This window comes from Streptomyces neyagawaensis (genome assembly GCF_023516595.1).
Lineage (GTDB): Bacteria > Actinomycetota > Actinomycetes > Streptomycetales > Streptomycetaceae > Streptomyces > Streptomyces neyagawaensis.
Window position 1 is genome coordinate 1 of record NZ_JAMGBG010000139.1, and the last position, 57492, is coordinate 57492.

Consider the following 57492-nt stretch of genomic DNA (forward strand, 5'->3'; position numbering starts at 1 on the left):
CACGACCCGGGGGCCGGGACGGGCGCCGTTGACGAGGATCAGGGGCACCTCGACCGTGGTGGTGCCGAGGTCGGCGGGCAGAACCCCGCGGGTCTTCCGGCCGGGCTCCGCCCGCAGTGTGCCGATGGTCAGAGTCATGGCTGTCCTCGTTGGAGCTCAGGCCGCGGCGCGGCCGATGGTGGATATGAAGTCGATCGGCTGGGCGGTGCCGCCTTGAAGGGCGAGGTCCGCGGCGATGTCGCCCATGGCGGGTGAGACCTTGAAGCCCTGGCCGGAGAAGCCGGCCAGCAGGATGATGTCGTCGCCGCCCGGCAGCGGGCCGACCAGCGGGCGGGTGCTGTCGGTGTAGCCCTCCATGAAGACGGACAGGCGGACCGGGTCGAGGTTCAGGCCGGGCAGGTGGCGGCGCACCGCCGTGGTGAAGCTCTCCAGTTCTTCCGGTGCGACGGTCCGGTTCAACCGGTTGGGGTCGTCCACGGACTGGTGGTGCGGCTGGGGCAGGCCCAGCTTGACGGCCAGGCCGTCCGGGGAGGGGATGCCGTAGAAGGGGGTGTCGCCGCAGCGGATGAAGGCGGGGCGCTCGGCGCCTGCCGGGTGGTCGTCGTGGGGCAGGAACCAGGCGCTGATGGCACGGTGGACGTTCACTTCCCACGGCAGGTCGGGCAGCAGGTCGCCCACCCAGGGGCCCGGCGTGACGACGGCGGCGTCGAAGCGCTCGGTGTCGGTGTCGGTGCGGATCCGCACGCCTCCCCCGGCGACGGGAGTGACTTCCCGCACCGGTGTGTAGCGGCGGATCCGGGCCCCCAGTTCCTCGGCGCGCCGGGCCGCGGTCTGGACCGTCAGCTCGGGGCGGATGAACCCCGCGTGGGAGTCGAGGACCACCAGGTCACCGTCATCGACGCGGAACTGCGGGAAACGCTTCGTCATCGCCTCGGGGTCGATCACCTCGTGGTCGAGGCCGTGCTCGGCGATGCCGTCCATGACGGTACGTATCTCGGGGTCGTCGGCCGGCCCCATGACCAGGGCTCCGATCAGCCGGCGCAGTTCCCGCCCGGTCTCCGCCTGCAACTGCTTCCAGAGGGCGTCGGCGTGCCGGACGAGCGGCACATAGCGGCCGTCGTGGGTCTGCACGCTGCGGAAGACCCGGGTCTCACCGCCTGCGGCACTGCGGTCGTGGCCGGGCGCGAACCGGTCGTAGCCGACGACCTCGGCGCCGCGGGCGGCCAGCCGCCAGGCGGCCTGGCTGCCCATCGTGCCCACACCGACCACCGCGACGCGCTTCCTCGCAGCTGACACAGGACTTTCCTTCCGTAGGGCCCAAGGCTCGTAGTCGTCCGGATTCGGGGACCACCCCACATGCGCACTACATCGTGCCACTATGTGGCATAGTATGCCATTATCTGGCACAGATAATGGCCATAACTCGGAGGGGAGTCAAGAGGTCACGCGGATGGCCGCGCGACTCGGCCTCACCTGGCCCGCGATCTCGCCGACCACCGGGGCCAGTTGGGATCGGAGGGTGCCGGCGTGGGGCTGCAGGGAGCCGTCGAAGGCGGCGGAGCCGATGGTGAAGGCGTCGACTCCGGCTGAGGCGAGCGCCCGTATCTGGTGGGTGCTGGTGATGGAGCCGGCGACGACCAGACGGCCGGTGGTGGCGGCGCGGGCGGCGCGAACCAGGTCGAGGGGGTCGGCATCGATGGCGCGGTACGCGAGGAGGTCGACGCCGGCGCACCCCGCGGCTTCCGCTCGCCGGCAGTCGTCGGCGATGCGGTCCGGGTCGCCGGCGAGGCGGGTGGGGTGCCCCAGGGGTTCTCCGGCGAAGGGCAGATAGCCGATGGACGTGCCGTGCAGGACATGGAGGGTCTCCTCGATCCAGGTACCGCCCATCAGCCAGTCGACGCCGAGTTCGACGGCCGTCCGTACTGAGGCAAGAGCCTGGTCCCGGTGGGTGCTGACGACTTCGAGGTAGGTGGTGGCGCCCATGTCCCTGAGGCGGGTGTGGAGCTGGGCGAGGGTGTCGGAGTCGACGCCGATGTCCTTGAATCCGATGTGGGTGATGCCGAGGTCCGCGATGGTGTCGACGACCTCGAGGCAGTCGGTGACGGTGCGGTCGTCGCGGGTGAGCATGAAGATGAAGTCCATGGTGTCCTTCGCTTCTCTTGGGTCAGGGCTGAGGTGAGTCCGTGGGTCAGGAGCGGTCCGGTGCCCCGGAGGACAGGCGGTCGGCGTGGGTCAGGGCCGCGAGCAGGCTGGTGTGGTCGGCCGTGCCGAGACCGGCGATGTCGAAGGCGGTGCCGTGGTCCACGCTGGTGCGGACGAAGGGCAGGCCGATGGTGATGTTGACGCCGTGCTCGATGCCGAGGTACTTGACCGGGATGAGGCCCTGGTCGTGGTACTGGGCGACCACGGCGTCGAAGGCTCCGGCGCGGGCGCGCATGAAGACGGTGTCGGCGGGCCAGGGTCCACTGGCCCCGATGCCTTCGCTCTGCGCCGCTTCGACGGCGGGGGCGATGACGTCCAGGTCCTCGCGGCCGAAAAGGCCGTTCTCCCCCGCGTGAGGGTTGAGGCCGGCGACGGCGATACGGGGGGCGGACAGGCCACTGCGCCGTAGCGTGCGGTGGGTGAGGCGAATGATGTCGAGTACGCGGACTGTGGTGATCGCGTCGATCGCGGTGCGCAGCGACTCGTGCACGGTGACCAGGACGATCCGCAGTTCGTCGGTGGCCATCATCATCGCGTAGTCCGTGGTGCCGGACAGGTCGGCGAGGATCTCGGTGTGCCCCGGGTAGGGGACGCCGGACAGGCGCAGCGCTTCCTTGTTGATCGGCGCGGTCACCAGAGCCCGTATCTCGTGGGCCATCGCGAGCTGGATACCGCGGCGGACGTAACGGAAGGAGGCCGCTCCGGCGCGGGCGTCGAGGGTGCCCCAGGGCAGGTCGGACGGAAGGCCGTCCTCGGCGAGGACGTCCAGCGTGCCGGGCGCGAACTCCGCCTGGTCGACCGATGAGATGGGGCGGAGGGCGAGGCGCGTCCCGGCGACCTTGTCGGCGCGCGCGAGGACGTCCATGTCGCCGATGGCGACGACGGGCACGGTACGCCGAGGGTCGGCGCACGCCCTGAGGGTGATCTCGGGGCCGATTCCGCAGGGGTCGCCCATGGTGATGGCGATCGGGTTCATGCGTGCTCTCCTGGGGCGGGACGATGTCGGATGAGGTGGCACAGGCGCAGGAGCATGGCGTCGTCACCGAAGCCGCCCGCCTTGATCAGCACGGGAAGAGGGAGACGGCCGGTCAGGGATCCGCGGACGACGCCGGGTTCGGGTTCGTCGATCAGGTCGATGCCGGTGGCGCCGAGGGGGCGGAGGACGGTGGTGGCCGTTTCTCCCCCGGTGATGACGAGTGCGTCGACCGTGTGGTCCTCGGCCAGCGCCTCGACGACGGCGGCCTGGGAGCGGGCGAGTGCCTGGGCGGTCTGTGGTGTGTGGCGTTCACCAGGTGTCCGCAAGGTGAGAACGGGGGCCGTCAGACCGCGCAACGTCTCCACGGCGGGGGCCGGATCGACGCCGACGGTGACGCCTTGGACGTCCACGCTGCCGTGCAGCCTGCCCAACTGCCGTCGGGTCGCGGGGTTGGTGCTGCCGACCACGACCAGTGGACGTGCGGCCGGGACGGGCGGTGACGCAGCGGTGCCCGTGGCGCGTGCGCACCTTCGGGCCAGGGCGGCCGCCAGACCCGGGGAGCCGACCCACAGCACTTCGTCGAGCCGCGGCACCGCTGCCACCAGACGGTCGAGGTCGCCGTCCTCGGTGGCGGAGCAGACGATCAGATCGCCGTTCCCGATCAGTTCGGGCAACTCGGCTGCCCGGTCCGGCCGTCCGAGCACGGCCTCCGGGAACAGCGTGGCCAGGTCCGAGCACCGCACGGGGTGCGCCGGGTCGCGGGCGTAGTCGCTCTCGTGGACCGGTACGCCCCGTACGTACTGGACGCCCTCCACCGTCACCCTGCCCTCCGCGGGGAAGGCCGGAGCCATGACGACGGCCCGCCGCCCCGACCCCGCCCATGCCGCCCTGACCTCTGCCGCGACATGACCGCGCAGGGTGGAATCCACCGTCTTGAACAGCAACCCGGAGCCGGCGAACAGGCCGGCCGCCTGCCGGGTACGGGAAGCGGCGGCCTCCTCGTCCAGCATCCGGCTCCCGAGGTCGACCGCGGTCACACCCACGGCGTGCCCCGGCAGTCTCGCCGGGGTGCTGAGCAGGATCCGGGCGCCGTGACCAGCCCGGCGGAACGGCGCGGCACCGTCCCCCGCACTGGTGAGGTCGTCCGCCAGGATGGCGATCCCCCGCCGCACGTCATCGCGGAACGTCATGCCCCACCTCTCGGAAATCCGGCCTTCTCTGTGAACGGATCAATGGTCACGCAGCCGAATGACCAGGACAAACCATTCCTTCTCACATGACCTGTGAGTAAAATTCACTCATGCGATGGTCGGCCCTTCCCCCTCTGAACACGCTGCTGCCGTTCGAGGCCACCGTCCGGCACGCGAGCATGACCGCGGCCGCGCGGGAACTCCATGTCACGCACGGCGCGGTGAGCCGACAGATCCAGAACCTGGAGCGGTCCCTCGGCACGTCACTGTTCGAGCGCCGCACCCGCGCCCTGCACCCGACCCCTCAGGCCCGTCAGCTGGCGGCCGTCGTCCGGGACGCGCTCGATCAGATCGACGCGGCAGCCCGGCAGATCGCACCCCACGCACCGGCAGGACCACTCACCCTGTCGTGCGAGCCCACGCTCCTGATGCGATGGCTCATTCCCCGGCTCCCCGATCTGGCGGCGAAGGTGCCGGACGTCGCCGTCCATCTGTCCGCGGGCGGCGGCCCTGTCTTCTTCGAGCGGGACGACATCGACCTCGCGATCCGCCGGGACGACTTCCCGTTCCCCGAAGAGGCAAGCCGGACCCGCCTGTTCGCCGAGCGCATCGGCCCCGTCTGCCGACCCGATCTGGCGGCTGGCCTGACCGACGCCGCCGGAGTGTCGCAGGTGACTCTTCTGCACACCGGCACACGACCGCAGGCGTGGGACGACTGGCGGCGTATCACCGGCTTGCAAGCGGAGTCCGCCTCCCAGCAGACCCTGGAGCACTTCTACCTGACCCTCCAGGCCGCCGCGGCCGGAGTCGGGGTCGCCATCGCCCCGTATGCCGTCGCCCGCGACGACCTGGAGCGAGGTCAACTCGTCGCACCCTTCGGTTTCGTCCCCGACGGCACCAGCTACCACCTCCTCGGCCGTCCGTCACTCGAACAGGACGAACGCGTCCGCCGACTGACGGCATGGCTGCGGACCAGGACGAGCCGGCTCGACGACGACTCCGAACGGGCGTGACCGCTGGGCTTCCGCACGTCGTCCATGACGACCAGCACATGCTTGATTGACTCAAGTAAGCCTTTATGCTTGCCTGACTCAAGCAAGGCGGTAGCCGTCGGTACCGGGAGCACCGCACAGCCCTCCCCCGGCCGGCCGTTCCACCCGACGAAAGAGGACACAGTCGATGAGCTCGATGAACAGTCCCGGTCTGGACGGCCGAGGTGTCGTCGTCACGGGTGCCGGTTCCGGCATCGGGCGCGCCGCCGCCCTGAAGTTCGCCGCGGCCGGCGCGAAGGTCCTGGTCGCGGACCTCGCCGAGGAGGCCGCCATGGAGACGGTCGACACGATCGGGAGGGCCGGCGGCACTGCGCTCGCGGTCGTGGGCGACCTCAGTGAGCAGGCGGTCGTGGACCGGGTCGTCGCCACGGCCGTCGACTCCTTCGGCGGGCTGGACGTGCTCGTGAACAACGCCGGGATCATGGACCGGATGTCCGCCCTCGGCGATGTCGACGACGCCGAGTGGGAGCGGGTCATCAGGGTCAACCTGACCGCCCCGTTCCTGCTGACCCGGGCCGCGCTGCCGCACATGTTGAAGGCGGAGAAGGGCGCGATCGTGTTCACCGCCTCCGAGGCGGGCCTGCGGGGCAGCGCGGCGGGCGCCGCCTACACCGCGTCCAAGCACGGTGTGGTCGGCCTGGTGAAGAGCCTGTCGGTCATGTACCGCAAGCAGGGCATCCGGGCCAACGCCATAGCCCCCGGCCCGACCATGACCAACATCAAGGTCGACGCCGACCAGCAGGCGCACGGCCCAGCGATCGTCGGCGGCCTGATCGGCGCCACCATCGGCCGCCTCGGCACCGCCGAGGAGCAGGCGGACACGATCCTCTTCCTCGCCTCCGACGCCGCCGCCTTCGTCAACGGTGTGGTCCTGCCCGTGGACGACGCATGGTCCGCCGTTTGACGACCCTCGGCAAGAAGGGGGCAAGGGACATGACGTCAATCTCCAGAGCAACATCAACAAGGCCCGGGAGGCCGACTCCAGAGACGCGAGCGCGATCCCCGCGTTCTGAAGCCGGCCGCCCTGAGCGGACCCGAGCCGGCCAGAGCCGCCCCCGGCGGGACATCCCCCCTGTCCCGCCGGGGGCTTTCGCGTACTCGAAAGCCCCGGACGCGCGCCGTGTCGACGTCTCGCGCCCCAGACCGGTCACTTGTAGATCTTGCCGGGCTCGACCTTGGCCGGGGCGAGCAGTTGGGGGACGGTCACGAAGGTGTAGCCCCGGTCGCCGAGCGCCTTCAGGATGGCGGGCATGGCCGGCACCGTACCCTTGTGCAGGGGGTGGAGCAGGATGATCCCGTCGCGGTCGGCGCCGTCGAGCACGCGCTCGGTGATCAGCGCGGGGTCGTCCGTCTCGTAGTCCTTCGCGGTCACCGTCCACAGCACCTGCGCCATCCTCAGTTCCGCCGAGATCCTGGAGACGCGGTCGTCGGTGCGACCCTGGGGCGGGCGCATCAGTGTCGGCTCGCGACCGGTGAGCTCTGCGACGGCCCGAGTGGTGCGGCGCAGTTCGTCGCGGATCTGCCCATCGGAGACGTCGGTCAGCACCGCGTGGGTCCAGGTGTGGTTCCCGATCTCGTGGCCCTCCTCGGCGATCCGCCGCACCACGTCCGGGCACGTGTGGATGCGCCGGCCTTCGAGGAAGAACGTCGACGGCGCCTTGTACTGCTTCAGGAGGTCCAGCAGTCGGGCGGTGGGTTCGCCCGGGTTGCCGTCGAAGGTGAGCGCGACGCACTTCGCCTTCCGGCAGTCCACCTGCCCCGACGGTGCGCCCGCCGCGGACGCGGCCCGCGACCGTTCCTCGCGCGGGGAGAGCGTGTCCATCCTGTTCGCCCGGACGACCAGGACGACGGTCACTGTCACGACAGCGACCACGGCCAAGGTCAGGAATATGAGTAATCGAGGACGCCTTCTCAAGATCTTCACATCAGAGAGAAGGGGTCAGCACGCGACGGGTTGCCCGGCGGTGTCGACAGTGAGGCAGGACACGTTCCGCGGGGCGCGTATCACGCGGGGTGCGGCTCCACCGGACCGTTCCGCCTCCGCGGTCTACTCCGTGGCGCCGTTCAGAGGCAGGCGTACCGTGAACGTCGTCGTGCCCGGTGCGCTGGTCAGGGTGAGGGTGCCGCCGTGGGCCCGGAGCAGGGAGTGGGCCACGGCGAGGCCGAGGCCGCTGCCGCCCCGGTCGCGGCTGCGGGCCTTGTCGACGCGGTAGAAGCGGTCGAAGACCCGCTCCTGGTCGTCGACCGGGATGCCGGGCCCGGAGTCGGTGACCCGCACCTCGGCCATGCCGGAGACGACGCACACCTCCAGCTGGACCTTGGTGCCTGTCGGCGTGTGCACGGCGGCGTTCGTCAGGAGGTTGTCGAGGACCTGGCGCACCCGCAGCGGGTCCAGGCGCAGCCGTACCCGGGCGGGACCCGTCGTCAGGGTCAGCGGATGGTCGGGGTGCCCCGCGCGGAAGGCGTCCCCGGCCTGCTGTGCCAGTTCCACCAGATCGGTCTCCTCCCACCTCAGCGGCGCCTCCACGTCGGCCGCGTCGAGGCGGGCCAGGGTGAGCAGGTCGTCCAGCAGCACCCCCATACGGGCGGCCTCGGCCCGCAGTCGCGCCAGGTGCTTGTCGCGTTCCTCGGGGCTGTGCGCGGCGGCGTACTGGAACAGGTCGGCGTAGCCGCGTACGGACATCAGCGGGGTGCGCAGCTCGTGCGAGGCGTCGGCGACGAACTGGCGCAGGCGCTGCTCGGCCTCGGTGCGGACGGCGAACGCGTCGTCGATGTGCTCCAGCATCCTGTTGAACGCGGTCCGCAGCTCCTCAACTTCGGGGCCGCCGTCGCGGCGGTCGTGGCGCACCGGCAGCCGTGCCGAGTCCGTCAGGTCGTGGGAGGTGATGCCGCGGGCGGTGTGCGCCATGTCGCTGAGGGGCTTGAGTCCGCGCCTCAGCATGCCCCGGCCGAACACGACGAGGGCGGCGAGGGCGAGGGCGAACGCGATCACCTGGATCGTGACCAGCTGCTCGACGGTGTCCTCGATCTCCTCCATGGGGGCGGCGCCCACCAGAATCACCCCCGGTTCCGCCTCGCAGGCCCGCAGCCGGTACACACCGGCTCCCTCGAGGTGTTCGGTGCGGGTGACCTCGGTGTCCGAGTCGACCTGGTCCCTGGCGAGGAGCGTGAAGGCCTCGATGTCCTGGGGCAGGTCGACCGAGTCCTCGGGGGTGCGCAGGACGGGGGTGCCGTCCTTGATGTCGTACACGGCGTAGTACCAGCCCCAGTACTTCTTGCCCTCCAGCGTGCCGTCGGCGGCGATGCTCTTGGACTGGGCGACCTGCGCGACATGGAGCTGTTCGTCGAGCTGCCGTGACAGGTAGTCGCGCATGTACATGGTCAGGGCGCCGCCGACGACGGCGAACACCACGAGCGCGAGGGCGCCGAGGCCGAGGGCGAGCCTCGTGCCCAGGCGCATGCCGCGGTAGGTCTCCTTCAGTCGGGCGATCACTCGGCGGCCTGCCGGAGCACGTAGCCGAAGCCGCGCACGGTGTGGATGAGGGGTTCGCCGCTGTCGTCGAGCTTGCGGCGCAGTCGGCTGACGACGAGCTCGACGACGTTGGAGCGGCCGCCGAAGCCGTACTCCCAGACGTGGTCGAGGATCTGCGCCTTGGTGAGGACGGTCGGCGACTTGCGCATGAGGTAGCGCAGCACCTCGTACTCGGTGGGGGTGAGGGTGAGGAGCTTCTCGCCGCGGCGGACCTCGCGGGTGTCCTCGTCCATCGTCAGGTCGGCGACCTGGAGCACGGAACGCTGGAAACCGGGGCCGGAGCTGCGCCGCAGGACGGTGCGCAGCCGGGCCATCAGCTCCTCCACGGCGAAGGGCTTGACCAGGTAGTCGTCGCCGCCGCGGGTCAGTCCGGCGACCCGGTCGGCGACGCCGTCGCGGGCCGTCAGGAACACCACGGGCACCATCGTGCCGGACTGGCGCAGCCGGTCGAGCACTCCGAAGCCGTCGAGGCCGGGCAGCATCAGGTCGAGGACCACGATGTCCGGATGGAACTCGGCGGCCTGGCGCAGCGCCTCCTCGCCGGAGTTCGCCGTGACCGCGTCCCAGCCCTCGTAGCGGGCGACGGTCGCCACCAGATCCGCGATGGGCGGATCGTCGTCCACCACGAGAAGTCGCACTTTTTCCACGTGCTCATACTGCGGCACCGATCGCCTTCCGCCATAGCCGTTCACAGCTCGCCAGAAGATCGATAAAAACTTGAAAGTTGACCGACAGCAAAACGACAGCGCCGTCCGGCCAAGCTCGTATCCCGGACCCGATCAAGGAGCTGTCAGCGTGACCACTCTCCAACAACCCCCCGCGGCCGCGAGCCGCTCGGGAGCGCGCCCCAAAGTGGTCGCCCGCACCGGTCTGTACGCGGTGCTGGCGGCGAACGTGGTCGCGGTGGCCGTCTTCTTCGTCCAGGCCGGCTTCGCCTCGAACGCCCTGATCGTGCTGGGCCGCCTCACCGGCCTGTACGGGGCGCTGCTGATGGCGTTCCAACTGCTGCTGGTGGCGCGGCTGCCCTGGTTCGACCGACGCATCGGCATGGACCGGCTGACCTCCTGGCACCGCTGGACCGGCTTCTCCGTGCTGTGGCTGCTGGTGGCGCACGGGGTGTTCATCGCCTTCGGGTACGCCCAGTCCTCGGACATGGACCCGGTGAACCAGGTGATCGACCTCGCCGAGACCACCGAGGGCGTGCTCCGCGCGATCGTCGCGCTCGGCATCATCGTCGTGATCGGCGTGGTCTCGGCCCGCTACGCGCGGCGCCGACTCGCCTACGAGACCTGGCACTTCATCCATCTGTACACGTATGTGGCGGTGGTGCTGGCCTTCACGCACCAGGTCGCGGCGGGCACGACGTTCGCCTCGTCCGAGGTGGCGACGGCGTACTGGTACGCGCTGTGGGGCAGCGTACTGACCGCGGTGTTCCTGGGCCGGCTGGTCCTGCCGCTGTGGCGGAACTGGCGGCACCAGCTGCGTGTCACCGCCGTCGTCCACGAGTCCGACCACGTCGTCTCCATCTACATGAGCGGCCGTGACCTGGACCGGATGCCCGCGCGGGCCGGCCAGTTCTTCCTGTGGCGGTTCCTGACCCGGGACCGCTGGTGGCAGGCCAACCCGTTCTCGCTGTCGGCGGCGCCCGACGGCAAGCAGCTGCGGCTGACGGCCAAGGCGGCCGGTGCGGGTTCCGCCGCGCTGCGCCATGTGAAGGTCGGCACACGGGTGTTCGCGGAGGGCCCGTACGGCGCGTTCACCGCGATGCACCGCACCCGGCCGGAGTCGGTCCTCATCGCGGGCGGCGTCGGCGTCACCCCGATCCGGGCGCTGCTGGAGGAGATCCAGGGGCACGCCGTGGTGATCTACCGGGTGGGCACGAGGCAGGACGCCGTCCTCTACGAGGAGCTCCAGCGGCTCGCCTTCGACAAGGGCGCCGAACTGCACCTGGTCTCGGGGCCGGTCGTGCCCGACCTCCTCGCGCCGCGCGAGTTGGCCCGGATGGTGCCCGACATCACCGAGCGCGACGTGTTCCTGTGCGGGCCCCCGCCGATGATGAACGCCGTCCTCGGCAGTCTGCGCGAGCTGGACGTGCCCAGGACGCAGATCCACTTCGAACGCTTCAGCCTGGCGGGATGAGGAAGACACCGTGAACCGAGCGATACCCGCCCTGATCCTGAGCGCCGCCGCGCTGGTCCCCGTGTGGCGCTACACGCCCTCGACGGCGACGACCACCACGGCGACAGCCGAGCCGGCCCCGTCGGCCTCCACATCCACCTCCGGTGACTCCACCGTGGTCTCGGGCCCCACCATCGACACGGAGAAGGGCCCCGTCCAGGTCCAGGCGACCTTCAAGGGCGACAAGATCACCGCGGTCAAGATGCTCCAGCAGCCGAACCATCCGCAGACCGAGGCGGCGGTGCCGAAGCTGATCGAGGAGACGCTGGAGGCGCAGAGCGCCGACATCGACACCGTCTCGGGCGCCACCATCACCAGCGACGCCTACCGGAAGTCCCTCCAGGCGACCATCGACAAGAACGACGCCTCGGCGTCCTCCGCGGACTCCGCAGCCGACTCGTCCTCCGGCTCCTCCTCGTCCGGTGCGGCGGACACGGAAAGCGCGGCACGGACGGTCGCCGGGTCGACGGTCAACACCTCCAAGGGTGACGTCCAGGTCCAGGTGACCTTCGACGGCGACGAGATCAGCGCCGTGCGCATGCTGAAGCAGCCGGACCATCCGCAGACCGAGGCGGCCGTGCCGGTCCTCATCAAGGCGACGCTCGAAGCGCAGAGCGCGGACGTCGAGACCGTCTCCGGGGCCACCATCACCAGCGACGGCTACCGGAAGTCGCTCCAGGCCGCCCTCGACGCGAAGGGCTGATCATGCGCCGCGTCGAACACATCATGGGTTTCCCGATCTCCCTGCTCATCGAGGACGAGGGCACGACCGCCGAGGCCGCTGAGCCGGCGTTCGACTGGCTGCGCCAGGTCGACGCACGGTTCAGTCCGTTCCGGGCCGACAGCGAGGTGTCCCGGCTGGACCGGGGTGAGCTCGCCCCACACGAGCTCAGCCCGGACCTGGCCGAGGTCCTCGACCTGTGCGAGGAGTACCGCGTGGCGACCGGTGGCGCGTTCGACGTACGGCTGCCGGGGCGCGGGCTCGACCCCTGCGCGATGGTGAAGGGGTGGGCCGTGCAGCGGGCCGCTGACCTGCTGACGGAGCGGGGGGCGAGGCGGCTCTGCCTCAACGCGGGCGGCGACGTGGCGGTGACCGGCGGCCCGTGGCGGGTCGGCGTGCGCCATCCCGAGCGGGCCGACCGGCTCTGTACGGTCCTGGAGGTCGGCGACGGGGCGGTGGCCACGTCCGCGCGCTACGAACGGGGCGACCACATCCTCGACGGCCGCACGGGGCGCCCGGCGACGGGGCTGCTGAGCCTGACCGTCGTCGCGGCGTCCCTCACGGAGGCCGACGCCACCGCGACGGCGGCGTTCGCGATGGGGGTGGAGGGGATCGAGTGGGCCGCGTCGAGGGAGGGGTGCGAGGTGTTCGCGGTCGATGCGGATCGGAAGGTGTACCGGAGTCCGGGGTTGCCGGTGGCGCCGAGCTGAGGGGCGGTTGTCGGCGCGCCTTGGAGCTCGGGGCCACGTGTTGTACGGCGACTGCGGGTGGTTCGTGGTTGTTCGCGCAGTTCCCCGCGCCCCTTCAGGCGTCCCTGCGTCACAAGTACTGGGCGGCTGCCGGCGCCTTCCAGCCCGGGGGCTAGTGCGGTACGGCGACTGCGGGTGGTTCGTGGTTGTTCGCGCCGTTCCCCGCGCCCCTTCAGGGAGTGCCCGGTGGTGGAAATTGCGTTGCGGGGGTGTGCGGTGGCGTCGACAGTGGCTCCATGACTAGGACGCACTTCGCCGCGCTGCCGGCCGGTATGACCGTACGGTCGGCGCGTGTTGAGGACGCCGTGGCGGTGTGTGCTCTGTTGAACGAGGTGGACCGGCTGGAGATCGGCCGGGCCGAGACCGAGCTCGCCGAGGTCCAGGCGGATCTGAAGCACCCCGAGGTGGAGCTGGAGCGGGACTCCTGGCTGCTGTTCGACGGGGACCGCCTCGTCGGGTACGGCCTGATGTGGGACGAGTCGGGCGGTGAGCGCATCGACATGGACCACTACGCGCTGCCGGACCGGCCGCTCGGCGCCCTGTACCTGTTCGAGCTGATGGAGGCCCGTGCCGCCGAGCGCGCCGCGGCCAACGGGGCGGACCGCGCGGTGGTCCACCTGCACCTCAACACCGCGCCCACCACGGACCTGGACGCCCTGCGCGACCGGGGCTGGCGCGCGGTCCGCCGCTACCACGTGCTGGACCGGCCCCTCTCCCCCGCCGACGAGATGCCCTCCCCGCCGCCCGGCGTGACGCTGCGGCCGTGCGCGGACGAGGCGGACCGCCGGCAGGCCCACGCCCTGCTCCAGACATCCTTCGCCGACCACTTCGACTTCCAGCCGCGCACCTACGAGCAGTGGCTGGACGACATCGACGCCGCGAACGCCGACTGGTCGCTGATCTGGATCGCGCACGTCGACGGACTCGGCGACGCGGCGGTCCTGCGCACCCGCGACGACCGGACGACCATGGCGTGGATCTCCTCCCTCGGCGTTCTCGCCGAGGCCCGCGGCCGGGGTCTCGGCAGCCATCTGCTGCGCCACGCCTTCGGCCACTACGCGGCGCGGGGCCGCGACCGCATCGGCCTCGGTGTCGACACCGACAACAGCTCCGGCGCCCTCGCGCTGTACGAGCGGCACGGCATGAAGCTGGACTTCGCCGTCGACACCTGGGAGCTCGTGCGCCCCGTGGTGTGACCGGGGGTAGCACTGTCGACAAAGCGTTGTATCGGTAGCACGGCATCACCTCAACGCGGCTGCTCATGGCGGTTCTTGGCGAGCGACCGTCCGACTTGTTCGACAGGTCGGACATGGTTCGAAACCTCTTGACGCCCCGCCACGCCTCGTTTGACACTCTCGCAACACGACGTCACACAGCCGAAACGGCGGAGCACCCAGGGACGGGGTCCTTCGCCCTCGGCCGTCCCCTTTTCCTGGTTCCGCCCCCTCATCAGCCGTGCTCTCAGCAGGGAAAATCCATATGACGTACACCGCAGGTCCACGCGGCCGCGCGAGAGGCCGAGCAGGCCGACTCGCCGGGCTGACCGCCGCGTCACTGCTCCTGGGCCTCGCCGGACCGGTCGCCCCCGCCGTCGCGGACGGCGCGGACCTCACCGACGGCCTGGCCCTCTGGTACAAGCTGGACGCCACTTCCGGCACCACGGTCACCGACGCCTCCGGCAACGGCCGGGACGGCACGGTGAACGGCACCGCCGGCTGGACGGGCGACGGCCAGGGCCTGACGTTCAACGGTTCGGACACCTATGTGAAGGTGCCGAACGACGTCATGAAGGGCATGAACTCCATCAGCGTCTCCATGGACGTGCTGATGGACGAGTCGCAGGCCGGCCCGTACTTCATCTACGGCTTCGGCAACACCAGCGGCGGCACGGGCAACGGCTACCTCTTCGCCACCGGCAACTCGCTGCGCACCGCCATCGCGTCCGGCAACTGGTCGACCGAGCAGAACACCCGGCCCGGCGACTCGCACAACCTGACCCGCTCGGTGTGGAAGCAGCTCACGTATACCCAGACCGGCACCACCGGTGTGCTGTACGAGGACGGCGTCGAGGTCGGCCGCAACACCTCGGTCACCACCACACCGGGCTCGATCGGCTCGGGCACCACGACCGCCAACTACATAGGCAAGTCGGTCTACACCGGGGACAAGCTCTTCAAGGGCAAGATCCGTGACTTCCGGGTGTACGACCGCGCCCTCGCCGCCACCGAGGTCGAGCAGCTCTCGCTCCCCGTGGCCGTCCAGGGCGTCGCCGCCGACAAGGCCGCTCTCACGCTTGGTGACACGAGTGCGGTGACCGCCGACCTGGACCTGCCGAAGACCGGTACGGCCGGGGGCTCCTCCATCAGCTGGAAGAGCGACAACACCTCCGTGGTCGCGGACTCCGGCGCGGTGACCCGCCCCGCCGCCGGTGAGCCGAACGGCCACGCCACCCTCACGGCGACCCTGAAGCGGGGCCCCGTGACGGACACCAAGACCTTCGAGGTCACGGTCCTGCCCTCCTTCGACGACACCACGGCCGTGAAGCAGGCCGCCGAGGCACTGACCGTCCACAACGCCGACGACGCCCGCGGCAACCTCACGCTCCCGACGTCCGGCGGCTTCGGCACCAAGGTCTCCTGGTCCTCCGCGGACCCGGACGTCGTGACCGACGACGGTGTGGTGCACCGCCCGGCGCACGGCGACGGCGGCACGACCGCCGAACTGACCGCGACCGTCACCAAGAACGACGCGAAGACCACCCGCGCCTTCACCGTGAAGGTGCCGGAGCTGCCGAAGAAGGAAGCCCGCAAGGGCTACATGTTCAGCTACTTCACCGGCGAGGGCACCTCGGACGGCGAGCAGCTCTACTTCGCGCTCAGCAAGGGCAACGACCCCCTGAAGTGGCGTGAGCTGAACGACGGCAAGCCCGTCCTCACCTCCTCGCTCGGCGAGAAGGGCCTGCGCGACCCGTTCATCATCCGCTCCCCCGAGGGCGACAAGTTCTACCAGATCGCCACCGACCTGAAGATCTACGGCAACGGCGACTGGGACCGCTCGCAGCGCTCCGGCAGCAAGTCCATCATGGTGTGGGAGTCCACCGACCTGGTGAACTGGACCAACCAGCGCCTGGTCAAGGTCTCCCCCGACGCGGCCGGCAACACCTGGGCCCCCGAGGCGTACTACGACGAGAAGCTCGGCGAGTACGTCGTCTTCTGGGCGTCGAAGCTGTACGACAACGAGGCTCACACCGGCGACACGTACAACCGCATGATGTACGCGACCACCCGCGACTTCTACACGTTCAGCGAGCCCAAGGTCTGGATCGACCGCGGCTACTCGGTCATCGACTCCACGGTCATCCAGCACGACGGCACGTACTTCCGTCTCTCCAAGGACGAGCGGAACAACAGCTCCTCCACCCCCAACAGCAAGTTCATCTTCGAGGAGAAGAGCGACTCGCTGCTCGACCTGTCCTGGGACCCGGTCGCCGAGGGCATCGGCAAGGGCGCGATGAGTGCGGCCGAGGGCCCGCTGGTGTTCAAGTCGAACACCGAGGACAAGTGGTACGCGTTCCTCGACGAGTTCGGCGGACGCGGCTACATCCCCTTCGAGACCACCGACCTCGCCTCCGGCGTGTGGACGCCGTCCGCCTCGTACGACCTGCCGGCCAAGCCCCGGCACGGCACGGTGCTGCCGGTGACGCAGGCCGAGTACGACCGGCTGCTGAGCACCTACCAGCCGGACCAGATCGTCAAGAGCGTCGAGGACATCAAGGTCGACACACGCATCGGTGAGGCCCCGGTGCTGCCCGCCACCGTCATCGCCGAGTACGCGGACGGCACCAAGAAGCCCATCGCGGTGAACTGGGCGGACGTGGACGCCTCGAAGTACGCGCAGGCCGGCACGTTCACGGTCGAAGGCACCCTGCCGGGCGACGCGACGATCGGGGTCCGCGCCGAGGTCACCGTCTCCGAGAAGGGCCCCGACGTCCCGACGGACCTGGTCCTGCACTACGGCTTCGACGAGACCGGCGGCAGCATCGTCCGCGACTCCAGCGGCCACGGCTACCACGGCACCTATGTCCGTACGCCCGACTTCGGGACCGGCGTCGACGGCGGCTCGTTCAAGATGTCCGGCGGCAACAGCGGCTCCGACTCGCCGTACGTGAAGATCCCGAACGGGGTCCTCAAGGGCGCGAACGGCGTCACCGTCTCGACGTACGTCAAGTGGAAGGGCGGCGACAACTTCCAGTGGCTGTTCGGCCTCGGCCCCGACAACAACAAGTACCTCTTCGCCACCCCGTCCAACGGCGCCGGGAAGCTGTTCTCCGCGATCACCAAGGCCACCTGGTCCGGTGAGAAGCAGATGATCGGCGGCTCCCCGCTCACCCAGGGCGAGTGGCAGCACCTCACCGTCACCCTGGACGGCGCGACCGAGACGGCGATCCTCTACGTGGACGGCGCCGAGGTGGCCCGCGTCAACGGTGTCACCGTCAAGCCGTCCGACCTGTACGACTCCGCCAAGGACTACTCCGGCTACATCGGCAGGTCCCTGTACTCCCCGGACCCGTACTTCGGCGGCGAGGTCGACGACTTCCGCATCTACAACCGGGCCCTGTCGCCCGCCGAGGTCCTGGAGCTCGGCGGCAACACCACCGGGATCGCCGCGGCGACCCACCCGGCGCTCAAGGTCGACGCGATCATCGACGACAAGGACAGCAAGGTCGTCCTGCCGCTGACCGAGGGCAGCGACATCACCGCCCTGGCACCGGAGTTCACCCTGGCCCACGGCGCGACCATCAGCCCGGCCTCCGGCACCCTGCGCGACTTCAGCGAGCCGAAGACGTACGAGGTCACCGGCTCGGACGGCAAGAAGCGCACCTGGACGGTCTCGGCACTGATCATGAAGAGCCCGGTCCTGCCGGGCCTCAACGCCGACCCGAACATCGTCCGCTTCGGCGACACCTTCTACATCTACCCGACCACCGACGGCTTCGAGGGCTGGAGCGGCACGCAGTTCAAGGCGTACTCGTCCAAGGACCTGGTCCACTGGAAGGACCACGGCGTCATCCTCGACCTCGGTCCTGACGTCTCCTGGGCCGACAGCCGGGCCTGGGCGCCGACCATGGAGGAGAAGAACGGGAAGTACTACTTCTACTTCTGCGCCGACGCCAACATCGGTGTCGCGGTCTCCGACTCGCCGACCGGCCCGTTCAAGGACGCGCTGGGCAAACCGCTGCTGAAGGCGGGCGACCGCCCCGGCCAGATGATCGACCCGGCGGTCTTCACCGACGACGACGGCCAGTCGTACCTGTACTGGGGCAACGGCCGCGCCTACGTGGTCCCGCTCAACGACGACATGGTCTCCTTCGACGCGTCGAAGGTCACCGACATCACCCCGAGCGGCTACAACGAGGGCACCTTCGTCATCAAGCGCAAGGGCACCTACTACTTCATGTGGTCGGAGAACGACACACGTGACGAGAACTACCGGGTCGCCTACGCCACCGGCTCCTCGCCCACCGGTCCCTGGACCAAGCGCGGCGTGATCCTGGAGAAGGACCTCTCGCTCGGCATCAAGGGCCCCGGCCACCACTCCGTGGTCCACGTCCCGAACACCGACGACTGGTACATCGCCTACCACCGCTTCGCCATCCCCGGCGGAGACGGCACCCACCGCGAAACCACCATCGACAAGCTGGAGTTCGACGACGACGGCCTGATCAAGAAGGTCGTCCCGACCCTCGGCGGCATCGACCCGGTCACCATCGCCCGGGCCGGCCAGGACGCCAAGGGCAAGGAGGGCGAGCCCATCCAGCTCGACGGCACCGTCTCCGGGGCGGGCAGCCCCCGGTGGAAGGTCGAGGTGGGCGCGCCCTGTGTCTTCGCCGACGCCTCCGCCGCGAGGACGACGATCACCTGCGCCGACAACGGCATCTACACGGTGACCCTGACCGGCGGCCGCAGCAGCGACAAGGCCCTCGTGACCGTCACCAACGCGGCCCCGGTGATCACCTCCGCGACCGGCCCGAAGTCGCCGGTGGCGGCGGGCAAGGGCACCTCGGTCACGGTGAAGTTCACCGACCCGGGCACCGCCGACAAGCACACCTGCAAGGTCGACTGGAAGGACGGCACCCGGCCGACGGCCGGCAAGGTCGGCGCCCGTGTCTGCAAGGCCGAGCACGTCTACCGCAAGGCCGGTATCCACCGCCCGGTGGTCACGGTCACCGACGACGACGGCACCTCGGACACCGCCAAGCTCCCCGAGCTGATCGTCTACGACCGCGCCGCGGGCTCCGCGACCGGTGCCGGGACCTTCGCCTCACCGGCGGGCGCCTACCCGGCCAAGGCCGGTCTGACCGGCAAGGCGGCCTTCTCCTTCCTCGCCAAGTACACGAAGAACGCCACCATCCCCACGGGCAGGGCCTCCTTCGACTTCGGCGCGGCGAGGCTGAAGTTCCGCTCCACGGGCTCCGACTGGCTCGTGGTGACCGGTGACAAGGCCGTCTACCAGGGCTCCGGCAAGGTCGGCGGCGCGAGCGGCTACGCCTTCCGGATCACCGCGACCGACGGCCCGGACACCTTCAAGATCAAGATCTGGAAGAAGTCCACCGGCAAGGTCGTCTACGAGAACACCAAGGCCGCGAGGACGAGGGGAATCAGCGTCGGCCGCTAGTCGATGAACCGCTCCACCGAGGGGCGCCCGGACATGTTCCGGGCGCCCCTCGGCACGTCGGCGGCCGGAACGTGAGAGGGCCTGCCCCGCGTGCGTCGGGAATCCCGGCGCCCCCAGAGCGTTGAACCTCCTGTGACCTCCGTGCTCTCCTCGACCCGTTTCTCCGTCCTCGACCGCTCCCGCGTCCGGGAGGGCCATGACGCGCCCGAGGCCCTGCGGGACACCGTGCGGCTGGCGCGGGACGTGGAGGAGCTGGGCTTCCACCGGTTCTGGGTCGCGGAACACCACGGGGTGCCCGGAGTGGCCGGTTCCGCGCCGACGGTCCTCGCGGCGGCGGTCGCGGCGGCCACCCGCACGATCCGGGTGGGTACCGGCGGCGTGATGCTGCCCAACCACCGCCCCCTGGTCGTGGCCGAACAGTTCGGTGTGCTGGAGTCCCTGTTCCCGGGGCGCGTCGACATGGGCATCGGCCGCTCCGTGGGCTTCACGGACGGCGTCCGCAGGGCGCTGGGCCGGGACAAGGACGCCGCCGACACGGCCGACTTCGCGGGACAACTCGACGAGCTGCTCGGCTGGTTCCTCGGGACCTCCCCGACCGGCGTGCACGCGCGTCCCCCGGAGGGCCTGTCCGTTCCACCGTTCGTCCTGGCGATGGGCGAGGGCGCGCAGGTCGCCGCGCGGGCGGGCCTGCCGATGGTCATCGGCGACCTCCGCGCCCGGGACCGGATGCTGCGGGGCATCGAGCGGTACCGCGCCGAGTTCCGGCCGTCCGTCTGGGCGGCGGAGCCGTACGTCGTCGTCTCCGGCACAGTCGCCGTCGCCGCGACCCCCGACGAGGCCCACCGCATCCTCCTGCCCGAGGCCGGGGCGATGGCGTACTCCCGCGCCCACGGCACGTTCCCGCCGCTCGCCCCCGCGGAGGAGATCGAGCGGCGGACCATGACGGCCAAGGAGCGCGGCTTCTACGAGTCCGGGCTCACCGGCCATGTCGTCGGCACCGAGGAGCAGGTCGCGTACGAACTGGAGTCGGTGATCAAGGAGACGGGCGCCCAGGAGGTGCTGGTCACGACCAGTACGTACGACCGTGCGGCGCTGCTGGACTCCTACCGGAGGCTCGCCCGGATCGCGGGCCTCGGCAGCACTTCCTGAGCGCCCCCGCGTCCCTCCGTGACGTGCGCGGTCATGGCCTCCACATCGGTGACCGCCGTCTGCGCGGCCGCCGCCAGGGCGCGCCGGTCGGGATGGGTGCCCGGGTCGATCAGGGGAAGTACGTCCAGTTCGGCGACGACTCCGCGTGCGGTGACCACGCGCCACACGGACGTGAGGAGCGGGTCGTCCCCGACGTAGGCGGGCGCGGTGCTGGCCCCTCCCCCGGCGCACCGGTAGCGCACGCACACCGGTTGTACGGGGACGCCCGCGTCGAGCGCGGCCTGGAACACCGCCCGGTGGAAGCGCCCCTGGGCCCGGCCGCACCAGGTGCTGCCCTCGGGGAAGACGGCGACCGCCGTGCCGGCGCGCAGCACGTCGGCGATGCGGGCGACCGTCCCGGGCAGGGCGCGGATGCGCTCCCGTTCGATGAAGAGGGAGCCGCCCCGCTCGGCGAGGGTGCCGGCGACGGGCCAGTGCCGGATGTCGGACTTGGCGAGCATCCGCGCGGGGCGGACCGCCACGAGGAGCGGTATGTCCAGCCAGGAGATGTGGTTGGCGACGACGAGGAGGCCCCCGGCGGGCGGGGCGGTGCCGGTGATCCGTACGCGGACCCCCGCGGCCCGGACGATCCACCGGCACCAGTGCCGTACCGCGCCCGCCGGGATCCGGGAGCCGAGGCCGCTCAGGAGGATCCCGGCGAGGATCAGCGCCAGGACCGCGGTGAGCCGCAGCACGGCCCGTGGCGCGGCGGCGGTCGGCCGCGCGGTGTCCACGCACGCCCGCGGGGTGCAGGGCGCGCCGGGCAGCCACACGCTCATCGCGTCAGGCCGCCGGGACGAGGGAGAGGAAGTGCCGCAGGTAGCGCGCGTTGACGCGGCGCATCGGCAGCAGCACGTACAGGTCGGCGACGCCGAAGTCGGGGTCGTGCGCGGGCTCGCCGCACACCCAGGCGCCGAGCCGCAGATAGCCGCGCAGCAGCGGGGGCAGGTCGACGCGCTCGGCGGGGGCCTCGGCCGTGGGGGTCCACGGCAGCAGGGGGCGGACGCGGTACTCCTCCGGGGCCAGGTACGTGTCCTTCACCCGGTCCCAGGTGGCGGTGGCGAGGGCGCCACCGTCGGCGAGGGGGACGGAACAGCAGCCGGCGAGCCACTCGTGGCCGTGGTCGAGCATGTAGCGGGCGATGCCGGCCCAGATGAGGCCGATGACGGCGCCGTCGCGGTGGTCGGGGTGCACGCAGGAGCGGCCGACCTCGACGAGGTTCGGGCGGATCGCGTCGATGCGGCCGAGGTCGAACTCGCCCTCCGAGTACAGCCGTCCGGCGACGGCGGCGCGCTCGGGCGGCAGCAGCCGGTAGGTGCCGACGACCTGCCCGGTCAGGGTCTCCCGGACGAGCAGGTGGTCGCAGTACGCGTCGAAGGCGTCGATGTCGAGGCCCGGCTGCGGGCCGGTCAGCAGGGCGCCCATCTCGCCGGAGAACACGTCGTGCCGCAGGCGCTGTGCGGCGCGTACGTCGGCCTCGTCGCGGGCGAGACCGACGGTGTAGCGGGTGGGGACCGGTGACGGGGACGGCAGGGGCGGGGTGTCCAGAGCGGGTACGGCGGTCATGGCTCACTCCAGGTCACGGGCCGGTTCGGCCTGGGCGGAAGAGCGGGCCGGTCGGGTGCGGCGCGCTCGTACCTGTTCTCCCGACGTCGTCTGGCCGACGCGTGACCGAGGGCGGGAGCGCGGATGTGCGCTCGCTGAACGAACCGGGACGACGGATCGGCACGGCGGACCGGGACGACGCACCGGCACGGCGGACCGGCGCCGGGGGCCTCCCGTCCGGGCCGGACGGCCTCGGGGAAACCAGACGGGGCCGGGGATGAGCACCACTCCCGGCCCCGCCCGTCCGCACTGCTCGGCGAACGTTTCTGTGCCCCGCTACCGCTTCCCGGCCTTCCGGGTGGCGCGCAGCCACTCCTTGTTCATGTGCGTGATGGACACCAGGGGGATGCCCTTGGGGCAGGCCGTGGCGCACTCGCCGGCGAGGGTGCAGCCGCCGAAGCCCTCCTCGTCCATCCGGGCCACCATGTCGAGGACGCGGGTCTCGCGCTCGGGCGCCCCCTGCGGGAGCACGTTCAGATGGTTGACCTTGGCGGAGGTGAACAGCATCGCAGCGCCGTTGGGGCAGGCGGCCACGCACGCCCCGCAGCCGATGCACTCGGCGTGTTCGAAGGCGAGGTCCGCGTCCGGCTTGGGCACGGCCGTGGCGTGGGCCTCCGGCGCGGATCCGGTGGGGGCGGTGATGTAGCCGCCGGCCTGGATGATCCGGTCGAACGCGGACCGGTCCACGACGAGGTCCTTGATCACCGGGAACGCCGAGGCCCGCCACGGCTCCACGTCGATGGTGTCGCCGTCCGCGAAGGACCGCATGTGCAGCTGGCAGGTGGTCGTCCGCTCGGGCCCGTGCGCGTCCCCGTTGATGACCAGCGAGCACGCGCCGCAGATGCCCTCCCGGCAGTCGTGGTCGAACGCCACCGGGTCCTCACCACGCAGGATGAGGTCCTCGTTGAGGGTGTCGAGCATCTCCAGGAAGGACATGTCGGGCGAGATGTCGTCCACCTCGTACGTGGACATGGCGCCTTCGGTGTCGGCGGCGCGCTGTCGCCAGACGCGCAGGGTGAGCTTCATGCGTAGCTCCGCTGGGTGGGGTGGACGTACTCGAAGACGAGGTCTTCCTTGTGCAGGACGGGGGCGGTGCCGGTGCCCGTGAACTCCCAGGCGGCCGCGTACGAGAAGGTGTCGTCCTCGCGTTCCGCCTCGCCGTCCGGGGTCTGGGACTCCTCGCGGAAGTGCCCGCCGCACGACTCGGCGCGGTGCAGCGCGTCGAGGCACATCAGCTCGGCGAGTTCCAGGTAGTCGACGATCCGGTTGGCCTTCTCCAGGGACTGGTTGAACTCCTCGCCCGTCCCCGGGACCTTGATCCGCCGCCAGAACTCCTCACGGATCTGCGGGATCCGCTCCAGGGCCTTGCGCAGGCCGCCCTCGGTGCGGGCCATGCCGCAGAACTCCCACATCAGCTCGCCGAGTTCGCGGTGGAAGGAGTCGGGCGTGCGGTCGCCGTCGACGGCGAGCAGCAGGTGCAGCCGGTCCTCGGTCTCGGCGAGGACCTCCTGCACGAGGGGGTGTTCGGGGCCGACCTCGTCCTGTCGGGGGTGACGGGCGAGGTAGTCGTTGATCGTCGCCGGGAGGACGAAGTACCCGTCGGCGAGGCCCTGCATCAGCGCGGAGGCGCCGAGCCGGTTGGCCCCGTGGTCGGAGAAGTTGGCCTCGCCGATCGCGAACAGACCGGGGACGGTGGTCTGGAGGTCGTAGTCGACCCACAGTCCGCCCATCGTGTAGTGCACGGCCGGGTAGATCCGCATGGGAATCCGGTACGGATCCTCGTCGGTGATCCGCTGGTACATGTCGAAGAGGTTGCCGTACTTGGCCTCGACGGCGGCCCGGCCCATCCGTTCGATGGCGTCGGCGAAGTCGAGGTAGACGCCCTGCCCGCCGGGTCCGACGCCCCGGCCCTCGTCGCAGACGTTCTTCGCGGCACGGGAGGCGATGTCGCGGGGCACCAGATTGCCGAAGGAGGGGTAGATCCGCTCCAGGTAGTAGTCGCGCTCGTCCTCGGGGATCTCGTGCGGGGGCCGCTGGTCGCCCTTCGCCTTCGGCACCCAGATCCGGCCGTCGTTGCGCAGCGACTCGCTCATCAGCGTCAGCTTGGACTGGTGGTCGCCGGTGCGCGGGATGCACGTCGGATGGATCTGGGTGAAGCACGGGTTGGCGAACAGCGCGCCCCGCCGGTGCGCCCGCCAGACGGCGGTCGCGTTGGAGTTCATGGCGTTGGTCGACAGGTAGAAGACGTTGCCGTAGCCGCCGGACGCGAGGACGACGGCGTCTGCGAAGTAGGTGTCGATCTTCCCGGTGATGAGGTCCCGCGCCACGATGCCGCGGGCGCGTCCGTCGACGACGATCAGGTCGAGCATCTCGGTGCGCGGGTGCATCTCGACGTTCCCGGCGGCGATCTGCCGACTGAGGGCCTGGTAGGCGCCGAGCAGCAGCTGCTGGCCCGTCTGGCCGCGGGCGTAGAAGGTGCGGGAGACCTGGACGCCGCCGAAGGAGCGGGTGTCGAGCAGGCCGCCGTACTCGCGGGCGAACGGAACGCCCTGGGCGACGCACTGGTCGATGATCTCCACGGAGATCTGTGCGAGGCGGTGGACGTTGGACTCGCGGGCCCGGAAGTCGCCGCCCTTGACGGTGTCGTAGAACAGCCGGTGGACGGAGTCGCCGTCGTTGCGGTAGTTCTTCGCGGCGTTGATGCCGCCCTGGGCGGCGATCGAGTGGGCGCGGCGCGGTGAGTCCTGGTAGCAGAACTGGACGACGTGGTAGCCCTGTTCGGCGAGCGTGGCCCCGGCGGAGCCGCCGGCGAGCCCCGTGCCGACGACGATGACGGTGTGCTTGCGGCGGTTGGCGGGGTTGACCAGCTTGGCCTCGAAGCGGCGCTTGTCCCAGCGCTCGGCGATCGGGCCCTCGGGCGCCTTGGTGTCGACGACCGGGTCCCCGGTGGTGTAGTCCGCGTACGCGGAGGACGTACTCATGGTCAGCTCACCACTCCGGTCATGACGGCGACGGGTACGGAGACGAAGCCCAGGGTCAGCACCAGCGCGAGGGCGTTCGCGATGGCCTTCAGAGCCCGGTCGCGGGTGCGGCTGCCGGCGCCGAGGGTCTGCGCGGCGCTCCAGAAGCCGTGCCGGATGTGCAGGCCGAGGGCGAGCATCGCGACGAGGTAGATGACGTTGCCGTACCAGGTGGAGAAGGTGTCGATCACGTTCTGGTACGGGTGACCGGACTGGAAGCCGTTCGGGTGGACGGTGCCGGTCGTCAGGTCGAGGATGTGCCAGACGATGAACAGTCCGAGGATGACACCGCCCCAGCGCATGGTGCGGGTCGCGTAGCTCGCCCGGCGCCTGGTGTGCACGTACTTGGTGGGCCGGGCCCTGATGTCCCGGCGGCTGAGCTGGTAGGCGGCCGTGGCATGGGCGACGACCGCGGCGACGAGGACCACGCGGACGATCCACAGCGCCCATTCGTGGTGGAGGAAGGGCTCGCCGAGGGTGCGCAGCCAGTGCGCGTACCCGTTGAACTCGGCCGAGCCGAAGAAGATCTTGAGGTTGCCCAGCATGTGGACGACCAGGTACGCCAGCATGATCAGACCGCTGACGGCCATCACCGTCTTCTTGCCGACGGAGCTGTCCCACACCGCGCGCGCCATGGACGGTTTTCGGTCCGTCCGCGTTGCCAGAGCCATGCAACAAGACGCTAGGACCGCCACCCCTCATCGGTCCAAGACATGATGCGGCTCGATTCGATAGCCGGAGGCTATCGTCCCGTATCGTGGAGGGGTGCAGTTCCAGCAGCTCCAGTACTTCGTGGCGGTCGCCGAGACCCGGCACTTCACCCGCGCCGCCGAGCAGGTCCATGTCGCCCAGCCCTCGCTGTCGCAGCAGATCAAGGCGCTGGAACGGGAGTTGGGCGCCGATCTGTTCCTGCGGGCCCGCGGCAACATCACGCTCACCGACGCCGGTGAGGCCCTGCTGCCGCTGGCCCGCCGCATCCTGGCCGACACGGACACGGCCCGGCTGGAGGTGCAGGAGCTGGTGCAGCTGCGCCGGGGCCGGGTCCGGCTGGGTGCGACCCCGAGCCTGTGCACCGGCCTGCTGCCCGATGTGCTGCGGGCCTTCCACGACCGCTACCCCGGCATCCGGCTGCTGATCGAGGAGGGCGGCTCCCACGACCTCGTACGGCAGCTCGCGCGCGGCGCACTCGACCTGGCCCTGGTCGTCCTGCCCCTGCCGACGCCGTCCCCCGCGCTGACCACGGTGGAGCTGCTGCGCGAGGACCTGGTGGTGGTGTCCTCCCCGGACGCGCCCGGCCCCGGCGAGGGGGGGCGCACGATCCGGGTCGCCGATCTCGAGGGAGAGCGGCTCGTGATGTTCCGGCACGGCTACGACCTGCGGGAACTGACCGTGGCCGCGTGCCGCTCCGCCGGGTTCGAGCCGGATTTCGCGGTGGAGGGCGGTGAGATGGACGCGGTGCTGGGGTTCGTCCGGGCGGGGCTGGGGGTGGCCGTGGTCCCGCGCATGGTGGCGACCGGCGCGGGCCGTGGCCTACGGGTCACCCCCTTGGCCCGCCCCGGCCTGCACCGCAGCATCGCGCTGGCCCACCGCAGCGATGTGGCTCCGCCTCGGGCCGCGAGGGAGTTGCAGCGGATGTTGGTGGAGCGGTGAGCGTGCGCTGCCGTTCCCGGTCGCGCTGTTGTCTCGTGATCGCCGTCCGGGACTGCGGACTCGCTGTGGCTGATCGCGCAGTTCCCCGCGCCCCTGAGGGGGCGCCGGCGCGCCCTTAGAGCTCCGAACAAAAGGGGAGTCCGATCAGCTCGCGGCGTCTGGTGCGTGCGATCGCAAGGCGCCGGAAGCTCCTCGATGGGGGTCCCCCCGCTCGAGCGGAGCCGAGAGTGGGGGAGGAGCTACCAGGGGCTTTCGGCAACGCGGCGAGCGTGCGTGCCAGGCGTCGCGAGCCGGGCTCCCCATTTGTTCGGAGCTCTTAGCCCGTCGCGTCCACCAACGCCAGTTCATGGAGGCGTTCCGGTGGGCCCGGGCGGGCGTAGTACCAGCCCTGGGCCGTGTCGCAGCCGAGTATCCGCAGCTGCTCGGCCTGCGCGCCCGTCTCGACGCCCTCGACGGTGACCGCGAGGTCGAGGCTGTGGGCCAGGGAGACGATGCCCTCGACGATCTTCAGGTCGACCGGGTCGGCGGGGAACTGCTGCATGCCCTGGGTGAAGGACCGGTCCAGCTTCAGGACCCGGACCGGCAGCCGCCGCAGATTGGCGAGGTTGGAGTAGCCGGTGCCGAAGTCGTCGAGGGCGATGTCGATGCCCATCTCGGCGAGCCTGCGCAGCGGTTTGAGCAGATCGTCGTCGGCGCCGATCAGGGCGGACTCGGTCACCTCCAGGCACAGGGCGTCGGGTTCGAGGCCGGCCCGCTCCAGGATCTCCACGGTGTCCTGCACCAGCCCGGGATGCGTGAGCTGGCACGGCGACAGGTTCACGTTGACGCGCAGCGGACCCCTGCCGCCGTGCCGTTGCTGCCATTCGCGGGCCTGGCGCACCGACTGCTCCAGCACCCAGCGGCCGAGCGGCACGATCAGGCCGGTGCGCTCGGCGAGCGGGATGAAGCGGTCGGGGCCGAGGACGCCGTGCTGCGGATGCAGCCAGCGGACCAGTGCCTCCGCGCCGCGCACGGTGCCGTCGCCGAGATGGACGAGCGGCTGGTACTCGATGAAGAACTCGCCCCGGTCCAGGGCGGCGGGCAGCGCCGTGGTGAGCCCGTGCCGGGTGATGGCGCGGGCGTCGGCCTCGGCGTCGGCGACCTCGTAGCGGTTGCCGCCCGCCGACTTGGCCCGGTACATCGTGATGTCGGCGCTGCGGAGCACCTCCGCCGGGCCGCGCTCGCCCGCCGGGCCCTCGACGATGCCGATGCTGCCGCGGACGAGGAGTTCCCGGCCGTCGATGCGGACGGGGGTGACCAGCGCGTTCATGATGCGGTCGGCGAGATCGTCGACCTCGCTCTCGGTGTCGGGGCCGGTGGTCAGCGCCACGAACTCGTCGCCGCCGAGCCGGGCGACCATCTCACCGGGGGCGGTCGCGCAGGACTGGAGCCGGTCGGCGATCTCGACGAGCAGCCGGTCGCCGGCCGCGTGGCCGAGGCTGTCGTTGATGGCCTTGAAGCCGTCCAGGTCGAGGTAGCACAGGCCGAACCGCTGGCCGTCGCCGGCCGCGAGGGCCTTCTCCAGGCGCTCGAAGAACAGGGTGCGGTTGGGCAGTCCGGTGAGCGCGTCGTGCGTGGCCTCGTAACGAAGGCGGAGATTGAGCAGGCGGCGCTCGGTGGTGTCCTCCATCAGCGCCAGCTGGTACTGGGGGTTGCCGTCCGCGTCCCGCAGCAGGGAGACCGTCAGATTGGTCCACAGGACCGTTCCGTCGGGGCGGTAGAACGCCTTCTCGGTGTGGTAGTGCTCGCGTTCGGCCCGCACCAGCTCCTCGTAGAGGCGCCACACCTGCGGCGCGTCCTCGGGGTGCGTCCACTCGGTGACGCAACGCGCGAGCCTCGCCTGCTCGGTGACGCCGAACATGCGCAGCAGCGCGCCGTTGACCTGGAGGATGTTGCCGTCGAGGTCGGCGATGCCGATGCCTATCGCGGCGCCCTCGAACACCGCGCGGAAGCGGGCCTCGGTGGCGTGCAGCGCCCGGGCGACGGCGCCCTGCGCCTCCAGGGCCGCGCGGGCGATCGCCTCCTGCTCGGTCAGGGTCCGCTGCCGCAGCGCCTCGGCGTACCCGGCGGCCATCGCCGACTGGAGCCGTGCGGCGCGGGCGCGCAGATCCTCCTGGTGGCCGTCGCCGCCGCAGTAGAGCACCAGATAGGCGTCGACGCAGTCGAGGGCACTGCTGAGGGCCTCGGGTTCGGTGCAGTGCGCCTCGACGAGGGCGGCACCGACGGCCCTGCCCTCCTCGGCGTCGTACGTCCTGGCCCGCAGCGCCTCGCTCAGGCGGCGGGCGAGCGGCAGGAGCAGTTCCTCGAACTCGGGGCGGGTCAGCGACGTGGAGGTGGCGGGGAAGACCGCGCGGCTCCAGATCGTCGCGAACCGGCGCAGTCTGTCCTCCGGCCCGTCCGGTTCCGCGCTCACGCTTTCGTCCCCACGCCGGCGAACCCGGAGAAGGCGTACGGATCCTCGTCCTCGGGAGCCGTGTCGGGCCGCCACTTCGCCATCGGCACCAGTCCGGGTTCCACCATGTCGTACCCCTCGAAGAACCGCGCGATCTCGTCGCGCGAGCGCATGATCAGCGGATTGCGAATGTCCTTGTACACGTCCACCGCGCCCTCGACCCGTTCCCGGGGAAGTGGAATCCCCTCGTAGGAGGCGTGCGAGACGACGAGCACGGAGCCGGGCGCGAGCGCGTCGCGCAACTCGGCCACCGCTCCGTACGGGTCGTCCGTGTCCTCCACGAAGTGCAGTATGGCAACCAGGAGCAGGGCCACTGGCCGGTTCAGGTCGATCAGCCGCTCGACCTGGGGGCTCGTGAGGACGTCCCGGGGCTTGCGCAGATCGGCCGCGACCACATCGGCGTCGTCGGCGCCCTCCAGAACGGCCTGGGTGTGTGCTACGGCGACCGGGTCGTGGTCGACGTAGACGACGCGCGCGCCGGGAGCGGCTTCCCTCGCCACTTCGTGCACATTTCCGAAGGAGGGGATCCCGGATCCGATGTCCAGGAACTGGGTGATCCCCGCTCGCGCCGCGTGGCGCACGGCGCGGCGCATGAAGGCGCGGTTCGCCTGCATGATCTTGGGCAGGCCCGGCACGAACTCCATGGCCCTGCGCGCCGCTTCCCGGTCGACCTCGAAGTTGTGCGAACCGCCCAGGTAGTAGTCGTACATGCGGGCCACGGACGGCATCGAGATGTCGATGCTCCGTGGAGCCCAGGCGGGACGCTCCATATCTGTGACTCCAACGCGTCGGGGGCGGCGTAGGCGATCCGGTGTTCGAGCAGAGGCTACTGATCGTCCGCCAAAGGAGCGAGCAAAAACGGAAATTGACCGTCCGTTCAACGTCGCCGCCGGGGGCACATGCCCAATCGCCGCCCCGACCATGCCTGTTCACTTCCGAGCGCCGCCGGCCGTCCGCGACCGCGCGTACGGGCACGCCAAGCGACCCGCCCCCTCCGATGCGATGCGGAGGGGGCGGGTCCTTGATCGGCCGCGCTGATGTGGTGCGTGGGGAAGGTGATCGTCGTTACTGCGCGCCGATCGGCTCTCCGTCGCCGTTGATGGCGAACCAGGTGCCGCCCACACCCTGGCCCTTGGTGTCACCGGGGGCCTTGTCACCGGCGAAGGTGTAGAGCGGGATGCAGTTGATGGTCTGCTGCTTGATGCCGTCGGGCCGGTCGAAGACCGTGTAGCCCTTGAGCAGGATGCCCTTGGTGTCGTTCTTCTCGACCGGGGCGACGACGGGCCACTTGTCGAGGCAGGCGCCGGTGCACTTGGTCGACATCGGCCACTGCTTGTCCTTGAGGAAGCGGTAGACCGTCATGCCGTTCTTGTCGACGACGACCTCACCGAGCTTGGGGTCGTTGCGGGTGGTCAGACCGGCCTGTCCGACCGCCTCGCCACCGGCGTCGCCCGCGGCGCCAGCACCGCCGCCGCCCTTGGTGGAGGCCTTCTTGCCGTTGGGGGCGGAGGCGAACCAGGTGCCCTTGAGGCCCTGGCCCTTGATGTCACCGGCCTTGGTGTCCTTGGCGAAGTAGTACATCGGCCAGCCGGCGACGGTCAGCTGCTTGCTGCCATCGGGGCGGGTGATCTCGCCGAGCAGCGCCTGGTCGACACCTTCGGCGGCGGTGGCGCCCGCGGCCGGGACCGGCGGCCAGGTGGTGGCGCACTCGCCCTCACAGGTCGTCTTCGGCGGCTCGAAGGAGTCCTTGTCGAAGCGGTACAGGGTGCGACCGGCGCTGTCGGTGAGGACCTTGCCGTACTCGTCGCTGTTCCACACGGTCAGCTGGCCCGCGGACGCCGCCGTGGTCGACTGGGCCTGGTCCGACGTGTCGGTCCCGGCCGCACCGGCCCCTGCGGTTCCGGCCGCCCCGGCGATGGTGCCGGCGCCGAGCGTGGGGGTGGAAGCGGCACCCACGTTCTGCGAGGACGTGGAGCCCTGTTCCTGACCGCACGCCGTCGTCAGCGCCAGCACAGCCGCAGCTGAGGCTACGAGTGCGGCGCTCCGCCAGGAGGTGTTCATTCCAACTCCCCGTCAATCTTTGGGTGTTGCAGCGCCCTACTGCGCCGCTCGCTGGCCCTAGGTACGGGCGGGGGTGGTCGAAGTGTTCAACGGAACGCAGATTTCTTTCGAAACTCCGCGCAGACACCCCCGGCGCGGCCTGCGAAAGCATCGAAATGACGGTCAGCGACCGACCGCCCCGGTCAAACCTTCGTGGCCCGTTTTTCCCTCCTTTGGAGCAATCTGTAGATGCTCCCGCGTACGCGGGCGCGCGGCACACGGATGATCTCCGACGTGCAAGGACCCCCGCGGACCCGTTCCGCTCTCGCCCTACGGCTGTCGGCCCTGCTCGCACTGACCTGGCTTCTCACCGGAGCGCCGAGCGGCACGGCGGTCGCCGACGCCTGCGCGTACGTCGCGACCGGCCCGGGCGGCGGCGCCGTCGCCGTGGCGGTCGCGGGCACCGGCCCCTGCGAGCCGGCTCCGGCGACCACCCCCTCCCCGACGCCCACCCCGACACCCTGGTGCCCACCGACTCCGACGCCCACCCCGACGCCCCCACCGCAGCCGATGCCGCCGAAGGCCCGGCCCGACCCGAGCCGCGATCCGGCGCCCACCCCGCGGCCCACACCCCCGCCTGCGCCCCGGCCGGAGCCTCCGCCACCACCGCCGCCGGTCACCAAGGCGCCCCGGCCCGCGCCCCCTCCGCCCCCGGCCCCCGCGCCGAAGCCGCCGCCGAGCCCCACGCCCGAGGTCTCGCCGAGCCCGGTGCGCTACCCGCCCTACAAGGCGACGGCCCGCCCGCGGACCAAGCGTTCGGGGCCGTCCCTCGTCTCCCTCGCCCTGCTCATCACCGCGCCCGCGGTGTTCGCCGTCGCCGCGCTGCGCCCGCGCTGACCCCAGGAGGAACCTCTTGTCGGAATGGCTTGTTCTCACCCTCGCGATGGGGGCGGCGTGTCTCGTCGTCCTCATCGTGGCCGTCGTACGGCATCACGCCGCACCGGCGGACGAGGACCCGTCCGAGACCCCGGACGTGATCGAGTACATCACCATGATGATCGGCGTGGTGTACGCGATCGTCCTGGGTCTGGCCATCGCCGGTGTCTGGGAGGCCCGCAGCGTCGCCCAGGACCATGTGCAGGCGGAGGCGCAGGCGCTGCACGAGATCGACGAGCGGGTGCGGGTGTACCCGGCCGGGGTGCGCGACCGGATCCGGGACGACATCGACGCGTATGTCGGCCATGTGGTGTCCACCGAGTGGAAGTCGATGTCGACGAAGGGCGAGATGACCGAGCGGGGCGACGAGCTGCTCGACACCGTCCGCCGGGACGTCACCGACTACGAGCCGGCGAGCGACTTCGAGGCGCAGGCGTACCAGCCGCTGCTCGACCAGATGGCGGCGGCCGACGCGGCACGCAACTCCCGCGCGGACTCCACCGGCGAGACGATGCCGGGGGTGGTGTGGTTCGGGCTGATCGCCGGGGCCGTCGTGACCGTCGGCATGGTCTTCGCCCTGCAGATCCGGCGGACGGCACGCGAGCTGATCCTCGCCGGTCTGTTCTCCGCCCTCATCGCCTTCCTGCTGTTCCTCGTCTGGGACTTCGATTCGCCCTACGGCCGCGGGCTGACCACCACGGCCGAGCCCTTCATGGCCCTCTTCCCCGGCATCAAGACCTGACGGCACACCGGTAGCGGACCCCCGCGGCCGGGGGACGGACACCCCGCGCGCCCGTCCCCCGGCCCCACGGGCGGATGTCGCGCGGCGTCCCCTGGGTGGAGCACACGCTTGCCCCATTCGCGCGACTGCGATCGCGGCCCCCGGCGCGCCTTCCTAGCGTTTCGCTCATCGAGGTGCATGTCAGGCGCAGGCGGAAAAGGTCCGCAGCAGGCTCCTCGGGACCCCGGAGGCTCATCATGCGCGCGATACGCGTCGCTTCGGCCGTTCTGCTGGGCGTGACCGCCCTTACCCTCACCGCTCCCGTCGCGCACGCGGCACCGGCCGGCGACACCACGTCGTTCGGCTTCAGCGTCGCGCCCTCGACCGTCGCACCCGGCGGCGAGGTCACGCTCCGCGTGGACGGCTGCCGTTCCCGGACGACCGTGTCCTCGGCCGTGTTCGACACCGTCACCATCCCGAGGGGACACTCGTCGGCGAGAGCCACCGTCGACTGGGACGCCAGGCATGGAACGGTGTACGAGGTCTCGTTCCAGTGCGGCAACGAGAGCGGCCAGACGGACCTCACCATCGCGGCGCGCCCCAGCCACCACCCCTCGCACGGTGCCCACGCCGGGATCGGCGGCGTCGCCGGCCTGGACCTGGGGGAGATCGGTCTCGGCGCCGTGCTCGTCGCGGGCACCCTGGGCGTCGCGTGGCGCTGGTCCCGCCGCCGCTCCGAGGACGGCAGCCACGTCTGACGGCGCACGAACCTGACGGCGCACGCCGTTCAGCCTTTCGCCCCGGTATCCCGCAGCGGGACCGGGGCGAAAGGCTGAGCGGCGTGCGATCCGTACTCCGAAGGGGGTGAGCGACAGATCCTGTTCCGGGGCCTGTGCCGTGGTGACCTCAGATCTTGCTCTCGGAGCGACGGCGCATCCAGAAGACGCCGCCGCCGATGGCCGCGGCGGCCACCAGCCCGCCGCCGATCGCGATGTCGGTCGGCGTGGCCCCGGTGGAGCTGCTGCCGCCGAGACCGCCGCGGACACCGCCGATGACGGTGAAGACGTCGTTGAACGTCCTGCGCTGGCCCTCGCAGTGGGTGGTGACGCTGTAGGCGCCGGGGTTCGCGTTGGTGTTGACGCGCACCGTCGCCGTGGCGGTCCGCCCGTCGACGGACCTGAGGTTGGTGGTGGGGAACGCGTTCGAGCTGATGGTGCTGTTGGGCGTGGCGCACGCGTCGCCGCCGCTGACGGTGAGGACGAGCTGTCCGCCCCGGGCGATGACCTGGGGGGCGGCCGTGACCGAGGTGGGCTGGTCCCAGGCGGCGGCCGTCGGTGCGGCGAGACCGACCAGGGTGACCGCGACGGCCGAGGCCGCCAGGGCACGAGTAGTACGCATGTGATCCTCCGCGGAAGACGCCCCGGGACCCGTCCCCGGTCGATCGGCGAGAAAGCGCCTCCCGAATAGACCCTCAGATGCCGTGCAAGGGGCCGCATTTCGAGGCTGGTCCGTCCTGGTGAGCGGACACGCCGTGATAATTCCGCGTCGCCGGATATCGCCGCAGGTCACGGACCGTCAGAAAATTCCTGTGGGCGGCGACTCGGATGGCCGAGGGCCCCGGCTCGCCGCCACCCGTTCGTACCTGACCCGTCGCCGTCCGGATGCGGCACGCTTAGCGTTTCCCTATGCGCGACGGACGCGGCGACGGCCGTGTCGAGAGGGGATGGCGAATGGCTTGGTCCCAGCCGGCCGAGGCCGAAGAGGAGGAGCGGCGGAGAAAGCGCGCGCCGTGGGGCGTGATAGCGCTGGTTCTGCTGACCGGTCTCGCTCTCATCCGGAACGGTTCGGGGGAATTCGACGTGGGGCCGCCGCAGCCCGCCCAGGCGGCCGCCGCCGACAGCCGCAGCACCCCCCACGGCACGTTCACCAATGTGCCCGACCCCCTGCCGTACGCCATGGTCGAACGGGTGCGGATCCCCTCGATCCAGGTCGACGCGCCGGTCGTGCCCGTCGGGCTGGACGCCCAGGGCTGGGTCGACGCGCCGCCCGCCGAGGACCCGAACCTCGCCGGCTGGTTCACCGGCGCGCCCTCCCCCGGCGAGAAGGGCACCGCCGTCGTCGTCGGCCATGTCGACAACAACCAGGGCCCCGCCGTGTTCTACGGTCTCGGGGCGCTGAAGAAGGGCAGCCGCGTCGAAGTGCAGCGCGGTGACGCGAAGACAGCGGTGTTCGAGATCTACGGCATCGAGGTCTTCGCGAAGAACAACTTCCCCGGTGACCGCGTCTACGGCAACAGTGGAATTCCCGAGTTGCGGGTCATCACCTGTGGGGGCGGTTTCTCCAAGCAGAACGGCTACGACGGGAACGTCGTCGTGTTCGCCCGCCTGGTCGAGGTTCGCTGAGCGTTCCCCGACCGGGCGGGCGAAGGCCCGGAGCCGATTCGCTTTCCGGCGTTACGCGTATTTCCGCTGCGGCACCGTGATCCGATATCCCGAGTCGAGCAGTTCTGGCAGATAGGTGCGCAGTGCCCGCACGCTCTGCGAGCGGTCGCCGCCCGCGTCGTGGGAGAGCACGACGACACCGGGTGCCGCGCCCTTCTCCACGCGGTCCGCGATGGTGGCCGCCGCCGGGGCCCGCCAGTCGAGGGTGTCCACCGTCCATGCCAGGGGCTCCATGCCGAGTTCGGCGCCGAACTCGAAGGTGGCGCGGTTCCAGGCGCCGTAGGGGGCGCGGAACCACAGCGGGGGTTCGCCGTAGGCCTTCTCGATGATCTCGCTGGTGCGGGACATCTCGGCATGGATCCTGGACCGGGAGAGGCTGGGCAGCATGGGGTGCGACCAGGTGTGGTTGCCGACGGTGTGCCCGTCGGCCGCCATCTCGCGCAGCAGGTCCTTGTGCCGGTCCACCATCTCGCCGCACACGAAGAACATCGCGCGGACGTCGTGCTTGCGGAGGATGCGCAGGACGTCGGGGGTGTAGCGCGGATCCGGCCCGTCGTCGAAGGTCAGCACCATGGTCCGGCCGCGTCCGTCCACCCGCAGGTACGGCCGGCTGCGGACGGTGGCGGGGACGAGGGTGCGGCGCCGGAGCGGCGGGGCGCCGTATCCGGCGATGGGCTGCAACCGGTACGTGGAGGGCTTGAACGCGGGACGGGCGCCGGGACCGGCGGCCGTGGCGGCGCCCCGGGCCGGGCCGGAGCTCCCCTCGCCGGTGAGCAGCGCCGTCGTGCCCGCGACACCGGCCGCTCCGAGCAGGGCGGCACCGCCGAGCAGGAGGCGGCGGCGCGTGAACATCTGATCCTTCGTCATGACTCATGAGTCGACCAACTCTGGAACGGCGCACCACCACGACACCGGAGCGGCGGCATGGAAACACCCGATGGGAGTAGTTTTCGCGCCCCCCGCACGCCCCTCCGTGCACCTCTGCCCACGCCCCCCGCGACGCCTCTCTCCGCGACCGCCCGGCGCACGCCGGTGACAGGGCTCTCGGATAGCCTCACCACCGTGACGGATCAGCAGGCGCACCAGTTCGAACGGGGTACCGACGGGCCGAAGGTCATCCTCGTCGGACTGGACGGCTCCGACTCCTCCCTGCGCGCCGTGGCCTACGCGGCGGGCCTCGCCCGGCGGCAGCGGGCGCTGCTGGCGATCGTGTACGTGCAGCCGGTGATGGCGGCCGGCGCGGCACTCGGGGTGCCGGTGGCCGGGACGACCGACGAGATCGCCGAGAGCCTCGTCGCGCAGATCCGTGAGGCCGCCGAGCAGGTGAAGGGCGTCTTCGAGACCCGCTGGGAGTTCCACACGTTCCGCGGCGACCCGTACAACGGGCTGGTCAGGGCAGCGGACGACCTCAAGGCGGACGCGGTCGTGGTGGGCGCCTCGGAGCAAGCCGGCCACCGCATCATCGGCTCGGTCGCGATCCGCCTGGTGAAGGCGGGCCGCTGGCCGGTGACGGTGGTCCCGTAGCCCCGGCCGAAGCCGGGAGCCACGCGGAGCCGCGTCGAGCGGGCGGAGGCCGTGTGCTTGGGCCGGGGGTTCCGTGTGCCGCGCGGCCCGTTCAGGCGGAGCCCATCTGCCGCGGTGCCCGTGTAGGGCGGCGGAGCCGTGGGGTGGCCGCTGGGGGCCCGCGGCGGGGCTCAGTGAAGCCTCCGGCCCGGGTTGCCGCCCGACGCCCCCACAGGCCCATTCCGGCCCGTCCTGAGCCGGGCACGCGGGCGGGACGCCGGGCGAGCCCCGGGCAGGGCGCCGGGCGGGACGCCGGGCCGGACGCCGGGCAGGACCCCAGGCAGGACCCCGGGCAGGACGCCGGGCCGGACCCCAGGCAGGACCCCAGGCCGGACGCCGCCATCAAGCCGCCGCTCCCCTAGGTCCGGGCTTCGCGGGGCGGGGCCGGGGAGCGGGGCGGAGGTCGGAGGCTGCGCCTCCGACCTGCCGACAGACCGTTCGTCGCACCGTTCGTCGACAGCTTCGACCGCCCGCCGCACACCCGTGACCGGCCCCTGTCCCCGGGGAGCGCCCCGCGTTCCCATACGCCCATGACGGCCGGAACCACGATCACCAACGGGACGACCGCCGAACACGAACTGGCCGAGATCCAGCGTGAACACGGACGCCCTCTCTTCGCCCTGCTGCTGCGGCTCTCCGACGGGGACCGTCATCGCGCCGAGGACCTCGTGCAGGAGACCTTCGTACGCGCCTGGCAGCACCCGGAGGCGCTGCGCGCCCACGACTTCGACTCGGTGCGCCCCTGGCTGCTCACCGTCGGCCGGCGCCTCGCCATAGACGCGCGGCGGGCCCGTCAGGCGCGCCCGGCGGAGGTGGGGGACGCGGTGCTGGAGAACGCCCGAGTGATGGCTGACCACGCCGAGCGGTCCGTCGCCACCCTCGATGTGCGCGAAGCTGTGAAGACACTCACTCCGGAACACCGGGAAGTACTGGTGCAGGTGTATTTCCAGGGGGCGAGTGTGGCGGAAGCCGCCGAAGCCCTGGGGATCCCGCCCGGTACGGTGAAGTCGCGCGCTTACTACGCACTGCGCGCCCTGCGCCGGGTGCTTCCGGGATACGCGGCCGACCTGCGGTGAAACCCATGGCCGAGTCAAACCTCCGTAAAGCGCCTTGCTGAGGACCGCTGTTGAGCAATCAGCTGTCCTCATCCGTGTTCCGGATGGGGCCCTGCCCCCGGGGCCCGGTGTCGGGCGACGCGCACGTACCGGAGGAAGGCAGGAAGGGATGCTGCACAGAGGTCAAGAGAGCACGGACGGCGCCGGCGGCGGCGAACTGACCGTCCCCATGGCGTGGTTCTACGCCGAGTACATCGCCGAGGAGCTGCTGCGGACCGGCGACCTCATGCCGCCGACGTCCTTCGAGTTCCGTGCGGGGCGCGACGCCCTGGCGCTGACCATCTTCCTCGCGGACTCCGGCGGTGAGCTCTCCGGCATCCGGGTCGTCACCCAGCTGGAGACCTGGCTGTCGCTGACGGCGTACGACCAGCCGTGGCAGGACTGGGTGGGCGAGCGCATGGCCCACCTCACCGCCGAGGCGCTGGAGGTGGGCGGCCCCGCGCCGGACCTGGAACTGGCGGCGGCGGCCTGGCGGTGGCTGGAGGAGACCGAGCTGCTCGCGCCCGATCTGGACGCGGTGCCGGGGGGCGGGGCGGTGTTCGGCGAGGACGACGGGCCGAAGGTCTGGACACCGGCCTGGCGGCTCGGCCTGCCGCTCGGCCATCTGGCGATCCATCTCTTCTGAGGACGGATCTTCCGAAGAGGGCTCTTCTGAGGACGGCCGCCTCGCGGACACTCCGGGTGACCGGGGCGTGTCGGTGCGGTGAACTGCCGCTTCAGGCAGCGGCGGGGAAGTTTTCTCGGTCGGCGACCAATCCGCCGAGATCACGGCTCCGAATCTTTTGGTTGGCATTGGTCGCGGGGCTTGAGTGATTCTCGGGTCTGGTCCGTACCGGTGGGGGCAGGAAGCAACCCCCACCGCACACCGGCCCGAGGAATTGCCATGTGGTCCCAGGATCGTCATCACGACGTCGGCGCGTACTCGCTGGGCGTGCTCGACGAGGTGGAGTCCTTCCACTTCGAGGACCATGTCCGCGGCTGCCCCCAGTGCGCGGTACAGGTCACCGAGTTCCGTCCCGCCGCCCGGCAGCTGATGCTGTACCGGAACGCGACACCGCGCGCCGTGCACCCCTTCGCGGCGCCCGGCCCGCAGTTGCTCGGACGGCTGCTCGACGAGGTGGCGGCCCGCCATCGTGCACGTCGCAGGCGCTGGCTGTTCGCGGTCGCCGCCTCCGTGATCATCGCCGTGGGTGGGCCCGCCGTCGCCGTTCTCGCTGGTCCGGGCGCCCCTCCGGACAAGGTCGCGGCCACGGACCCCGAGTCGGGGGTGTGGGCCGAGGTCAAGGCCGAGGACCGGGTCTGGGGCAGCGACATCCAGCTGAAGGTCAAGGAGGCCGACGGCGCCCACGCCTGCCGGCTGGTCGTGATCGGCAAGGACGGGTCGGAGGAGACGGCCGCCAACTGGAAGTCCCCCGAGGACGCGGACGGCCCCTCCGAGATGCAGGGCGGCACCTCGATGCAGCGCGAGGACATCAGCCACTTCGAGGTACGCAGCCAGGAGGGTGAACTCCTGGTCACCCTGAAGGCCCCGGCCTGGCGCTGAGCCGCCCGCCGGGCCCGGCCGCCCGGCCCGCACCTGGTCCGTACCTTCAATGGTTGCGGATCATGGACGGAGCCGAATCGGGGCCGAGTCGGGGACGAGTCAGGCACGATCCTGGACCCGCCTCCGTCGCGCTATTTCAGCAGCCGTGACATCCGCCGGTCGGCGAGCAGCTTGCCCCCGGTCTGACAGGTCGGGCAGTACTGCAGCGACGAATCGCTGAAGGACACCTCGCGGACGGTGTCCCCGCACACCGGGCAGGGTTCACCGGTCCGGCCGTGCACCCGCAGTCCGCTCTTCTTCTCCGCCTTCAGCCTCCCGGCGGCCAGGCCCCGTGAGCGCTCGACGGCCTCCGTGAGCGTGGTGCGCAGCGCCTCGTGGAGCTCGCGGACCTCCTCCGGCTTCAGCGACGAGGCCAGCTTGAACGGCGACATCCTGGCGGCGTGCAGGATCTCGTCGCTGTACGCGTTGCCGACCCCCGCGATCAGACTCTGGTCCCTGAGGGCGCCCTTGATCTGGCGGCGCTCCCCCGCCAGCAGCTCCGCGAGGCGGGCCGCGTCGAAGTCGTCGGCGAGGGGATCCGGGCCGAGCCGGGCGACACCGGGGACGCTCAGCGGATCCCGCACGACGTACACGGCGAGCCGCTTCTGCGTGCCGGCCTCCGTCAGGTCGAAGCCCTCGCCGGTCTCCAGCGCGACGCGCAGCGCGAGCGGGCTCTTGCCACCCGGGCGGGGCGGGCCGTCGGGAAGCCGGTCCCGCCATTGCAGCCAGCCGGCGCGGGCGAGATGGGTCACGAGGTGCAGTTCGCCGCCGTCCGTCTCCACGTCCAGGAACTTCCCGTACCGGCCCACCGCCGTGACCTGGCGCCCCTCCAGGGCGGTGACCGGCGGGTCGTACGTCTTCAGCACGCTGATCGCCACCGGCAGCACGCGGACGACCTCATGGCCGACGAGAGCGCCGACCAGGAAGTCCCGCAGGGCGTCGACCTCGGGCAGTTCCGGCATGCCATCCAGAGTGCCACTGCCTGCGGCGGTTCGCCGGGCGCCCAGTAGCTCGGGGGTACGGGGTTCGTTGGCGGGTGCGGGTTCGTCGTGGTTTCTCGCGCAGTTCCCCGGGCGCGGGGGGCGGTGACACATGCGGTTCCGCCGCGTGGGCGCGAACAACCCCTGCCCACCCGCACCCGCCATGCGAACCCGCACCCCCGAGCTACTGGGCGAACACGAACTCACACCACACGCACTTCCCGCCGCCCCGCGCCTCCACCCCCCACACATCCGTCAGCCGGTCCACCAGCAGCAGCCCCCGCCCCGAGACACCCGACTCCCCCGCCTCCCTACGGCGCGGCAGCGCGCTGGAGGAGTCCTCCACCTCCACCCGCAGTCTCCGTTCCGTACCGGTCAGCGCCCGGAGCGTCACGATCGCGGAGCCCTCCGTGTGCATGAGCGCGTTGGTGATCAGCTCGTCGGCGACGAGTTCGATCTCGTCGGCCCGCTCCCGCGCGCCCCACGTGCGGACGGCCGCCCCGATCATGTGCCGGGCCTCGGTGAGCGCCTCCGGGTCTCCGGGGGCGACATGCTGCTGGAGCCGCCCGCCGGGCTGCTCCGAGCTGCGGCTGCGGCTGCGGCGGCGCAGCAGGAGCAGGGCCACGTCGTCGTCGCCACCGCGTTCCTCCGCCACGTCGATGAGCCGGTCGGCGAGGTCGTCGACGTCGTCGGGGCCGGTGGTGATCAGCTCCTGCAACGTGAGCATGCCGTCGTCGAGGTCGGCGCCGGGCTGTTCGATGAGGCCGTCCGTGCAGAGCAGCAGCGTGTCCCCGGGGTCCAGTTCGATCGTGCTCACGGGGTACTCCAGGCTCCCGAACTCGGCCGACAGCCCGAGCGGCAGGCCGCCGTCGACGGTGACCCGGCGGCAGCCGCCGTCGGGGGCCCGGATGAGGGGGTCGATGTGTCCGGCCCGGACGACCTGGACCACTCCGGTGGACAGGTCGGCTTCCGCGTACAGGCACGTGGCGAAACGGTCGGTGTCGAGTTCATGGAGGAAGGCGGAGGCGCGGGACATCACGGTGGCCGGGGTGTGACCCTCGGTGGCGTACGCCTTGAGGACGATGCGGAGCTGGCCCATGACGGCGGCGGCATGGGTGTCGTGGCCCTGGACGTCGCCGATGACCGCGCCGACGCGGCCGCCGGGCAGGGGGACGAGGTCGTACCAGTCGCCGCCGATGTCCCGGCCGAGGGAGCCGCCGAACGACGCGGCCCGGTAGCGCACGGCGATGTCGGCGCCGGGCACGCTGGGGATGGACCGGGGCAGCATGGCCTGCTGGAGGCCTTCCGCGAGGTCCTTCTCCCCCTCGTAGAACATGGCCCGCTGGAGGCTCTGGGCGATGCTGCTGCCGAGCGCCACGAGGACGTCGCGCTCCTCGCGGGTGAAGCCTCTGCGGTCGTTGTAGAGCAGCCCCATGGCGCCGATGGGCCGGGCCTGCACGATCAGCGGCAGATAGGCGGCCGAGGTGATCTGGAGGTCGGTGATGTGCGGCCAGAGCAGCGGATACGACTCGGCGAACTCCTCCGGTGACTCGATGAAGTGCGGTGCGAGGCTCCGTACGACCTCGTTCATCGGGTACTTCACGTCGAGGCGGGTGATCCGGGTGCCGGGTACGTAGCTGGCCCGGGGGCCGGCGGCGATCATGCGGATGCGGCCGGCCTCGACCAGGCCCATGACGAGGCTGGTCGCGCCGAGGTGGGTGATGCCGTCGGTGTCCTCCAGGACGTCGATCACGTCCTGGACGGTGCGGGCGTGGGCCAGGGCGGCGGTGATGACCTGCACGACGTCGGTGCGTCTGTGACGGGCCTCGTCCAGGGGCGCCTGCTCCGTGCGTGCGCTGATCTCGCGCAGTTCGCGGGTGGCGTCGCGGACGATGCCGATGACCCGGTACGGGCGGCCGGTCTCGTCGCGGCGGATGTAGCCCTGGGTGTGGGTCCAGCGGAGGGTTCCGTCGCGCGTCCGGATGCGGAAGTAGGCGCCGTAGTTCTCGCTGCCGTCCTTGAGGGCCTGGGACACCAGGGTGTCGAGCTTGCGGCCCTCCACCGGGGGGACCCGGACGGCCAGGCTCTCGTGCTTGCCGTCGTACTCGTCGGGGCGCAGGTCGAAGACCTCGAGGGCCGTGGCGTCCATGTGCATCACGCCTGCGTCGAGGTCCCAGTCGAAGCTGCCCATGAGATTGAGCGCCAGGACGGGGTCCGGGTGGGCGAGCCAATCGTCCGGCAGCGGCAGCTCACTCGCTCCCCGATCAACCATGTGGCCACTTTGCCAGGGTTTGCCGGATTATTCGAGTGGGGACGGGCTGTCCTGTTTCAGCCCCCTGGATCCGATCACTAGTGTCGGTACCGCCCCTGTTCCGGCGCGCGACCCAGGAGCGCGAAGCCATGGACTGGTTCACCGCACCCGACTACTGGCTCGGCCGGCTGCTCTTCCAGCGCTCCCTCGCCGTGATCTACCTGGTGGCCTTTCTGGGGGCGGCCCTGCAGTTCCGGGCGCTGCTCGGGGAGCGGGGGATGCTGCCGATCCCCCGTTTCGTCGCGCGCATGCCGTGGCGGCGGTCACCGAGCGTGTTCCACCTCCACTACTCGGACCGGTTCTTCGCCGCGTGGGCGTGGGCGGGCTGCGCGGTGTCGGCGGCGCTCGTCGCCGGGGTCGACTCGCTGTTGCCCCTGTGGGGCGGCATGCTGCTGTGGCTGGTGCCGTGGGTGATGTACCTGTCGATCGTGAACGTCGGCCAGACCTGGTACTCGTTCGGCTGGGAGTCGCTGCTCCTGGAGGTCGGCTTCCTCGCGGTGTTCCTGGGCAACGACGAGGTGGCGCCGCCGATCGTCGTGCTGTTCCTGCTGCGCTGGGTGCTGTTCCGGGTGGAGTTCGGCGCGGGCCTGATCAAGCTGCGTGGCGACGAGTGCTGGCGGAAGCTGACCTGTCTCTACCACCACCACGAGACGCAGCCGATGCCCGGCCCGCTGAGCTGGTTCTTCCACCATCTGCCGAAGCCGCTCCACCGGGTCGAGGTGGCCGCCAACCACGTCACCCAGCTGGTCGTCCCGTTCCTGCTGTTCACCCCGCAGCCGGTGGCGACGGCCGCCGCCTCGCTGATGATCCTGACCCAGCTGTGGCTGGTGCTGTCCGGCAACTTCAGCTGGCTGAACTGGATCACCATCGTGCTGGCCCTGTCGGCGGTCGACCTCGGCACCGGCGCGCCCGACGCCCCCGGCGCACCCCTGTGGTACGAGATCGTCGTCCTGGCCATGACCGCGCTGGTCCTCTGGCTCAGCTACCACCCGGTGCGCAACATGATCTCCCCCCGCCAGGTGATGAACCGCTCCTTCGACCCACTGCACCTGGTCAACACCTACGGGGCCTTCGGCAGTGTCAGCCGCGTGCGGTACGAGGTGATCGTGGAGGGGACGGCGGACGAGGTGCCGCGCGAGGACGCGGGCTGGCTGGAGTACGAGTTCCGGGGCAAGCCGGGTGACCCCCGGCGCTGGCCCCGCCAGTACGCCCCGTACCACCTGCGGCTGGACTGGCTGATGTGGTTCGCGGCGCTCTCCCCGGCGTACGCGCATCCCTGGTTCGGCGGTCTGGTGGAGCGCCTCCTGGAGAACGACCGCGACACCCTGCGGCTGCTGCGCCGGTCCCCCTTCCCCGCCGACGCCCCGCCGCGCTTCGTCCGCGCCCGCCTCTTCCGCTACCGCTACACGACATGGCGGGAGCTGCGGGCGACGGGCGCCTGCTGGGAGCGGACGTACGTACGGGAGTTCATGCCCCCGACACGGCTGGCCGTGCCGACGCTCCGGGACCGGTAGGGCCGGTCACGGCCGCGACCTCGTTCTCCGTCTGCCCGCGTCCGTTGCCGGGTCAGAGGCTGCTCTGCGGGATCCCTGGTCATGGCTCTCGACGTGGCGCCGCCCCAAGAGGCACAGTGCTCCCACCTACACCAGATCGACAGGGAGCCCCCGTGACCAGCTGGGTCGGCCGGACCGCCGCCGAGATCGCCGCCGCCGTACAGGAGAAGCGGGTGACGCCGCGCGAGGTGGTGGCGGAGCATCTCGCGCGGATCGCGTCGCTGGACGGGCGGATCGGCGCGTTCCGTACCGTCCGGGCGGAGGCCGCCCTGGCCGAGGCGGACGAGGTCGCGGCCCGCGCCGGCCTGGGCGGACTGCCACTGGCCGGGGTCCCGGTGGCGGTCAAGGACAACCTCGCCGTGCGGGGCGAGGCCACACGCAACGGGTCGGCGGCGACACCGGACCGCCCGGCCGCCGAGGACCATGTGACGGTGGCCCGGCTGCGCGCGGCGGGCGCGGTGGTCGTGGGCCTGACGAACGTACCCGAGCTGTGTGTCTTCGGCACGACCGACGGGGTGCACGGCACCGCCCGCAATCCCTGGGACCTCACCCGCACCACCGGTGGCTCGTCCGGTGGGAGCGCGGCGGCGGTCGCCGCGGGCCTGGTGCCGATCGCGCTGGGCAACGACGGGATGGGTTCGCTGCGTATACCGGCCGCCAACTGCGGGCTCATAGGGCTGAAGCCGGGCTTCGGTGTCGTCCCGGCGGACATCGGACACGGCGACTGGTTCGGCATGTCGGAGAACGGCCCGCTCGCGACGACCGTCGAGGACGCCCGGCTGATGTTCCGGGTCCTCGCGGGCACAGGCCCCGACGAACCGGCCCCTTCCTCCTCGCCCCGCGGCATCGCCCTCTCCGTGCGCAGCCCCCTGCTCGGGGTGACCGTGACCCGCCCGTACGTCGACGCCGCGCGCCGGGCGGCGGAGGCGCTGGCCGGGGCGGGCCACCGGGTGCGGCGCGCCGATCCGCCGTATCCGATCTGGCTGGGTACGACGTCGCTGGCGCACTGGACGGCGGGCACGGCGGTGGACGCCGAGGACCTCGACCCGGCGCTGCTGACCCGGCGGACCCGGGTGCATGCCGCGGTGGGGCGCCGCTTCCTGAAGGGCGTCCGGGCGGGCGACCGGCGGGAGCAACTGCGCCGGCGGATGGAGCCGTTCTTCGCCGAGCACGAGGTGCTGCTCACACCGGCGCTCGCCCGGCGCGGGCCGGCCGCCGCGCCCTGGCACGAGCGGGGGTGGCTGCGCAATCTGCTGGTGAACACGAACTATTCGCCGCTCACCCCGCCGTGGAATCTGACGGGTTGGCCCGCGATGTCGGTGCCGTTCGGCACCCTGCCGTCGGGCGCCCCCTGCGCCGTGCAGCTGGTGGGCCGCCCCGGCTCCGAGCTCGAACTCCTCGCCGTGGCGGAGCAGTTGCAGGAGCTGCACCCGTGGCGGCGGACGGCCCCGCTCGACTAGGGCGACGGGGGCCTGGGGTGCCCTCGGCCTACGCGGGGCCTTGAGGGCCCGGTGCGGAGGTCGAGCTGGAGGGCGCGACGGATGGCCGGATCCCTAGAGGGCCCGGTACATGATGTGCAGCCCCACCCTGCCGTCCCGAGGGTGTTCGAAGGCGTCGGGGACGGTGCCCAGGACGGTGAAGCCGAGGGAGGTCCACAGTCGGACGGCCGGGTTGGTCTCGACGACGGCGTTGAAGACCATTCCCCGGTAGCCGTCGGCCTTGGCCGCGGCCAGGACGTGCTCGGCGAGCGCGCGACCGATGCCACGGCCGCCGTGCTCGGGGTCGACCATGAAGCCGGCGTTGGCGATGCGGGCGGCGGGACCACCGTAGTTGGGTGCGAGGAAGGCCGAGCCGACGACCGCCCCGGTGCCGTCCTCGATGACGAACACACGCTTGGCGGGGGCCATCCAGAGGGCGCGGGCGGCTTCCTCGGAGGTGTCCGGGTCCCAGGTGTAGGTCTCGCCGGCGGCGACTACGCGGTGCCAGAACGGCCAGATCCGCGGCCAGTCCTCGGCGGTGGCTTCTCTGATCTGCATGGGCGTGAGTCTGGCACGCCCATGCAGACGGCGATCGCGAGGGCGCTGAGGGGGTCAGTCCACGCTGGGCAGGATGTGGGGCTCGGCGAGGTCGTCCTCGTAGCCCGCGAGCCGGATGGGGGCGGACCTGGCCCACACGTCGAGGCTGCCGAGTTCCTTCTTCGTCCGGCCGGCGCCTTCCGTGCGTTCCTTGGGGCGCTGATCGCGATTCGTCTTCTCTGGTGTCACCGCGCACTCCTTATGTGTCGGGTCACCCTCGGGACGTCGGCCCAGCCTGCCGCTGCTCGCCTGACATCCGCTCGGGTCTGAGTCGAGGTCAGTTCGGACGCGGTGGCGCCGGATTCATTTGGGTGAGAGCAGACCGTGGTGACCGGCTTGTCCCGGGACGGACCGTGGGTGTGGGTGGAACCCATATAAGGCTGTCCGTCCGATACAGAGTAACCAAATGAGCGGGTGCCTGCTCGATGGGGCTGAAAACACGAGGTAACTGTCTCGAGTCATTCCGCGTTCAGCGGGCCACCGTTCGGCTATTCGCCCTATTTCATTACGTTTTGCCACCACCCGATCGGCCTAGTTCCTGAACTCCGCGCTCCACCGGGGCTCCAGCGGATCGCTGTCTTCGGCACGCAGTTCAGGTCCCGTTGGCCGAATAGCAAGCCGACCATGATCTGCTCCTGTGTCGCAACGGCATTTCTCGCGGGCGGACTCGGGAGGACCGACGCATGGAGCTGCGCGGCATCGACGAGCTGATGGATCTGCTGTACGCGTGCCGGGGCGCCAGGGACGCGCCCGGCGGCCCGGGTGGTCCAGATGGTCCCTGTGGTCCGGGGGATCAGCACGAGCACGCGCTGCGCACCGCCGCGTTGCTGCGCCGGGCGCGGCCGGCCGACAAGGAACTCCAGGTGGCCGGCCTGGTGCACACCCTCGGCCGTCTGCTCCGTCCGGGTGACGACACCGGCCACGCCGACCTGGCCGCCGACGCGGTGCGCCCCCTGCTCGGCGAACGGGTCGCCCGTCTCGTACGCCTGCACGCCCTCGGCCCGGACGACCTCGTGCGCATGCACGCGGGCGGCTGGGCCGACACGGCCCTGATGGAGGACGTGCTGGCACTGCGCGACGCGCACGAGGCGGGCCGCGCCCCGGGAGTGGACGCCGGGGTGCTGGAGGACTGGCGGACGGTGCTGGAGCTGGTGTCGGACCGGGCGAGGGCGTCTCACCACTTGCCGGGCGCGTAGTCCTTCAGGAAGACGCCGTACAGGTCCTCGCCCTGCTCGCCGCGGACGACCGGGTCGTAGACGCGGGCCGCGCCGTCGACGAGGTCGAGCGGGGCGTGGAAGCCCTCCTCGGCGAGGCGGAGCTTGTCGAAGTGGGGGCGCTCGTCGGTGATCCAGCCGGTGTCGACCGAGGTCATGAGGATGCCGTCGGTCTGGAACATCTCCTGGGCGCTGGTCCGCGTCACCATGTTCATCGCGGCCTTGGCGGCGTTGGTGTTCGGGTGGCCGGCGCCCTTGTAGCCGCGGCCGAAGACGCCCTCCATCGCGGAGACGTTCACCACGTACGCGCGTCCACTCGGCGCCTTCCGGGCGGCGTCGGCCATGGCCGGGCGGAGCTTGCTGATGAGGATGAACGGCGCGGTGTAGTTGCACAGCTGGGTCTCCAGCAGCTCCACCGGGGAGATCTGCTCGATGGTCTGCACCCAGGTGTTGCTGTCCACCACGTCGGGGACGAGCCCGCCGGCGTCGATGGCGGTGCCGTCGAGGTGCCGGGCGACGCTGGCGTTGCCCGCGACCAGCGCGAGGTCGGCGACGCGCTGCGCGTCGAGACCGCTGGTGCCGACGGGCAGCTCGGCCGGGCCGGTCAGCCGGTCCACCGCGCCGGAGTTGAAGGCGCCGATGACGTGGTGGGCGGGCAGCTCACCGGCGGGCAGCGGGGCGCTCTCGCCCTCGACGAGGGCGGCGTAGGCGGAGGGCAGCCGACGCACGGTCTGCGTCGCGTTGTTGATCAGGATGTCGAGGGGGCCCGCGTCGGTGAGCTGGTCGGCGAGCGCGACGACCTGGGCGGGGTCGCGCAGGTCGATGCCGACGACCTCCAGGCGGTGCATCCAGTCCGCGGAGTCGTCCATCGCCTTGAAGCGGCGGATCGCGTCCTTCGGGAACCGGGTGGTGATCGTGGTGTGCGCACCGTCCCGCAGCAGCCGCAGGGCGATGTACATGCCGATCTTGGCGCGGCCGCCGGTGAGCAGGGCGCGCTTGCCGGTGAGGTCGGCGCGGGCGTCGCGGCGGGCGCGGTTCTCGGCGGCGCAGGCCTGGCAGAGCTGGTGGTAGAAGTAGTCGACCTCGACGTAGCGGCTCTTGCAGACGTAGCAGGAGCGCGGGCGCTGGAGTATCCCCGCGATCTGTCCCGCGTCGGTCACCGACGACGGCAGGATGCCCTCGGTCTCGTCGTCGATGCGCTGGGCGGAGCCGGTGGCAGTGGCCTCGGTGACCGCCTTGTCGTGGGCGGTCTTCGCGGCGCGGCGCTCCTGGCGGCGGCGCTGCTTCACCGTGCGGTAGATGGCGGCGGTGGCGCGGCGCACCGTGATCGCGTCCGGGTGGTCGACGTCCAGCGTGTCGAGTTCCTCGAGCACGCTGAGGCAGACGGCGAGCCGCTCGGGGTCGATACCGGGGCCGTACACGGCCTCGTCCGTGGTCGCCGGGCCGTCCTCTGTCACCGTCATCGCGCTGCCGTTTCCCTGATCACCCGCGGCGCGCCGACTCGCGCCCGTCACCGAACGCGGAATTCTACGGACGGGAGCGCGGCTGACCAAACGCGGGGCGCCCAGTAGCTCGGGGGTGCGCGGTTCGTCGGCGGGTGCGGGTGGGTGGGGGTTGTTCGCGCGGTTCCCCGCGCCCCTGGAAAAGCAGGGGCCTGCGGCCCCGTGCTTTTCCGATGAAGGCCGGGCCGCAGGCCCATGCCTTCAGGGGCGCGGGGAACTGCGCGAGAAACCACACACCACCCGCACCCGCCGACGAACCGCGCACCCCCGAGCTGTCAGGCGCCCCCGGTCAGCTCTCGCACGCCGCCAGCAGCCCCTCCAGCTCCGCCGTCACCGCCTTCCCCAGCACCTCCAGATCCGGCACGGCCTCCGCGTCGGCGACCAGCCCGTAGTGGACGCTCCCCCGGTACGTGGAGATCGCCACCGCCACGGACTGCCCATGGGCGAGGGGGGCCAGCGGGTAGACCTCGGCGAGCGGGCAGCCGCCGAGCCGCAGGCCGAGGCTCGGGAGCGGCACGCTGGTGACGAGGAGGTCGAACCAGAGGCGCGCGGCCTGGCTCACCAGGGGCCCGCCGAGGCGGTGCCCCAGCGGCGGCACATGGTCGGCGAGCAACGCGACCGCGCCGGCGCCGCGGTTCGGCCCGGCGTCCTTGTTGCGGTCCATGGCCGTGCGGACCGTACGGAGCCGGCCGAGCGGGTCGGGGTCGTCGACGGGCAGCTTCATCAGATAGCCGGAGAGCCGGTTGCCCTGGGGGTGCGCGGTGCGCGGCCGACGCTTGGAGACGGGGATGAGCGCCCGGGGCGCGACCCCTTCGCTGCCGTCGCCCCGCTCGTCCAGCCAGCGGCGCAGCGCGCCGGCGACGACCGCGATGAGGACGTCGTTGACGGTGCCGCCGACGGTCTTGCGGATGCGGTGCACGTCGTCGAGGTCGAGGACCACGCCGACGGTGCGGCGAGTGCCGCTCGGCTCGGCGGTCAGCGCGGCGGTGCCCCGCGCGCCCAGCGTCGCCTCGAGCGTGGTGCGGGCGACGGAGGTGCCGATGTCGACGGCCCGGCCCAGGTCGGAGAGGGTGCCGCGGAGGAACGCGGGCAGCTTGCGCACCTCGCCGAGGAGGGTGCGCGGGGGTTCGGCGGGGCGCGGCCGGGGCGCCGGCATGTCCATGGGGTCCATGACGGCGGCGGCGAGGGTCAGCGCCCGCAGTCCGTCGGCCAGGGCGTGGTGGAACTTGAACAGCACGGCGAAGGAGGTGCCGTCCTCCCCGGGCAGGACGTGCGCCTCCCACGGCGGCCGGTCGCGTTCCAGAGGGCGCTCCAGCAGCCGGCCGGCCACCGCGTGGAAGTCGCGGGTCGGCGCGTGGAGCCGTACGTGGTCGAAGGGCTCGAAGTCGGCGACGGGCTCGCGGGTCGCGCCGCCGAAGGTGAGCGGCAGGCGCACATCGGGCCGCCAGACGTCCCGGATCCGCATCCGCAGCGCGGACACCCCGGCGGCACGGGCGGCAAGCAGGTCGGCGGCGTGGGCGCCCGCGGTGGGCGAGTTCGCCGTGAAGACGCCGAGGGCCGCCAGGTGCATGGGATGTTCGGCGGACTCGATGTTCCAGAAGGCCAGGTCGAGTGGTGCGAGCTCGTCAGAAGTCAATGGCTTGCCTCGCGTCGACGACGGGTGAGTCTGCAGTCAACCGCCGATGGCCGATTACGGTCAAGTACGATCGAGCTACGCTCAGTTAACAGCAGATTAAGTCCCACCTCCTGGGGAGAGGCGGGACCACTGAGGCATCTGCCGTCACTCGGGCGTCATCTCAACCCACCCGGCCCAGCGCGGCGTGATGAACCGCACAGTCGCTCGACGCGCATCTGTACAGGACCGCACCCCCGCTACGGCACCTGCTGGCCCTTGCCGAGGGCGATCACCCCGCCCTTGGAGACCGTGTAGAGCTCGGCGTCGCGCTCCGGGTTGACGCCGATGGTGGCGCCCGGGGGGACCTGGACGTTCTTGTCGAGGACGGCGCCCCGGACGACCGCACCCCGGCCGATGTGGACGTTGTCGTGCAGCACCGACCCCTGGACCACGGCGCCGGGGTCGACGACCACGCCCGGCGACAGGACGGACCGGGTCACCTGGCCGCGGATCAGGCAGCCCGCACTGATGATCGACTCGCTGGCGATGCCGCCCGCGTTGAAGCGGGCCGGGGAGAGCTGCCCGGAGCTGGTGTAGATGGGCCAGCTGCGGTTGAACAGGTTGAAGGCGGGGCGCTCGGCGATGAGGTCCATATGGGCGTCGTAGTAGGCGTCGAGGGTTCCGACGTCCCGCCAGTAGCCGCGGTCCCGGTTGGTCTCGCCGGGCACGTGGTTGGCGCTGAAGTCGTACAGCTGTGCCTCGCCCCGCTCGGTGAGCTGGGGCAGGATCGAGCCGCCCATGTCGTGGACGGAGTTCTCGTCCTCGGCGTCCCGCTGGAGCGCCTCCACCAGGGCTTTGGTGGTGAAGATGTAGTTGCCCATCGAGGCGAACACGCACTCGGGGTCGTCGACGAGACCGGGCGGGTCGGCGGGCTTCTCCAGGAAGCGCTCGACGCACCGGCCGTCGGAGCCGGGGGTGATCACCCCGAAGGAGGAGGACTCGGTGCGGGGCACACGTATCCCGGCGACGGTCACCCCCGCGCCGCCCTCGATGTGCTGGGCCAGCATCTGCCGGGGGTCCATGCGGTAGACGTGGTCGGCACCGAAGACGGCGACGTACTCGGGCTGTTCGTCCTGCACCAGGTTCAGGGACTGCAGCAGCGCGTCGGCGCTGCCCAGGTACCAGCGCGGGCCGAGCCGCTGCTGGGCGGGGACCGGGGTGACGTAGTTGCCGAGCAGGCTCGACATCCGCCAGGTGGTGGTGATGTGCCGGTCCAGGGAGTGCGATTTGTACTGGGTCAGGACGCAGATCCGCAGGATGTCCGCGTTCACGAGATTGGAGAGTACGAAGTCCACGAGACGGTACGTCCCGCCGAAGGTCACCGCGGGTTTCGCGCGGTCGGCGGTCAGGGGCATCAGCCTCTTGCCCTCGCCGCCCGCCAGTACGATTCCCAGCACCGAAGGTCCACCGCGCCGCATGCCGCCGCCCCTCTACGCCCGGTTGTGCCGTGCTCTGTCCTGTGTGCCTACCCCTGTTTGAGGACTTCCTCGTACAGGTGGACCGTCCGCCGGGCCACCGCGTCCCAGCCGAACTCGCGCACCGCGCGCTCCCGTCCCGCCTCACCCATGCGGGCGGCGGTCGCGGGGTCGGCGAGGACCGAGTCGAGGGCGCGGGCCAGCTGAGCTTCGAAGTCGTCCTCGGTGGACACGAGGAGACCCGTGACGCCGTCCTCCACGACCTCCGGGATACCGCCCACCCGTGACGCGACCACCGCCGTCCCGCAGGCCATGGCCTCCAGGTTGACGATGCCGAGCGGTTCGTACACCGAGGGGCAGACGAACACGGCGGCGTGGGTGAGGAGTTGGATCACCTCCGGGCGCGGCAGCATCTGCGGGATCCAGTGCAGGCCCTCGCGGACGCGGCTCAGCTCCTCGAAGAGGTCGCGGAACTCCCGGTCGATCTCCGGGGTGTCGGGGGCGCCGGCGCACAGCACGACCTGGACGTCCGGGTCGATGGCCCGTACGGCCCGCAGCAGGTGGGGCACGCCCTTCTGGCGGGTGATGCGGCCGACGAACAGGACGTAGGGGCGTGCCCGGTCGAGGCCGACGCGGTCGAGGGCGTCGGTGGCGTGGTCGGGCCGGTAGAGGGAGGTGTCGATGCCGTTGTGGACGACCCGTACCTTGGCCGGGTCCAGGGCCGGGTAGCAGCCGAGGATGTCGTCGCGCATGGCGCCGGACACCGCGATCACCGCGTCGGCGGACTCGATCGCGGTGCGCTCGGCCCAGCTGGACAGGGCGTAGCCGCCGCCCAGTTGCTCGGCCTTCCAGGGGCGCAGCGGTTCCAGCGAGTGGGCGGTCATCACGTGCGGGATGCCGTGCAGCAGCTTGCCGAAGTGGCCGGCGAGATTGGCGTACCAGGTGTGCGAGTGGACGAGTTCCCGGCCTGCGAGGCCGGCGGCGATGGACAGGTCCACGGAGAAGGTGCGCAGGGCGTCGTTGGCGCCGTCCAGCGCCGACCAGGGCCGGTGGCGTACGACGCCGCCCGCGGCGCCCTCGCCCCAGCAGTGCACGTCGAGGTCGACGAGGGACCTCAACTCCCGTGCGAGGAACTCGACATGGACCCCCGCGCCGCCGTAGACGTCCGGCGGATACTCCCGGGTCAGCAGGCCGACTCGCACCCGGAACCCCCTGTCTCACATGACTCGTTCCCACATGGTCACCCACACGGGGCGGTTGGGGAAGAGCGCCGTGTTGCTAGCGGGTGCCGCCCGTCCTGCCCGACCGCCGGGTCCGGGCCGGCGGCCGGTCGAAGCAGCAGTCGCCGCAGAGTCCGCCGCCGGGCAGCCGGTAGTAGAGGCAGCAGCTGCGGCGGCGGTGGGTGGCGGGGTCGAGGGTGCCGGCGAGATCGGGATGGGTGAGCTGCGCGGCGGCCAGCCGGCGGGCCCGGGCGGCCGCCTCCGGGCGTCCGTTCGCGGCGGCCCAGCGGTCGATCTGCCGCACCGCGCCCATGAGCGCCGAGGCCGCGTTCCCCCACAGCAGACGAGGGGAAACAGGCAGTTGGGAGCAGAGGGCCGCCGCCAGGGGGACGAGATGCGCCTCCCGTACGACCGCGCCGAGCCGGTCGGCGGGCAGCATTTGTACCCCGGTCAGCCAGAGCTCGTCCGGGGCGCTCGCGTCGGCGTCCCAGCGCAGCAGCCGCGGGTCGAGATCGGGGACGCGGTCGTGGAGGGCGGCGGTGCCGAGGGCGACCGACCACAGCCGGGCGGCGAGGCCGAGGTGCGCGATGGAGGCCGCGACGCGGGGTTCGGGGGCCCGGACGCTGTCCGCCACCTTCCGGACACGGAAAATTACGGGATTCTCGTAAACCTCCTTCTTCACATCGGCATCCCGTGCCGCGTACGCCTCCGCGAGGGTGGGCAGCGGCCGCCCCGGTGCCTCCCCGGTGCGTAGTACGAAGAAGCCGCCGAGGGCGGAGAGGTCCGTGAGGTCGGCGGCGTGGTCCACGACATCGAGTAGTACCAGGGTGTGCGGGCGTGTTCGCGGGGAGGGGTGCACTCCGTGTCGCCCGTCCTGAGGATGACGGGCGGCGAGTCGTACTCCATCGGCAGTACGACTCAATGAGTGCTCAGGTACGACGACGCGAACACGTTCGCGAGGCATCGTGGTCATCATGAAAGCCGACCGTTCGCAGCGGCGGGCCGAGCGCCCCCGCCCCTCGCCGAGGAGTCGCTCATGAGCGCCCTCGCGTTGTCCGTGCTGCTGTCGTTCGTCTCCGCCGTCGCCTACGCGGGCGGTGCGATCGTGCAGGAGCGTGTCGCGGTGACCTCCCCCGGCCGGACCTACGCGCCGCTGCGCCGCCCGGCCTGGTGGGCCGCCGTCGGACTGAACGGTCTCGGCGGGCTGCTGCACGTGGTGGCCCTGGCGTACGGCCCGCTCAGCCTGGTCCAGCCGCTGGGCGCGCTGACCATCGTCTTCGCCCTGCCCATGGCGGCGCTCTTCGTGGGCCGCAGGGCCGGGGCGACGGCCTGGCGGGGCGCGATCATGGCGACGGTGGGTCTCGCGGGCCTGCTCTCCCTGGTCGGCACGGCCGACGCGCGGTCCCTGGACACCGCCGAGCGCGCCCTGGTGGCCCTGGTCAGCGCGGGCGCGGTGGCGGCGCTGATGACGGCGGCCCACGCCGCGCACCGGCATCCGACGACGCGCAGCATCCTGCTGGCGGTGGCGTCCGGTGTCGCGTTCGGCATGTCCTCGGTGTTCACCAAGACGGTGGCCGTCGACTGGACGGACGGTGTCTCGCTCGCCGACCTGCCGACCCTCGCGGTCATCGGTGTCTTCGCCACGGCCGGTCTGCTGCTGGCCCAGGCCTCCTACCGCAGCGGCGGTCTCGCTGCCCCGCTCGCCACCCTGACCGTCGTGAACCCGGTGGTGGCGGCGGCGGTCGGCATCACGATGTTCGGCGAGACGTTCCGCTACGGCACCACGGGCACCCTCCTCGCGCTGGGCTGCGGGGTCGTCGCGGCGGGCGGTCTGATCGTGCTCACCACCGAACGGCTCCACGAGGAGGCGCGGCCCGAGCGGGTCGGGGACGAGGCCACGGCGGACGCGTCGGCGGTCGCCGACCGGGAGGCGGCCCTCGCCGTCGAGCGGCTGCTCGCCGGGCTTTCCTCACGGTCGGCCGGGGTCCCGGCGGCGGCCGACGGATCGATCGGCCTCGACCAGCGGGTGGTCGTACCGGCGCCGTTCCGCGGGGCCAGTGGCTCCGCGGACGAGGGGCGGCCCGAGCTGGACCTGCGGCCGTTCCACGGCGAGCTGTATGTGCCGCGGCCGCACGGCGACCGGCATCGGGACCACGTCGGGACGTGAGCGGGAGGCCCGGAGCGGGCCTCCCGCGGTACGTCGGCGCGTCAGAGACGCACCCCTCCGGCCCGGAGATAGGCGATCGGGTCGACGTCGCTGCCGAAGCCGGGCCCCGTCCGCACCTCGAAGTGCAGATGCGGGCCCGAGCTGTTGCCCGTGGATCCGGAGCGGCCGATGCGCTGGCCCGCGCTCACGTGCTGCCCGGCCTTCACGGAGATCGCCGACAGATGGGCGTACTGCGTGTACCGGCCGTCGGCGTGCCGGATGACCACCTGGTAGCCGAAGGAGCCGCCCCAGCCGGCCGTGACGACCTCACCGGAGGCCACGGACTTGACGGTGCTGCCGGTCGGCACGGGGAAGTCGACACCCGTGTGGTAGCCCTTCGACCAGGAGGAGCCGGAGGCGCGGTACGGGGTGCCGAGGGAGGCGTTCACCGGGGCGACCCGGGACCCGGACTCCTGCCGCGAGTCGGTCCGCTGCTCCCGCTTCTGCTCCTTCTTCCCTTCCTTTTTCTCTTCCTTCTCGGGCCGCTCCTTCTTCGGCTGCTCCTTCTTGTGCTCCTTCTTCGGGGCGGCCGAGGTCAGGCTCAGCCGCTGGCCCGGCAGGATGCGGTCCGGGTCGGAGCCGATGATCCTGCGGTTGGCGTTGTAGAGCCCGCGCCAACCGCCCTTGACCTCCTCGGACTCGGCGATCTCGGAGAGCGTGTCGCCCCGGACGACCGTGTACATCTCGACCTTGCCCGCCTGTGACTGGGGCGTGGTCTGCGGTTTGACGTCCTCGATCGTGCGCGGCGCGTCGCCGCCGCGGGTGAGGCCCGCGCGGACCGAGCAGTGGGGCCAGGCGCGCGGGCCCTGACCGTCCAGCACCTTCTCGGCGATCGCGATCTGCTGTTCCTTGGTCGCCAGGTCGGCGCGCGCGGCGTAGGCCCTTCCGCCGTACGCCTCCCAGGTCGACTGACTGAACTGGAGGCCGCCGTAGTAGCCGTTGCCGGTGTTGATGTCCCAGTCACCGGTGGACTCGCAGGCCGCGACCTTCTCCCAGGTGTCCACGTCGGCCGCCTCGGCGACTCCCGTGCCGATCAGCGGGAGTGCGATGCCGGCGCCGCCGGCTGTGACCGTGAGTGAAGCACGGTTGATCCTGTTCGGCTGGTACCGGCGGTGCCGGCCGCGTACGGCCATGGAGTAGCCCCCCTCGCCTCTGCCACGAAGTCGCAAAAGTAAGCGCCGCGAACCGGCCATGACAAGACGAAAATCCAGCCGCACCAACCTCGCGAGTGGCGTGGAAGCGACCTGTCCCGGCGCGTAAGTACCTCTGTCCGGCGCACGCGTGAGCGGGTGCGGCGCGTGAAGCGCGCCGGTTGCGCACTCCATTGAGGCAGGTGGGGCCCTTTTCGCGTACTCAAGAACGACGTGCCGCGCGGCGCGCAAGGGGCCGCCGCACGTCAGGATGACCGGAAGGGCAATACTGGCGAGCACTGACGGCAGCACCAATATGAGGACCTACCGGCACCACTTGTGCATCACGACGTGACCATCACGACTCGACCGATTCACCGGCACCACTGATTCCAGGATCCATAGGAGCCCACCGCATGAGCACTTCAGCCCAGATCGGCGTCACCGGCCTCGCGGTCATGGGGAGCAATCTCGCCCGCAACTTCGCCCGCAACGGCTACACGGTCGCCGTCCACAACCGCTCCGCGGCGAAGACGCACGCGCTGGTGGAGGAGCACGGGCACGAGGGCGACTTCATCGCGGCC

49 protein-coding genes (1 of these 49 only partly in view) are annotated in these 57492 nt (G+C 71.3%); 22 read left to right on the forward strand and 27 right to left on the reverse strand.

Going from position 1 to position 57492, the window contains the following annotated elements:
* Window positions 1-156 precede the first annotated feature (156 nt).
* The 4 genes from solA to M8J73_RS37545 all read right to left on the reverse strand — a co-directional run bounded on the left by solA (window position 157) and on the right by M8J73_RS37545 (window position 4368).
* Window positions 157-1296: an N-methyl-L-tryptophan oxidase gene (gene solA, locus M8J73_RS37530; protein ID WP_055540719.1), complete on the reverse strand. Its 1140-nt coding sequence runs from the start codon at window positions 1294-1296 to the stop codon at window positions 157-159.
* Window positions 1297-1434: 138 nt separating this feature from the next.
* On the reverse strand, window positions 1435-2142 hold the full coding sequence (locus M8J73_RS37535; RefSeq protein WP_055540720.1) for a HisA/HisF-related TIM barrel protein: 708 nt from the start codon (window positions 2140-2142) through the stop codon (window positions 1435-1437).
* Between the two features lie 46 nt (window positions 2143-2188).
* Complete coding sequence (gene pdxA, locus M8J73_RS37540) at window positions 2189-3178, reverse strand: 4-hydroxythreonine-4-phosphate dehydrogenase PdxA (protein WP_055540721.1); 990 nt, start codon at window positions 3176-3178, stop codon at window positions 2189-2191.
* Window positions 3175-4368: a four-carbon acid sugar kinase family protein gene (locus M8J73_RS37545; protein WP_055540722.1), complete on the reverse strand. Its 1194-nt coding sequence runs from the start codon at window positions 4366-4368 to the stop codon at window positions 3175-3177. Before M8J73_RS37545 ends, pdxA begins: the two co-directional genes overlap by 4 nt.
* Before the next feature lie 110 nt (window positions 4369-4478).
* On the opposite strand from M8J73_RS37545, the gene M8J73_RS37550 reads away from it, so the two are divergent.
* Both M8J73_RS37550 and M8J73_RS37555 read left to right on the forward strand, forming a co-directional pair.
* The gene (locus tag M8J73_RS37550; RefSeq protein ID WP_055540723.1) at window positions 4479-5381 is read left to right on the forward strand and encodes a LysR substrate-binding domain-containing protein; all 903 of its coding nucleotides are present in this window, start codon (window positions 4479-4481) and stop codon (window positions 5379-5381) included.
* 175 nt (window positions 5382-5556) lie between these two features.
* Entirely contained in the window at window positions 5557-6324 is a 768-nt protein-coding gene (locus tag M8J73_RS37555) for an SDR family NAD(P)-dependent oxidoreductase (RefSeq protein WP_055540727.1), read from the forward strand.
* Window positions 6325-6567: 243 nt separating this feature from the next.
* On the opposite strand, the gene M8J73_RS37560 is transcribed toward M8J73_RS37555, so the two are convergent.
* From M8J73_RS37560 to M8J73_RS37570, 3 genes are all read right to left on the reverse strand, one after another.
* Complete coding sequence (locus tag M8J73_RS37560) at window positions 6568-7344, reverse strand: polysaccharide deacetylase family protein (protein ID WP_055540724.1); 777 nt, start codon at window positions 7342-7344, stop codon at window positions 6568-6570.
* A gap of 123 nt (window positions 7345-7467) precedes the next feature.
* Window positions 7468-8913: a sensor histidine kinase gene (locus M8J73_RS37565; protein ID WP_055540725.1), complete on the reverse strand. Its 1446-nt coding sequence runs from the start codon at window positions 8911-8913 to the stop codon at window positions 7468-7470.
* Window positions 8910-9599 (reverse strand): response regulator transcription factor, encoded by a 690-nt coding sequence (locus M8J73_RS37570; protein WP_055715786.1) that lies wholly within the window; start codon window positions 9597-9599, stop codon window positions 8910-8912. Before M8J73_RS37570 ends, M8J73_RS37565 begins: the two co-directional genes overlap by 4 nt.
* Before the next feature lie 148 nt (window positions 9600-9747).
* On the opposite strand from M8J73_RS37570, the gene M8J73_RS37575 reads away from it, so the two are divergent.
* The 6 genes from M8J73_RS37575 (at window position 9748) to M8J73_RS37600 (ending at window position 20424) form a co-directional block, all read left to right on the forward strand.
* Window positions 9748-11091 carry a ferredoxin reductase family protein gene (locus M8J73_RS37575; RefSeq protein ID WP_206187943.1) on the forward strand — a complete coding sequence of 448 codons (1344 nt, stop codon included), beginning with the start codon at window positions 9748-9750 and terminating at the stop codon, window positions 11089-11091.
* A gap of 10 nt (window positions 11092-11101) precedes the next feature.
* Window positions 11102-11833, forward strand: coding sequence for an FMN-binding protein (locus M8J73_RS37580; protein ID WP_249829625.1), 732 nt, complete (start codon window positions 11102-11104; stop codon window positions 11831-11833).
* A 2-nt stretch (window positions 11834-11835) separates the two neighbouring features.
* On the forward strand, window positions 11836-12561 hold the full coding sequence (locus M8J73_RS37585; RefSeq protein ID WP_249829626.1) for an FAD:protein FMN transferase: 726 nt from the start codon (window positions 11836-11838) through the stop codon (window positions 12559-12561).
* Between the two features lie 275 nt (window positions 12562-12836).
* Window positions 12837-13796, forward strand: coding sequence for a GNAT family N-acetyltransferase (locus M8J73_RS37590; protein WP_055536671.1), 960 nt, complete (start codon window positions 12837-12839; stop codon window positions 13794-13796).
* Window positions 13797-14079: 283 nt separating this feature from the next.
* Complete coding sequence (locus M8J73_RS37595) at window positions 14080-19275, forward strand: family 43 glycosylhydrolase (protein WP_055536668.1); 5196 nt, start codon at window positions 14080-14082, stop codon at window positions 19273-19275.
* 132 nt (window positions 19276-19407) lie between these two features.
* Complete coding sequence (locus M8J73_RS37600; RefSeq protein ID WP_055536669.1) at window positions 19408-20424, forward strand: LLM class flavin-dependent oxidoreductase; 1017 nt, start codon at window positions 19408-19410, stop codon at window positions 20422-20424.
* Here M8J73_RS37600 and M8J73_RS37605 read toward each other — a convergent pair.
* The 5 genes from M8J73_RS37605 to M8J73_RS37625 all read right to left on the reverse strand — a co-directional run bounded on the left by M8J73_RS37605 (window position 20379) and on the right by M8J73_RS37625 (window position 25723).
* Window positions 20379-21242 (reverse strand): lysophospholipid acyltransferase family protein, encoded by an 864-nt coding sequence (locus M8J73_RS37605; RefSeq protein WP_249829627.1) that lies wholly within the window; start codon window positions 21240-21242, stop codon window positions 20379-20381. The two genes, M8J73_RS37600 and M8J73_RS37605, sit on opposite strands and share 46 nt — an antisense overlap.
* 4 nt (window positions 21243-21246) lie before the next feature.
* Window positions 21247-22029 (reverse strand): GNAT family N-acetyltransferase, encoded by a 783-nt coding sequence (locus M8J73_RS37610; protein WP_249829628.1) that lies wholly within the window; start codon window positions 22027-22029, stop codon window positions 21247-21249.
* 315 nt (window positions 22030-22344) lie between these two features.
* Window positions 22345-23094, reverse strand: a complete 750-nt coding sequence (locus M8J73_RS37615; protein WP_055543081.1) for a succinate dehydrogenase/fumarate reductase iron-sulfur subunit — start codon at window positions 23092-23094, stop codon at window positions 22345-22347.
* Window positions 23091-25049 (reverse strand): fumarate reductase/succinate dehydrogenase flavoprotein subunit, encoded by a 1959-nt coding sequence (locus M8J73_RS37620; protein ID WP_055543082.1) that lies wholly within the window; start codon window positions 25047-25049, stop codon window positions 23091-23093. Before M8J73_RS37620 ends, M8J73_RS37615 begins: the two co-directional genes overlap by 4 nt.
* A gap of 2 nt (window positions 25050-25051) precedes the next feature.
* On the reverse strand, window positions 25052-25723 hold the full coding sequence (locus M8J73_RS37625) for a succinate dehydrogenase (protein WP_055543083.1): 672 nt from the start codon (window positions 25721-25723) through the stop codon (window positions 25052-25054).
* A gap of 130 nt (window positions 25724-25853) precedes the next feature.
* On the opposite strand from M8J73_RS37625, the gene M8J73_RS37630 reads away from it, so the two are divergent.
* On the forward strand, window positions 25854-26738 hold the full coding sequence (locus M8J73_RS37630; RefSeq protein WP_249829629.1) for a LysR family transcriptional regulator: 885 nt from the start codon (window positions 25854-25856) through the stop codon (window positions 26736-26738).
* 316 nt (window positions 26739-27054) lie between these two features.
* On the opposite strand, the gene M8J73_RS37635 is transcribed toward M8J73_RS37630, so the two are convergent.
* From M8J73_RS37635 to M8J73_RS37645, 3 genes are all read right to left on the reverse strand, one after another.
* Window positions 27055-29190 carry a putative bifunctional diguanylate cyclase/phosphodiesterase gene (locus tag M8J73_RS37635; RefSeq protein WP_249829630.1) on the reverse strand — a complete coding sequence of 712 codons (2136 nt, stop codon included), beginning with the start codon at window positions 29188-29190 and terminating at the stop codon, window positions 27055-27057.
* A complete protein-coding gene (locus M8J73_RS37640) occupies window positions 29187-29999 on the reverse strand; it encodes an SAM-dependent methyltransferase (protein WP_055543218.1) in 813 nt (270 codons plus the stop codon). Before M8J73_RS37640 ends, M8J73_RS37635 begins: the two co-directional genes overlap by 4 nt.
* 295 nt (window positions 30000-30294) lie before the next feature.
* Complete coding sequence (locus tag M8J73_RS37645; RefSeq protein WP_055543219.1) at window positions 30295-31290, reverse strand: SCO0930 family lipoprotein; 996 nt, start codon at window positions 31288-31290, stop codon at window positions 30295-30297.
* Window positions 31291-31563: 273 nt separating this feature from the next.
* Between M8J73_RS37645 and M8J73_RS37650 the strand changes: the two genes are divergently transcribed.
* The 3 genes from M8J73_RS37650 to M8J73_RS37660 all read left to right on the forward strand — a co-directional run bounded on the left by M8J73_RS37650 (window position 31564) and on the right by M8J73_RS37660 (window position 33684).
* A complete protein-coding gene (locus M8J73_RS37650) occupies window positions 31564-32166 on the forward strand; it encodes a hypothetical protein (RefSeq protein WP_249829631.1) in 603 nt (200 codons plus the stop codon).
* Window positions 32167-32182: 16 nt separating this feature from the next.
* A complete protein-coding gene (locus tag M8J73_RS37655) occupies window positions 32183-32947 on the forward strand; it encodes a bestrophin-like domain (RefSeq protein WP_079055178.1) in 765 nt (254 codons plus the stop codon).
* Window positions 32948-33183: 236 nt separating this feature from the next.
* Entirely contained in the window at window positions 33184-33684 is a 501-nt protein-coding gene (locus M8J73_RS37660) for a hypothetical protein (protein WP_055542075.1), read from the forward strand.
* Between the two features lie 148 nt (window positions 33685-33832).
* On the opposite strand, the gene M8J73_RS37665 is transcribed toward M8J73_RS37660, so the two are convergent.
* Window positions 33833-34324 (reverse strand): GVDTG sorting domain-containing protein, encoded by a 492-nt coding sequence (locus tag M8J73_RS37665; RefSeq protein ID WP_055542076.1) that lies wholly within the window; start codon window positions 34322-34324, stop codon window positions 33833-33835.
* A gap of 332 nt (window positions 34325-34656) precedes the next feature.
* Between M8J73_RS37665 and M8J73_RS37670 the strand changes: the two genes are divergently transcribed.
* A complete protein-coding gene (locus tag M8J73_RS37670; protein ID WP_055542077.1) occupies window positions 34657-35328 on the forward strand; it encodes a class F sortase in 672 nt (223 codons plus the stop codon).
* A gap of 51 nt (window positions 35329-35379) precedes the next feature.
* Here the strand turns inward: M8J73_RS37670 and M8J73_RS37675 are convergent, their stop codons facing one another.
* Window positions 35380-36234: a polysaccharide deacetylase family protein gene (locus M8J73_RS37675; protein ID WP_249829632.1), complete on the reverse strand. Its 855-nt coding sequence runs from the start codon at window positions 36232-36234 to the stop codon at window positions 35380-35382.
* 195 nt (window positions 36235-36429) lie between these two features.
* On the opposite strand from M8J73_RS37675, the gene M8J73_RS37680 reads away from it, so the two are divergent.
* From M8J73_RS37680 to M8J73_RS37695, 4 genes are all read left to right on the forward strand, one after another.
* Window positions 36430-36891, forward strand: coding sequence for a universal stress protein (locus tag M8J73_RS37680; protein ID WP_249829633.1), 462 nt, complete (start codon window positions 36430-36432; stop codon window positions 36889-36891).
* Between the two features lie 569 nt (window positions 36892-37460).
* Window positions 37461-38006, forward strand: a complete 546-nt coding sequence (locus tag M8J73_RS37685; protein ID WP_249829634.1) for a sigma-70 family RNA polymerase sigma factor — start codon at window positions 37461-37463, stop codon at window positions 38004-38006.
* A 148-nt stretch (window positions 38007-38154) separates the two neighbouring features.
* Window positions 38155-38670: a hypothetical protein gene (locus M8J73_RS37690; protein WP_055540947.1), complete on the forward strand. Its 516-nt coding sequence runs from the start codon at window positions 38155-38157 to the stop codon at window positions 38668-38670.
* 258 nt (window positions 38671-38928) lie between these two features.
* A complete protein-coding gene (locus tag M8J73_RS37695) occupies window positions 38929-39588 on the forward strand; it encodes a hypothetical protein (RefSeq protein WP_055540948.1) in 660 nt (219 codons plus the stop codon).
* Window positions 39589-39719: 131 nt separating this feature from the next.
* On the opposite strand, the gene M8J73_RS37700 is transcribed toward M8J73_RS37695, so the two are convergent.
* Window positions 39720-40589, reverse strand: a complete 870-nt coding sequence (locus M8J73_RS37700) for an Fpg/Nei family DNA glycosylase (RefSeq protein WP_055540949.1) — start codon at window positions 40587-40589, stop codon at window positions 39720-39722.
* Window positions 40590-40791: 202 nt separating this feature from the next.
* Window positions 40792-42879 carry a SpoIIE family protein phosphatase gene (locus M8J73_RS37705; RefSeq protein ID WP_249829635.1) on the reverse strand — a complete coding sequence of 696 codons (2088 nt, stop codon included), beginning with the start codon at window positions 42877-42879 and terminating at the stop codon, window positions 40792-40794.
* Window positions 42880-43007: 128 nt separating this feature from the next.
* Between M8J73_RS37705 and M8J73_RS37710 the strand changes: the two genes are divergently transcribed.
* Together M8J73_RS37710 and M8J73_RS37715 are read left to right on the forward strand one after the other, a co-directional pair.
* Window positions 43008-44432, forward strand: coding sequence for a lipase maturation factor family protein (locus M8J73_RS37710; protein ID WP_055540715.1), 1425 nt, complete (start codon window positions 43008-43010; stop codon window positions 44430-44432).
* A 152-nt stretch (window positions 44433-44584) separates the two neighbouring features.
* On the forward strand, window positions 44585-45931 hold the full coding sequence (locus tag M8J73_RS37715) for an amidase (RefSeq protein ID WP_055540714.1): 1347 nt from the start codon (window positions 44585-44587) through the stop codon (window positions 45929-45931).
* Window positions 45932-46024: 93 nt separating this feature from the next.
* Here the strand turns inward: M8J73_RS37715 and M8J73_RS37720 are convergent, their stop codons facing one another.
* Complete coding sequence (locus tag M8J73_RS37720) at window positions 46025-46507, reverse strand: GNAT family N-acetyltransferase (RefSeq protein ID WP_055540713.1); 483 nt, start codon at window positions 46505-46507, stop codon at window positions 46025-46027.
* Window positions 46508-46561: 54 nt separating this feature from the next.
* Window positions 46562-46735, reverse strand: coding sequence for a hypothetical protein (locus M8J73_RS37725; protein WP_167738834.1), 174 nt, complete (start codon window positions 46733-46735; stop codon window positions 46562-46564).
* A 494-nt stretch (window positions 46736-47229) separates the two neighbouring features.
* Here M8J73_RS37725 and M8J73_RS37730 point away from each other — a divergent pair, with 494 nt between their 5' ends.
* The gene (locus M8J73_RS37730; RefSeq protein ID WP_055540712.1) at window positions 47230-47742 is read left to right on the forward strand and encodes a hypothetical protein; all 513 of its coding nucleotides are present in this window, start codon (window positions 47230-47232) and stop codon (window positions 47740-47742) included.
* Here the strand turns inward: M8J73_RS37730 and M8J73_RS37735 are convergent.
* The 5 genes from M8J73_RS37735 to M8J73_RS37755 form a co-directional block, all read right to left on the reverse strand.
* Window positions 47721-49223, reverse strand: coding sequence for an SDR family NAD(P)-dependent oxidoreductase (locus M8J73_RS37735; RefSeq protein WP_055540711.1), 1503 nt, complete (start codon window positions 49221-49223; stop codon window positions 47721-47723). The genes M8J73_RS37730 and M8J73_RS37735 overlap by 22 nt on opposite strands.
* 328 nt (window positions 49224-49551) lie before the next feature.
* Window positions 49552-50898, reverse strand: a complete 1347-nt coding sequence (locus M8J73_RS37740) for a wax ester/triacylglycerol synthase family O-acyltransferase (RefSeq protein ID WP_249829636.1) — start codon at window positions 50896-50898, stop codon at window positions 49552-49554.
* A 236-nt stretch (window positions 50899-51134) separates the two neighbouring features.
* The gene (gene glgC, locus M8J73_RS37745; RefSeq protein ID WP_055539482.1) at window positions 51135-52355 is read right to left on the reverse strand and encodes a glucose-1-phosphate adenylyltransferase; all 1221 of its coding nucleotides are present in this window, start codon (window positions 52353-52355) and stop codon (window positions 51135-51137) included.
* Between the two features lie 47 nt (window positions 52356-52402).
* Window positions 52403-53554, reverse strand: a complete 1152-nt coding sequence (gene glgA / locus M8J73_RS37750; protein ID WP_055539483.1) for a glycogen synthase — start codon at window positions 53552-53554, stop codon at window positions 52403-52405.
* A 76-nt stretch (window positions 53555-53630) separates the two neighbouring features.
* A complete protein-coding gene (locus M8J73_RS37755; protein ID WP_055539484.1) occupies window positions 53631-54380 on the reverse strand; it encodes a (2Fe-2S)-binding protein in 750 nt (249 codons plus the stop codon).
* Between the two features lie 228 nt (window positions 54381-54608).
* Between M8J73_RS37755 and M8J73_RS37760 the strand changes: the two genes are divergently transcribed.
* Window positions 54609-55739, forward strand: a complete 1131-nt coding sequence (locus tag M8J73_RS37760; protein ID WP_206187864.1) for a DMT family transporter — start codon at window positions 54609-54611, stop codon at window positions 55737-55739.
* Window positions 55740-55780: 41 nt separating this feature from the next.
* On the opposite strand, the gene M8J73_RS37765 is transcribed toward M8J73_RS37760, so the two are convergent.
* Window positions 55781-56911 carry a transglycosylase family protein gene (locus M8J73_RS37765; RefSeq protein WP_055539486.1) on the reverse strand — a complete coding sequence of 377 codons (1131 nt, stop codon included), beginning with the start codon at window positions 56909-56911 and terminating at the stop codon, window positions 55781-55783.
* 413 nt (window positions 56912-57324) lie between these two features.
* On the opposite strand from M8J73_RS37765, the gene gnd reads away from it, so the two are divergent.
* Window positions 57325-57492: the beginning of an NADP-dependent phosphogluconate dehydrogenase gene (gene gnd / locus M8J73_RS37770; protein ID WP_055539487.1), read on the forward strand. 1272 nt of this gene lie beyond the right edge of the window; 168 of the gene's 1440 nt are visible here — the first part of the coding sequence; its start codon is at window positions 57325-57327; the stop codon falls past the right edge of the window.

Excerpts from the sequence above, each read along its gene's own strand:
- M8J73_RS37695 (WP_055540948.1), top strand. The coding sequence starts at position 38,929 with ATGTGGTCCCAGGATCGTCATCACGACGTCGGCGCGTACTCGCTGGGC.
- M8J73_RS37620 (WP_055543082.1), bottom strand. The coding sequence starts at position 25,049 with ATGAGTACGTCCTCCGCGTACGCGGACTACACCACCGGGGACCCGGTC.
- M8J73_RS37700 (WP_055540949.1), bottom strand. The coding sequence starts at position 40,589 with ATGCCGGAACTGCCCGAGGTCGACGCCCTGCGGGACTTCCTGGTCGGC.
- M8J73_RS37760 (WP_206187864.1), top strand. The coding sequence starts at position 54,609 with ATGAGCGCCCTCGCGTTGTCCGTGCTGCTGTCGTTCGTCTCCGCCGTC.
- M8J73_RS37765 (WP_055539486.1), bottom strand. The coding sequence starts at position 56,911 with ATGGCCGTACGCGGCCGGCACCGCCGGTACCAGCCGAACAGGATCAAC.
- M8J73_RS37690 (WP_055540947.1), top strand. The coding sequence starts at position 38,155 with ATGCTGCACAGAGGTCAAGAGAGCACGGACGGCGCCGGCGGCGGCGAA.
- M8J73_RS37550 (WP_055540723.1), top strand. The coding sequence starts at position 4,479 with ATGCGATGGTCGGCCCTTCCCCCTCTGAACACGCTGCTGCCGTTCGAG.
- M8J73_RS37535 (WP_055540720.1), bottom strand. The coding sequence starts at position 2,142 with ATGGACTTCATCTTCATGCTCACCCGCGACGACCGCACCGTCACCGAC.
- M8J73_RS37625 (WP_055543083.1), bottom strand. The coding sequence starts at position 25,723 with ATGGCGCGCGCGGTGTGGGACAGCTCCGTCGGCAAGAAGACGGTGATG.
- M8J73_RS37615 (WP_055543081.1), bottom strand. The coding sequence starts at position 23,094 with ATGAAGCTCACCCTGCGCGTCTGGCGACAGCGCGCCGCCGACACCGAA.
- M8J73_RS37555 (WP_055540727.1), top strand. The coding sequence starts at position 5,557 with ATGAACAGTCCCGGTCTGGACGGCCGAGGTGTCGTCGTCACGGGTGCC.
- M8J73_RS37585 (WP_249829626.1), top strand. The coding sequence starts at position 11,836 with ATGCGCCGCGTCGAACACATCATGGGTTTCCCGATCTCCCTGCTCATC.
- M8J73_RS37605 (WP_249829627.1), bottom strand. The coding sequence starts at position 21,242 with ATGAGCGTGTGGCTGCCCGGCGCGCCCTGCACCCCGCGGGCGTGCGTG.
- M8J73_RS37610 (WP_249829628.1), bottom strand. The coding sequence starts at position 22,029 with ATGACCGCCGTACCCGCTCTGGACACCCCGCCCCTGCCGTCCCCGTCA.
- M8J73_RS37590 (WP_055536671.1), top strand. The coding sequence starts at position 12,837 with ATGACTAGGACGCACTTCGCCGCGCTGCCGGCCGGTATGACCGTACGG.
- pdxA (WP_055540721.1), bottom strand. The coding sequence starts at position 3,178 with ATGAACCCGATCGCCATCACCATGGGCGACCCCTGCGGAATCGGCCCC.
- M8J73_RS37710 (WP_055540715.1), top strand. The coding sequence starts at position 43,008 with ATGGACTGGTTCACCGCACCCGACTACTGGCTCGGCCGGCTGCTCTTC.
- M8J73_RS37665 (WP_055542076.1), bottom strand. The coding sequence starts at position 34,324 with ATGCGTACTACTCGTGCCCTGGCGGCCTCGGCCGTCGCGGTCACCCTG.
- M8J73_RS37645 (WP_055543219.1), bottom strand. The coding sequence starts at position 31,290 with ATGAACACCTCCTGGCGGAGCGCCGCACTCGTAGCCTCAGCTGCGGCT.
- M8J73_RS37595 (WP_055536668.1), top strand. The coding sequence starts at position 14,080 with ATGACGTACACCGCAGGTCCACGCGGCCGCGCGAGAGGCCGAGCAGGC.
- M8J73_RS37735 (WP_055540711.1), bottom strand. The coding sequence starts at position 49,223 with ATGACGGTGACAGAGGACGGCCCGGCGACCACGGACGAGGCCGTGTAC.
- M8J73_RS37730 (WP_055540712.1), top strand. The coding sequence starts at position 47,230 with ATGGAGCTGCGCGGCATCGACGAGCTGATGGATCTGCTGTACGCGTGC.
- M8J73_RS37685 (WP_249829634.1), top strand. The coding sequence starts at position 37,461 with ATGACGGCCGGAACCACGATCACCAACGGGACGACCGCCGAACACGAA.
- M8J73_RS37545 (WP_055540722.1), bottom strand. The coding sequence starts at position 4,368 with ATGACGTTCCGCGATGACGTGCGGCGGGGGATCGCCATCCTGGCGGAC.
- M8J73_RS37705 (WP_249829635.1), bottom strand. The coding sequence starts at position 42,879 with ATGGTTGATCGGGGAGCGAGTGAGCTGCCGCTGCCGGACGATTGGCTC.
- M8J73_RS37720 (WP_055540713.1), bottom strand. The coding sequence starts at position 46,507 with ATGCAGATCAGAGAAGCCACCGCCGAGGACTGGCCGCGGATCTGGCCG.
- M8J73_RS37660 (WP_055542075.1), top strand. The coding sequence starts at position 33,184 with ATGCGCGCGATACGCGTCGCTTCGGCCGTTCTGCTGGGCGTGACCGCC.
- M8J73_RS37640 (WP_055543218.1), bottom strand. The coding sequence starts at position 29,999 with ATGGAGCGTCCCGCCTGGGCTCCACGGAGCATCGACATCTCGATGCCG.
- glgC (WP_055539482.1), bottom strand. The coding sequence starts at position 52,355 with ATGCGGCGCGGTGGACCTTCGGTGCTGGGAATCGTACTGGCGGGCGGC.
- M8J73_RS37670 (WP_055542077.1), top strand. The coding sequence starts at position 34,657 with ATGGCTTGGTCCCAGCCGGCCGAGGCCGAAGAGGAGGAGCGGCGGAGA.
- M8J73_RS37675 (WP_249829632.1), bottom strand. The coding sequence starts at position 36,234 with ATGACGAAGGATCAGATGTTCACGCGCCGCCGCCTCCTGCTCGGCGGT.